Raw genomic sequence first — 56504 nt, 5'->3', positions numbered from 1 at the left:
AGTACGAGGTGCGGCTGCCGATCGCGTGTGTGGAGGGCTGGAGCGTGGAGGCCCGCTGGAGCGGCGTGCGGATCCGGGATCTGCTGGAGAGGGCCGGGGCCTCGCCCCGGTCGCGGGTACGGGTCGTGTCCCTGGAGCGGCGCGGCGCGTACCGGGTGATGGAGATGGGGGCGACGTACGCGGAGGATCCGATGACCCTGCTCGCGCTGCGGCTGAACGGTGAGGTCCTCTCGCTCGACCACGGTTTCCCCGCGCGGATCATCGCGCCGAACCGGCCGGGCGTGTGGCAGACCAAGTGGGTCGGCGGACTGGAGGTGCTGTGATGGTGGTGCGGTATGTGTGCGGCGCGGTGGGGGTCGGCCTCATGGGCGTCGGCGTGTGGCTGATCGTGCGCACCGGCACCTTCTGGGACGTGCTCGTGTGGCTGGTGGGGGCGATCGTGCTGCACGACGGTGTGATCGCGCCGCTCGTTCTCGCCGTCGGGCTGCTGGTGGCCGCGGTGCCGGCGCGGGGCGTGGTGCGTGGTGGGCTGATCGTGGCGGGGTGCCTGACGCTGGTGGCGCTGCCCGTGATGGTGCGGCCCGGCGTCCCGCCGAATCCGACGGCCCTCCCCCTGGACTATGTCCGTAACTGGCTGGTGCTGCTGGGGGTGGTGGCCGTCGGGACGGTGGGGCTCGTCGTCGGACGCCGGTTGTATCAGCGGCGGCGCCGGAGCTGAAGGAAGCTGCGGCCGGCGGCCCGCCAGCGGCGTTCCACCGTCCAGCCGGTGGCGTCGGCGTACGCGGGCAGGGCGCGGGTCCCGACGCGGGCCCAGGGGAAGTCGGCGCCGCGCGCGCCGCGGCCGTCGACCACCCGGACCTCGATCCGTTCGTCGACGTCGGGTCCCGCCGCCTCCACGAGGGCCTGGCCCCCGGGCCGTACGAGTGCGGCGGCGCGCTCCAGGAGGGTCCCGGGGTCGCCGCCGATGCCGATGTTGCCGTCCATGAGCAGGACCGTTCCCCAGCGGCCTTCGCTGGGGAGCGGGTCGAAGACGGAGCGGCAGAGTGCTGTTCCTCCTCCGGTGACGGTGCGGTCGACCGCCTCCTGGCACACGTCGATGCCGAGGACGGGCCGGCCGGCGGCGGCGAGTGCCTGCACCAGTCGTCCGGGCCCGCAGCCGACGTCGAGGACGGGGCCCTCGCACCGGGCGAGGACGGTCGCGTCGGCCCGGTCGGCCGCGGCGCACCAGCGTTCGATCTCCAGGGGCAGCAGCCGGCCGTCGTCGCGGCGGAGGAAGAGCGGTCCGCGGCCGGAGCGGAGGGCGTCGGTGTAGGGGTCGGTGCGCCAGGCGCGTACGTACTCGGCGGTGCGGACGGGCCCTGGCTCCGTCGTGGTCTCCGTCGGCTCGTGTGCGGCCAGGACGTCTGCCGTCCCCTCGGCCTCCCGCGCGCTCATCCGACGCCGATCTCGCCGAGCGCCCTGTGGTGGGCGGCGAAGCGGGTTGCGGGGGCCGTCTGGGCGACCGACCGGGCGTCGGCGGCGGTGTCGATGTCGCGCAGCGGCGGCAGGTCGCGGACGCGCAGGCCCGCGCCGGTCAGGCGGCGGCGCTGCCGCGCTCCGGTCTCCGGTACGGACATGGGGATGCCGCGCAGCAGTGCGGGGTCAGGGGCCGCGAGTCCCAGGGCCCAGAAGCCGCCGTCGTGCGCGGGTCCGAACCAGGCGTCGCAGTCGGCGAAGTCCAGTCCGGCGGTGAGGAGTCGCGGGGTGACCTGGGGGGTGTCCATGCCGATCAGCAGGGTGGGTCCCGTACAGGCCGCGAAGGCCGCCGCGAGGCGTTCGTCGAGTCCGCCGGGGCTCTGCGGCACCACCTCGAACCCGTCCGGCAGCCAGGCGCCGGGGGCCCCCGAGAGGGCGAGCACGCGGCGGTCGGCGGGGGTGGCGCGGACTGTGTCCAGGGTGTCGGCGAGTGCGGCCTCGGCGAGCCGGGCCGCCTGCTCGGGGCTGAAGGGTGGTGTGAGCCGGGTCTTCACCCGGCCCGGCATGGGCTCCTTGGCGATGACGAGGAGGGTGGTCACCGGTGCGCCTCCAGGGGGGCCGGGCGGGGTGCTTCGCCCAGGACCTTGCGCATGTCGCGTACGGCGTGCCAGGTCCCGCGCCAGGTTCCGGTGACCTTCGACCTTCCCGTACGGGGCAGATAGGGGACGTCGCGCTCGCGCACGCGCCAGCCGGCGTCGGCGGCGCGCACGACCATCTGGAGGGGGTAGCCGCTGCGCCGGTCGGTCAGGTCGAGGGCGAGCAGGTCCTCGCGTCGTGCGGCCCGCAGGGGGCCGAGGTCGTGCAGGCGCAGTCCGGTGCGGCGGCGCAGCATCCGGGCCAGGGCGAGGTTGCCGGCGCGGGCGTGGGGTGGCCAGGCTCCGGGCGACGCCGGGCGCCGGCGGCCGAGGACCAGGTCGGCCTCGCCCGCCGCCACCTGGGCGGCGAACGGCACGAGCAGTCCGGGGTCGAGGGAGGCGTCGCAGTCGCAGAAGCAGACGATGTCCGCGTCCGCGGCGAGCAGCCCGGCGTGGCAGGCGGCTCCGAAGCCCCGCCGGGGTTCGCTGACGACGGTGGCGCCGAGGTCCCGGGCGATGTCCGGGGAGCCGTCGGTCGATCCGTTGTCGACGACGATCGCCCGCCAGCCGGGCGGGATCCTCTCCAGGACCCAGGGCAGCGCCTCGGCCTCGTCCAGGCAGGGCAGGACAACGTTCACCGCGTACGTGGTCGCGGAATGCGAGTCGGTCACGGATTTCACCGTACGAATCCACGAGGGACAAAAGGGATCCAAGGACCTTACGAAACGCGGACATCGCCCCCTTGCCCCACCCTGGGGTCCCGGTCGGGCCCTGTCCGGTGCGAGGCTGGGCCTCATGCAGCAGTCTGAACAGCCGCCGAGTGCGGCGCCGCGCGTCCTGCTCGTGGACGACGATCCGACCGTCGCCGAAGTGGTCACGGGCTATCTGGAACGGGCCGGTTTCACCGTGGACCGGGTGGCCGACGGGCCGGCCGCGCTGGTGGCGGCCGGGGCGCGGTGGCCGGATCTGGTCGTCCTCGACCTGATGCTGCCGGGCATGGACGGTCTGGAGGTCTGCCGGGAGTTGCGGACCCGCGGTCCGGTCCCGGTGATCATGCTGACCGCGCGCAGCGACGAGGAGGACCGCATCCTCGGCCTGGAGATCGGCGCCGACGACTATGTCACCAAGCCCTTCAGCCCGCGGGAGCTGGTGTTGCGCGTGGAGGCGGTGCTGCGGCGCCATGCCGCGGACCGGCGGCCCGGGCCGCTGCTGCGTCTGGGCGGCCTGGAGCTCGACCCGGCGGGCCGACGGGCGGCCAAGGACGGCCGGCCGCTGGCGCTGACGCTGCGCGAGTTCGATCTGCTGAGCTACTTCCTGCGCCACCCGGGGCAGGTGTGCGACCGCGAGCGGCTGATGCGGGAGGTGTGGGGGTGGGACTTCGGCGACCTGTCCACCGTCACGGTCCATGTCCGCAGGCTGCGCGGGAAGATCGAGGAGGATCCGGCCCGGCCCCGGCTGATCCAGACGGTCTGGGGCGCGGGCTACCGCTTCGATCCCACCCCCACCCCCGCCTCCGCCTCGGCGCCCGCGCCCGCTCCGACGGAGGGATGAGCCGTGCGCGACATGCTGCTCATCGCCCTGTACGCCTTCGTCGGCGCGGCGGCGGCCGGTCTGCTGGGCGCGGCCGTGCTGCGCCCGCTGCGGCGCCGGTCGGTCGCGGTCTCCCTCGCCGTCGTGGCGACCGTCGCGGTGACGGCGATGCTGTCGGGGACCCTCGCGGTGGCGTGGGCGATGTTCCTCTCGCCCCACGACCTGTCCGTGGTTACCACGGTGGTGGCGATGGCGGCCGTGGTCTCGCTCGGTACGGCGCTGTTGCTGGGCCGCCGAGTGGTCGTCAGTGCGCGCGAACTCGCCCTGGCGGCCCGGTCGTTCGGGGAGGGCGGGGTCTTCACGGCTCCCGGCGCGCCGGCTCCGGCCGAGTTGGAGGCGCTCAGCCGGGAGCTGTCCTCGACGAGTCTGCGCCTCGCGGCGTCCCGGGAACGCGAGCGGGCCCTGGAGGCGTCCCGGCGCGAGCTCGTGGCCTGGATCTCGCATGATCTGCGGACCCCGCTGGCGGGCCTGCGGGCCATGTCCGAGGCCCTGGAGGACGGCGTGGTCGCCGATCCGGCCCGCTACCACCGTCAGATCAGGACCGAGGTCGACCGGCTCAACAGCATGGTGGGCGACCTGTTCGAGCTCTCCCGGATCCACGCGGGCGCGCTCGCGCTGACTCCGGCCCGGGTGTCCGTGCACGACCTTGTGGGGGACGCGCTCGCGGGTGCGGGTCCGCTGGCCCGCGAGCAGGGGGTGCGGCTGGTGGGCGACCGGGTAGCGCCCGTCCCGGTCGAGGTCGACGGGAGGGAGATGACCCGGGTTCTGGCGAACCTCCTGGTGAACGCGATCCGTCACACCCCTGCCGACGGCACGGTCGCCGTCGCGGCCGAACGCCGCGCGGACTCGGTGGTGCTGTCGGTCACCGACGGCTGCGGCGGAATCCCGGCGCACGAGCTGCCCCGGGTCTTCGACACCGGCTGGCGGGGCACCGAGGCCCGGACCCCGCCGGCCGGCGCGGGCCTGGGCCTCGCCATCGTGCGGGGCATCGTGGAGGCGCACGCGGGCCGGGCCGATGTGCGCAACGTGGACGGCGGGTGCTGCTTCGAGGTCACGCTCCCCGCAGCCCGCTCGTAGCGAACTCGGCCATTCCCTCGGCGAATCCGACCTCGGGGCGCCAGCCCAGTTCGGCGCGGAGCCGGCCGGAGTCGGCGGTGATGTGGCGTACGTCGCCGAGCCGGTACTCCCCCGTCACCAGCGGGGTCGGCCCGCCGTGCGCTGCGGCCAGCGCCGTCGCCATCTCGCCGACGGTGTGCGGCTCGCCGCTGCCGGTGTTGTACGAGGTCATGGTGGAGGCGGCGAGGTCGTCGAGCGCCTCCAGGGCGACGGTGTTGGCCGTGGCGACGTCCCGTACGTGGACGAAGTCCCGGCGCTGGCCGCCGTCCTCGAAGACGCGGGGGGCCTCGCCCCGGGCGAGGGCGGAGCGGAAGAGAGAGGCGACTCCGGCGTACGGGGTGTCGCGGGGCATCCGGGGGCCGTAGACGTTGTGGTAGCGCAGGGAGACGGCCCTGCCGCCGGTGGTGCGCGCCCAGGCGGCCGCGAGGTGTTCCTGGGCGAGCTTGGTCGTGGCGTACACGTTGCGGGGGTCTGCGGGTGCGTCCTCGCCGACCAGGCCGGAGGTCAGCTCGGCTCCGCACGTGGGGCACAGCGGCTCGAACCGGCCCTCCACGAGGTCCTTTTCGGCGCGCGGGCCGGGTCGTACGCGGCCGTGTTCGGGACAGTCGTAGCGGCCCTCGCCGTAGACGACCATGGAACCGGCGAGCACCAGTCGCTGCACGCGGGTCTCCGCCATCGCCGCGAGCAGGACGGCGGTGCCGAGGTCGTTGCAGCCGACGTAGTCCGGGGCATCCGTGAAGTCCTTGCCGAGCCCGACCATGGCGGCCTGATGGCACACGGCCCGCACACCGTCCAGCGCACGCCGCACGGTGTCACGGTCCCGTACGTCGCCGTGCAGCCACTCGGCACCCTCCGGCGGCGCGGGCCGGGCGGTGGTGCCCTGGTGGGCGGTCGGGTGGAGGCTGTCCAGGACGACGGGTTCGTGGCCGCGGGCCACGAGGGCCTCGACGATGTGCGATCCGATGAAGCCCGCGCCGCCCGTCACAAGTACACGCATGCCGATCACCGTACGGGCGGTAGGCGCCTGCGGCGGGGCGCGCGCGCCGACGTCCGCGATTCGTAAGGTCTGCGGGGGTCCGTGCCGCTGTGCGTTCAGCGTGCGATGTCCGGTGGAGCGATGCCGTTGCCGGCGACGGGGGTGACCCGGCCGGTCCAGGACCAGGGTCCGGTGGGTCATGGTCGAGCAGCCCATCGTCTGATCCTTCTCCCCCAGGGGGTCCGACGGGCCGTCAGGTTCGTCCAGGTCATCTGTCCCGGACTCTTGACTCCGCTCGCGCCGGTCGGGATTCTCGACAGGCTATTCGCGCGGAACATGCCAACTCCTCGCCCGCGCGCCGCCGTCCGCCGACCGAAGACGTGAGTGATGTCCATGAGATCCCCCACGCACCACCACGGCACGCCCCGCAGGCGCAGGCCCCTGGCCGTGCTGACCCTGCTCCTCGCCACGATGGCCCTGCTGCTCGGGCCGGCGCCCGGGTCCGCCGCCGACGGCGCCTGGTGGAACCCCGTCGCCCGGCCCGCGCCCGATTCCGAGATCAATGTCACGGGTGAGCCCTTCAAGGGCGTCAACGCCCGGGGCGAGGTGCGCGGGTTCGTCGACGCGCACAACCACCTGATGTCCAACGAGGCCTTCGGGGGCCGTCTCATCTGCGGCCGGACCTTCTCCGAGCAGGGCGTCGCCGACGCGCTCAAGGACTGTCCCGAGCACTATCCCGACGGCTCGCTCGCGGTCTTCGACTTCATCACCAAGGGCGGCGACGGCCGGCACGACCCGGACGGCTGGCCGACGTTCAAGGACTGGCCCGCCCACGACTCGCTCACCCACCAGCAGAACTACTACGCCTGGGTCGAGCGCGCCTGGCGCGGCGGTCAGCGGGTGCTCGTCAACGACCTCGTCACCAACGGCGTCATCTGCTCGGTCTACTTCTTCAAGGACCGCGGCTGCGACGAGATGACCTCCATCCGTCTGCAGGCCCGCAAGACGTACGAGATGCAGGACTACATCGACAAGATGTTCGGCGGGCCGGGCAAGGGCTGGTTCCGGATCGTCACCGACAGCGCGCAGGCCCGTGAGGTCATCCAGCAGGGCAAGCTGGCCGTCGTCCTCGGCGTCGAGACCTCCGAGCCGTTCGGCTGCAAGCAGATCCTGGACATCGCGCAGTGCGACAGGGCCGACATCGACCGTGGTCTGGACGAGCTCCACCAGCTGGGCGTGCGCAGCATGTTTCTCTGCCACAAGTTCGACAACGCCCTGTGCGGGGTCCGGTTCGACGAGGGCGCGCTGGGCACCGCGATCAACGTCGGCCAGTTCCTGTCGACCGGCACCTTCTGGAAGACCGAGAAGTGCACCGGCCCGCAGCACGACAACCCGATCGGGCTCGGCGCGGCGCCCGAGGCGGAGAAGCAGCTGCCGGCGGGCGTGGCGGTGCCGGCGTACGCGGCGGACGCGCAGTGCAACACCCGGGGTCTCACCGAGCTCGGCGAGTACGCCGTGCGCGGCATGATGAAGCGCAAGATGATGCTCGAGATCGACCACATGAGCGTCAAGGCCACAGGCCGGGCGCTGGACATCCTGGAGTCGGCGTCGTACCCGGGCGTGATCTCCTCCCACAGCTGGATGGACCTGAACTGGACCGAGCGTGTCTACGGGCTCGGCGGCTTCATCGCCCAGTACATGCACGGCGCCGAGGGGTTCAGCGCGGAGGCGAAGCGGACCGACGCCCTGCGGGAGAAGTACGGCGTCGGCTACGGCTACGGCACCGACATGAACGGGGTCGGCGGCTGGCCCGGGCCCCGCGGCGCGGACACCCCCAACCCGGTGCGGTACCCGTTCCGCAGCGCCGACGGCGGTTCGCTCATCGACCGGCAGACGACCGGGCAGCGGACCTGGGACCTCAACACCGACGGCGCCGCGCACAACGGTCTGGTGCCGGACTGGATCGAGGACATCCGGCTGGTCGGCGGCCAGGGCGTGGTGGACGACCTGTTCCGGGGTGCCGAGTCGTATCTCGACACCTGGGGCGCCTCCGAGGGGCATCAGGCCGGGGTGAACCTGGCCTCGGGCGCGGCGGCCTCGGCCTCCAGCACGGAGTGGTGGAACCCGTTCGTCAGCTTCGCGCCGAACCGGGCCGTGGACGGCGACCGGGGCACCCGGTGGGCGAGCGAGTGGAAGGACGGGCAGTGGCTCCGTATCGACCTCGGGGAGCCGCAGCTGGTCAAGCGGGTCACGCTCGACTGGGAGCGGGCGTACGGCAAGGCGTACCGCATCGAGGTGTCCGGCGACGGCGAGTCGTGGCGTACCGCCTGGTCCACCACCGAGGGTGACGGCGGCCTGGACACGGCCCACTTCGCCGCCACCACGGCCCGCTACGTCCGGATCCTCGGTGTGCAGCGCGCCACCGAGTGGGGGTACTCGCTGCACGAGGTCGGCGTCTACAGCAGCTGAAGCAGCTGACGGCGCCGGGCGGCCGGGCCGGTGGCGCGTCTCCTGCGGATCCGCCACCGGCCCGGCCCGCGCGTCCCCCTTGAACGGCGGATCCGAGCAGGGCCAAGCAGGGCCAAGCAGAGCCGAGCAGGGCCGAGCAAAACCGAGAGGAACCACCGCATGCCCCGTATGCCGCTCGCCGAACGGCGCCGGCAGCTGACCGAGGCCGCGATCCGCGCGATGACCCGGGACGGCGTCGCCCGGACGACGACCCGGTCCATCGCCGCCGAGGCGAACGTGTCGCTGAGCGTCTTCCACTACTGCTTCGACTCCAAGCAGGCGCTGCTGGAGTCCGTGATCACGGCGATCACCGACCATTACGTCGGGAGGGTGAGGGAGGCGCTGCGGCCGCGTGCCACGTTCCGGGAGACCATCCGGGCCGGCTTCGAGGCGTACTGGGACCATGTCCGCGCCCACCCCGGCGAGCACATGCTCACCTACGAGCTCACCCAGTACGCGCTGCGCACACCGGGGTTCGAGCCACTGGCGCGCCGCCAGCACGAGCGGTACGCCGAGATCTACCAGGAGCTGATCGAGGAGCTCGGCGCGAGCATGACGTTCGAACTCCGGGTGCCCGTCCCGGTGCTGGCGCGGTATCTGGCCGCCGTGACCGACGGGCTGACCCTGAACTTCCTCGTGGTGGGCCAGGACGCGGCGGCCTCGGCGACCATCCTCGACCTGATCACCGATCAGGTCGCCGCGCTGGCGCAGGACGGCCCGACCGGGTCGGAAGCCAGTGCGCGAAGATCTCCGGAAGGCGGTGGAGGTCCGCGGCCGTGACGGTGACCAGGCGGATGTCCGTCAGGTCCGCGAGCGCGGTCTTGCGCCGCGCCTTGTCGGCGTACCGTTCCTGCTCCATGAGGCCCAGCGCCTCGACGAACGTGCCGTCGTCGAGCAGCCAGTCGGCGCGCAGGCCGGTGGTGTTCAGTTCGGGGTGACGCGGGTAATGGGGCTCCGGTTCGTGCCCGATCCGCCAGTGGTGGAAGAAGTCGTCGATGTGCCGTTCGAGCATGGACCGGCACAGGTGTCCGTCGGTGGCGACGGTGAGGGTGCCGCGCGCCTGGCGGATGCCGTCGTCGAGGACGCCGGCGAGCTGGAGCCACTCCGCCCAGGAGCGCAGCCGCCGGGCCGGGCGGGCGGTCGTGAGCTTGGCGATCGGCCGGGGGACGAGGAAGCGGCAGAGCATCGCCTCGTCGGCGACCCGGGGATCGGTGACGGAGACACGGGCCAGCTGGGCGAGCGAGGGCGGGCCCGAGAACTCGATCTCGACCAGGCGGCGGACGGCGTGGATGATCGCGTCGGTCCAGGGGCCGTCGGTGCCGTTGTCCCTGATCACGCCGCGCTGGGCGAGCCGGCAGCAAGCGAAGCAGTAGGCGAGGCCTGGTCGCGCCTCGTAGGCGGGCCGGCCGCAGAGCCGGCACGGCGAGACGCGGTCCGGGACGACCGGCGCGCCGAACATCGCCTCGAGTTCGCGCCGGTAGTAGGGGGTGTCGGAGACAGCGGCGGCGGCCGTGGCCGGGGACGCGCTCGCGCGCTGGGCGCCCAGCCACCGGCGGTGGCGTGCCGGGACGAGGTCGAGTGCGTGTGGGGTGAGCAGGCAGGAGCTTCGGAGCGGTCCGGCCTGGGTAGCGGCCGATGCCGCCCGCCGGTTGTGCTCCTCGGTGGCCCGGTCCGGGGCCGCGGTGACGACCGTCGCCGGTTCGACGCCGTGGCGGCGCAGCAGCACGGTCATGGGCTCGGTGTACGGGCGGGCGTGGACGGTCAGCGTCCGCGAACCGGGGTCGTACGATCCGGCTTCCGGCAGGTCGCGCAGGGCCACCGACTCCTCGACGAGCCGGATCGACCACACGTCCCCGGGGACGATGTGGGCGTCGGGGAACGCGTCGAGCTCCGAGAGCTTCGGGGAGTCGATCGGTTGGCCCTGGACCGGCCGGACCTGGACGGGCTGGACCGGCTGGACGCCGTGGTGGCGCAGGGCGTCGAGCGCCTGCGGGCGGGCCCGTTCGTCGACGAGTGTCAGCGGCCCGTCGGGCAGGTGGTACTGGCCCACCTGGAGTCCCGCGCGGTCGACGACGAGGACGCTGGGGCGGCCGTAGACGGTGCGGCTCTCGGCGCGCAGGTCCTCGTAGTCGTGATCGTGCCGGCGCCACCGCTGCCAGGTCCGGAGTCTGGCGGCGGCCTCCTCGTCGGCCTTCGCGGTGGGAGGGGGCGGCGCGGGGGCGGTGATCGGCTCCACGCGCTCGCGGGTGCCGGCCGGCGAGGGGACCGCCGAGGGATCGAACGCGGCCACCAGCGCCCGCAGTTCGTCCTTGTCGGGCAGGTTCAGCCGTATGTCGCCGATCCAGTGGCCCACGCCGATCTGCTCGGCCCTGGTGAACGGGCGGTGGCGGTCGGGGGTCCAGTCCTGCGTCTGCGGGTCGAGATCGGGGTGGTCCTCGTCGATGGGGTCGAGTGCGATCCAGCCGTGGCAGCCGACGGGAGCGGGCGAGGCCTCGGCGAGACGGTGGAGGGATTCCCCCTGGAAGTGGAGGAGGCTGTCGTACACGTAGCCCATGTGCCGGTCGAGGACCGAGCCGCCGCCCTGGTGAGGGGGCGCTGTCACCGAGATGGCCTGGGAGTTGTACGTGTTGTCGGGTCGCGGCACGAGGCCGATGACGACCGGTATCAGCGCGTCGCCCCGCACGCCCCGGGGTGGCGTGACGATCGCCGCGCGCCGCTTGAGGTGTCCGAGGACGAACGTGCGCAGCGCGGGGAAGGAGTCGTCGAAGACGGCGAACGCCGTCGTCACCTTCGGGTCCCCCGGCGGGATGAGGACCATGTCCTGGTCCGGCACGTATCTGATCGGCTCGCCCTTGCGCATGATCCGGATTATGCCAACGGGCTGTGACAGCCCTGAGCTCGCCCGCCCTCAGGTCGACTGCCCTCAGGTCGACTGCCCTCAGGTCGACTGGCCTGCGGCGTCCAGGGCGGGGGCGACGACGGCGAAGGCCCGGGCGATCAGCCGGCCCGGGTCCTCGGCGCCGTCGCTGTCGCTCCACCGTCGCAGGGTGGCGTCGAAGGCGCACAGCGCCATCCCGGCGGCGAGCCGCGGGTACAGATCGGTGTCGGGGTCGCGCTCCAGACGGTGTGTCAGCTCCGCCGCGAGGTCGTCGCTCCACTGCGAGCGGCGCTCCAGGAAGCGTGCGTGCAGGGCGGGGGTGCGCAGGATCAGCTGGACCACGCGCAGCGCGCGTTCCGCGTGGTCGGCGTGGTCGGTGCAGGCGTCGAGAGGGACCGAGACGGCGTGCCGCAGGGCCACGGAGGGCGACTCCTCGGCGGGGCGGGCGGCGAGCTCCGCGCGGATGCCGGTGCCCATGTCGGCCAGGAACTGGACGACCACGTCCTCCTTGGACGCGAAGTACCGGAAGAACGTCCGCTTGGACACGCCGGCGGCGGCCACGATCTCGTCGATGGTGACCGCGTCGAAGCCCTTCACCGCGAGCAGTTGCAGGGCGGCTTCGGTCAACTCGTTCGCGACGAGCTGACGTTTGCGCTCGGCGAGGGTCATCTCAGGGCGGGTACTCACCCCATCATGGTAACCCCATGCCCTGCATGACACTCAGAGGCGTCTTGACACTTGATGCCACGAACGGCAACGTGTGCCGTATGACGGAGCAGCAGAGCTGGACCACCGATCAGATCCCGGACCAGACAGGGCGGGTGTTCGTCGTCACCGGGGCCAACAGCGGCCTCGGGCTTGCGACCACCCGGGCACTCGCCCGCCGCGGCGGGCAGGTGATCCTCGCGGTACGCGACGAGGCGAAGGGCCGTCGGGCGGCCGCGGACATCACCGCCGAGCACCCCGGAGCCCGCCTGGAGGTACGCCGCCTCGACCTGGCCGACCTCGACTCGGTCCGCGCGTTCGCCCAGGGGGTGCGCGGCGACCATCCACGGCTGGACGTACTGGTCAACAACGCCGGCGTGATGGCGCCGCCCCGGTCACTGAGCGCGCAGGGTCACGAGCTGCAGTTCGCCGCCAACCACCTCGGCCATTTCGCGCTCACCGGGCTGCTGCTCGACCTGCTGTCCCGCGGGGCCGACTCCCGTGTGGTGACGGTGAGTTCCCTCAACCATCGCAAGGGGCGGCTGCGCTTCGACGACCTCGACGGCGCGCGTGGGTACGCGCCCATGGCCTTCTACGACCAGTCGAAGTTCGCCAACGCCGTCTTCGGACACGAACTGCACCGGCGTCTCGCCGAGGCGGGCAGCCCGGTGCGCAGCGTGCTCGCCCATCCCGGCTTCACGGCCACCCGGCTGCAGACGAGTGCGCCGGTCGGCCTGGTGAAGGTGGTGTTCGGTCACCTCCTCAAGCCCCTCGCCCAGGCGCCGGCCGACGGCGCGCTGCCCCAGCTGTACGCGGCGACCGCACCGGCCACGCAGAGCGGCGAGTTCATCGGCCCGGACGGCCGGGGCGAACTCCGGGGCGGACCGACCAGGGTGCGGCTCTCCCCCGCGGCGGCCGACGCGGACACGGGCGGCCGCCTGTGGGAGGTGTCGGAGCGCTTGACCGACGTACGGTTCGACTTCCGGGTCCCTGCCTCCGACTGACCGTCACGGCGCGTGCCCGGCGGACGCCGTCCTGCCTGACCCGCAAGGTCCGGAAGACAACCTGGTCGTGGGTGTGGGGCAGGGCCTCCCTCGCCGGGACCCTCGCTCATCGGCCCCCTGACGACCACATGGCTCGCCAGGGGGCCGACAGCGCCGCACGACGTAGTGTTGGCGGTGCCGCGGTGATCCCACGCCGCAGTGGGCGCAGGTCGCGTGGCCTCTGTTCACATCCGATGCCGGCCGACTTTCCGGGGAGGGGACGAATGATCCTGATGGCGATGGTGCTGGGGGTCGGGGTCGCGCTGTTCGGGCTTGCGCTGGCGACGGACTACCGTGGCGTCACCCAACGGATCGTGGACACGCAGCTCAACCCCGCGTTCGCCGAACCGGGCGTCCGGCGGGTCTTCAGCCGGCTGGGGCTGGAGCACCCCGAGATGGACTTCTCTCTCAGCCGTTCGAGGCTCCGAGCGCTCGTGCGGATCTGGGGCGGAGTGGTCGCCGTCTTCGGGCTCGGGTTCCTGGCGGTCGGTGTCGCGCTCCTCGTCCGGCCTTGACGTTCGCAGACGTCGAAGCGGTCGTTCACGGGCAGAGTGATCAACAGTGCTGCCCCCTTCAGGCATACGGGTCGAAGGGGATGCCGGCCGGCTTGGCCTTGGCGAGGTGGGCGGCGAAGTTGGCGTCCTTCAGGCCGAAGACGGCCTTTCCGAAGTCGGCCTGGCTGAGCTTGTCGCGCAGTCCCGCCGGGTAGCCGTTCCAGCCGACGAGGGTGGGGAACTGCCACTGGTGCTTGTGGTTCTCCGGGGGTTCGTCGTTGGAGTTGGCGGGGCGGAAGCAGTGCGTGCTCAGGCCGTCCTTGTGGTAGACGATCTTGGGGTGGGTCCCGTCCCACCGGATCCGGTCGCGGCCGTGGATGTCGAAGTTGCCGTGCGCCGACGTGGCGACGTAACGGGCCTCGTTGTTCTGCACCCACACCACGACGTGCTCCCAGTCGTGGCGGTGCCCGCCGAGCGAGCTGCCGGCGACGGCCTGGTCCTTCTCGAAGTAGAGGCCGTACATGACGGCGCACCAGCCGTTGTTGCACTTCGCGCGCGCGTAGCCGTTGGTGTTGTCGAGGTCCCAGGCGTCGCGGCACTGGCTGTTGAGGGCCCCGGAGGGGTTGAGGCCGCCGTTGATCGTGCCGTCGGGGCCGATGGCGGGGGTGGGGTAGCAGCCGTCCGTGTCGTAGTCGTAGGCGGGCTGGAACGTCTGCTCCAGGCCGTCGGCGTTCGCGGGGAGCGCCGTGGGCGGTGCGGCCAGGGCACTGCCCGGAACGGCGATGACCAGCGCGATGCTGCTGCCGAGGATGACCGAGACTCTGCGGATCCGCGAACTCGTCTTCAACTGCGTCCTCCTGAGGGACCGCGATGTGGGGAGCGCGACGGGATTGGCATGCCCAGATCAGTCGCGCCGAACCCTGCGGAAGCGTGGAGGACCGCCGTGTCCCTCAGACCGCGGCGGCCTGTTCCGACGGCTTCGACACGCGCTCGATGTCGGCTCCGTAGGCGCCGAGTGCGGCCGGCCCGCAGGCCTTACTGGACGCGCCCCGACGCGACGCATCCGGTGTCCTAGACTCCGCCCCATGACGATCATGACGGGTGACATCAGTCGGGATCTGGCGCCGACCGGCGTGCTGCGGGCGTCGATCAACCTGGGCAATCCGGTCCTCGCGCAGGGCGCCCCGGCCGACCCCGGCGGGGTCACCGTCGACATCGCGCGCGAGATCGGCGCACGGCTGGGGGTGCCGGTCGAGCTCGTCTGCTTCGACGCGGCGCGCAAGTCTTTCGAGGCGATGACCGAGGGGCGGGCCGACATCTGCTTCCTGGCGGTCGAGCCCGCGCGCGAGGCACAGGTCGCCTTCACCGCGCCGTACGTCGTGATCGAGGGCGTGTTCGCCGTGCCCCGGGACTCGGGGCTCGCCACCCTCGCCGACGTCGACCGCGCGGGTGTGCGGATCGGCGTCAAGCGTGGGTCCGCCTACGACCTCTTCCTCACCCGCACCCTTCGGCACGCCACCGTCGTCCGCGGGGACGAGGGCGTCGACGTGTTCCGTACGGAGGGCCTGGAGGTCGCGGCCGGTATCAGGCAGCCGATGGCCGAGTACGCCGCCGCGCATCGCGACGTCCGGCTGATCGAGGACCGGTTCATGGAGATCCGGCAGGCGGTGGGCACGACTCCGGCCCGGCGGCCCGAGACCGTACGGTTCCTCCGGAACGTCGTCGAGGAGCTCAAGGCGGGCGGCTTCGTCGCCGACGCGCTGCGCCGCGCCGGCCAGTCCCCCACCCTGGTGGCGCCCGGTCAGAACGGGTAGCGGGCCTGCTGGGTCGCGATCGTGACCCAGCGGGTGTTGGAGAAGGACTCGATGCCCCACCGTCCGCCGAAGCGCCCGTACCCGGAGGCCTTGACGCCGCCGAAGGGGGCGTGGGGCTCGTCGGCGACGGACTGGTCGTTGATGTGGACGATCCCGGAGTGCACGCGGCGCGCGACCGCCAGCCCATGGGTGGCGTTCTCGGTGATGATGCCGCAGGTCAGACCGTTCTCGGTGTCGTTGGCCAGGGCGACGGCGGTGTCGTCGTCGGCGAAGGTGCCGAGCACGCACACCGGGCCGAAGGTCTCCGCGTAGTAGAGGTCCATCTCCGCGGTCACCCCGCTGAGCACGGTGGCCGGGTGCACCGCGCCCACCGGGGCGCCGCCGCCGGTGAGCACGGTGGCGCCCGCGGCGACCGCGTCCGTGACCAGCCCGGCGACCCGCTCGGCGGCGGCCGCGCTCACCAGCGGGCCGATCACGGTGTGCGGGTGCTCCGGGTCGCCGGTCCGCAGGGCGGCGACCTTGGCGGTGAACTTCGCGGTGAACTCCTCGGCGAGGCGCTCGTGGACGAGGACCCGGTCGCCGGACATGCAGATCTGCCCGGAGTTCATGAACACGCCGAACGTGGCCGCGTCGACGGCGTAGTCCACGTCCGCGTCCTCGAGGACGACCACGGAGTTCTTGCCGCCCAGTTCGAGGACCGCGGGTTTGAGGTGGCGCGCCGCGTGCGCGCCGATGAGACGGCCGGTCCGGGTCGAGCCGGTGAAGTCGACCGCGCGGACCCGGGGATCGGCGACGAGGGTCTCGGCGATCACGGTGGCGTCCTCGGGGGCGTTGGTCACCACGTTGAGCACGCCGTCGGGCAGCCCGCCCTCGCGCAGGACGTCGGCGACGAAGAGACCGGCGGCGACCGGTGCGTTCTCGCTCGGCTTGAGGACGACCGTGTTGCCCGCGGCCAGCGGGGCGGCCACGGCCCGTACGCCCAGGATGAGGGGCGCGTTCCAGGGCGCGAACGCGGCGACGACCCCGAGCGGTTCGCGCAACGCGAGACCCAGCGCGCCCTGCTCCTGGGCGCTGAGCACCTCGCCGCGCGGCGCGGTGATCGCCGCGGCCGCCTCGCGCAGGATGTTCGCGGCCAGCGCCACGTTGAAGTACGCCCACGGGCGGGTGCCGCCCACCTCGTGCGCCATGAGCTCGGCGGCCTCCTCCCCCTTGGCGTCGAGGAGGTCGGCGGCCCTGAGGAAGATCGCGCGGCGGGCGAAGGGGGCGAGCGCGGCCCAGGCGGGGAACGCCGCGTGGGCGGCGGCGACGGCGCGGGTGACGTCCTCGGGACCGGCGGCGGCGACGATCGCGTACACCTCGCCGGTGTAGGGGGTGACGTCCTCGGCGGTGCGGCCGGCGGCGGCGGGGACGTCCTGGCCGCCGATGAGCAGCTCACGGGTGATGACCACGGCTCCATCCTGACGCGCGCGCTGGGCGTACGCAGGGCCGCGTCGGCCGTTTAGCCGCGCCCCGACGGGTTACTCGCGGGACGCACAGCGATGCTTCACGCCTTCTTCACGGAGAGGCGCAGAAGCCTCTGAGAGGAGGCGGACATGAAATCGCCGGTCCGGCGGTCCGCGGTCTTCCTGGGCGCGGTCGCGCTCCTGGCCGCCGCATGCGGTTCGAACGGTGGTGGCGGAGGTGACGGGGCGCAGGGAGGCGACGGCGACGAGGTACTCAAGCTCGGATACGTCCTGCCCGAGACGGGGCAGCTGGCCTTTCTCGGGCCGCCCATGATCCAATCGACGAACTTCGCGATCAAGGTGATCAATGACAGTGGCGGCGTGCTTGGCAAGCCGATTCCGAAGGTGGTCGGCTCCGACGAGGCAGGACAGGAGGCGGTGGCGGCGCAGGCGGCTGACCGCTTGCTGAACGCGGGGGTCGACGCGATCATCGGCGCCGCGTCTTCCGCGATGTCGCTGGCCATCATCGACCGGGTGACCGGCGAGGGTGTCGTCCAGTTCTCGAGTTCCAATACGGCGCTCACCTTCACCGACTACGACGACGGCGGCTTCTACTTCCGTACCGCGCCGAGCGACGCGCTGCAGGCCCCCGTCCTGGCGAAGGCGATCCAGGAGGACGGGCACAAGCGGGTGGCCATGGTCGCGCGCGCGGACGACTACGGGCGCGGGCTGCTCGACTCCACGAAGAAGGCCCTTGAGGACGGCGGCGTCACGGTCACGCTCGCCGAGACGTACGACCCCAAGGCCACGAACTTCGACCAGATCGTTCAGAAGATCAAGAACTCCAACCCGGACGCGGCCGCGGTGATCGCCTTCGAGGAGGGCACGCAGATCCTGCAGAGCATGATCGAGGCAGGCCTCGGGCCCGCCGACATCGGCGTGTACGGCACCGACGGGCTCCGCAGCGAGGAGCTGCCCAAGCTGGTCTCGCCCGCCGACCCCGGCCGGCTCGCGGGCATGAAGGGTACGGCTCCGGCATCGGCGTCCAACCCCGAGTTCGTGAAGGCCCTCAAGGAGTTCGCGCCGAACCTGAACGTCCTGCAGTTCGCGCCGCAGACCTTCGACGCCGTGACGACCCTGGCGCTCGCCGCCGAGCAGGCCAAGTCGGACGACCCGGGGAAGTTCGCCGAGGAGATCGTCGCGGTCACGAAGGACGGCGAGAAGTGCAATTCCTTCCCCGCCTGCAAGACGCTGCTCGCCGAGGGCAAGGACATCGACTACGACGGTGTGAGCGGTCCGCTCGACTTCGTCGACGCCGGTGAGCCGGGCCAGGCGACGATCGAGGTGTACGCGTACAACGACAAGGGTGAGCTGGAGACCGTGCGTACGGAGGTGAGCAAGGGCTGACGCCTCGCGTACGGGGCTCAGCGGACACGGGCGAGGGTGCCGAGGTACAGGTCGACCACCTTCTGGTCGTTCAGGAGCTCGGCACCCGTCCCTGTGTGGGCGTTGCGGCCCTGGTCGAGGACGTAGCCCCGGGCGCAGATCTGGAGGCACCTGCGGGCGTTCTGCTCGACCATGAGGACGGCGACTCCCGCGTGGTTGATCTCCTTGACGCGGTCGAACACCTGGTCCTGGAAGATCGGGGAAAGACCCGCCGACGGCTCGTCCAGGAGCAGCACCTGAGGTTCCATCATCAACGCGCGGGCCATGGCGAGCATCTGCCGCTCGCCGCCGGACATCGAGCCGGCCTTCTGTTTCCGGCGGGTGGCCAGGACCGGGAAGAGTTCCTCGACCACGGCGGCCCGGTCGTCGTACTGCTTGGGCCGCAGATACAGGCCCATGCGCAGGTTCTCCTCGACCGTGAGCGTGGGGAAGACGTTCGCCAGCTGGGGGACGTAGCCGACTCCGCGCCGTACGAGCTCGTGGGCGGGGCGGTTGGTGACGTCCTCGCCGTGCAGCCGCACCGCGCCCTTGCGGATGCGGAGCAGGCCGAAGACGGCCTTGGCCAGGGTCGACTTGCCGGCGCCGTTGGGGCCGATGACGCCGACGAGTTCGCCGGGCCGTACCTCGATGCTGCAGCCGCGCAGGACGTCGACGCCGGGTAGATAGCCGGCGACGAGGTCGTCGGCGGCCAGGACGGGACCGTTCGGGGTGCCGGGCTCCTCGCTCATGGGGGCGGCGCCTCCTCTCCGCTCGCCTCGGGTTCGTCGTGCCGCTTGCCGAGGTAGGCGTCCACGACGTCGGGGTTACGGCCGATGGTGGACGGCGGGCCCTCGGCCACCAGGCGCCCACCCGCCATGACCGCCACCCAGTCGCTGATGCCCATGACCACGTCCATGTCGTGCTCGACGAAGCACACCGTGAGCCCCTCGTCACGCAGGGCCGTGATGTGGCCGAGGAGCGACTGGGTCAGCGCCGGGTTGACCCCCGCCATGGGCTCGTCGAGCAGCAGCATCACGGGCCGTGCCATCAGCGCGCGGGCCAGTTCGAGCAGCTTGCGCTGGCCGCCGGAGAGCGTGCCCGCGTAGTCGTCGCGCAGCCGGCTGAGCCGGAAGCGGTCGAGCAGTTCGTCGGCCCTGGCCACGGCGTCGCGTTCCTGTCCGCGCCACAGCGGCGGCAGCAGGGCGGGCAGCAGCCGCTCGCCCCGCTGTCCGGGGGTGGCCAGAAGCATGTTCTCGAGGACCGTGAGCCGGCCGGGCGTGCGGGTGAGCTGGAACGTACGGACCAGGCCCGCGCCCGCGATCCGGTGCGCCGGCCGGCCGGTGAGCGGCTTTCCGGCGAAGGACCACCGTCCGCTGTCGGCCCGGTCGAAGCCGCTCACGACGTTGAACAGCGTGCTCTTGCCCGCGCCGTTGGGGCCGATCAGGGCCGTGATGGTCCCCCGCTGGACCTCCAGGTGTTCGACCTGTACGGCGACGAGACCGCCGAAGGCGCGGGTGACGTCGTCGAGGACGAGCAGCGGGTCCGGCTTGGTCGCGCCCGGCACGGGCTCGGGCACACCGGGTGCCGGCGCACCGGTAGCGGGCACACCGGTAGCGGGCACAGGGCTCGTGTCATCGGCCACTGAGCAGCATCTCCTTCCGGCTGCCGAGGATCCCCTGCGGTCTGAACGCGACCAGCAGGATCAGTGCGAGTCCGACCAGGGCGAAGCGGACGGCGCCGATCTCCGAGGTGCTGATGACGTCGGAGGAGATGACGCCGGAGTCGATGGCCTCGCGCAGGGCGCTGTCGAGGAAGGTGAGCATGAACCAGAAGAGGACCGAGCCGACGACGGGGCCGAGGATCCGCCCGGCGCCGCCCAGGACGAGCAGCGTGTAGAGGAAGAAGGTGACGCCGGGATCGAAGCTGTCCGGGTTCACCGACTGCACGTGGATGGCCTGGAGCATGCCGGCCACCGCGCCGATCACACCGCCGAGCACGAGGCTCGTCATCTTGTACGCGTAGACGTTCTTGCCGAGGCTGCGTACGGCGGTCTCGTCGTCGCGGATCGAGCGGATGACGCGCCCCCAGGGGCTGCGGATCAGCAGGGCGAGCAGCAGCCCGACGACGATCACCAGCGCCCAGGCGACGATCATCACCCACAGGTCGCGGGCGCTGAACTTCACCATCCAGAATCCGTACGTGCCACGCGGGACGGGGTTGAGGTCGTAGAAGTCGTTCGCGAACCGCTGGAGGCCGAACACGCCGCCGGTGGTGGGCTCGGCCCAGCTGGAACGATAGAACAGCCGGAGCGTCTCCCCGGCGGCGATGGTGGTGATGGCGAGGTAGTCGGCGCGCAGCCGCAGCGTCGGCAGACCGAGGAGCAGGGCGAGGACGACGGCGGAGGCGAGTCCGACGAGGACGCCGAGCCACATCGAGCCGCCCCAGGTCGCCACGGTGATCGCGAGCCCGTAGCCGCCGACGAGCATGAAGCCGACCTGCCCGAAGTTCAGCAGTCCGGTGTAGCCGAAGTGCAGGTTCAGGCCCATCGCGGAGAGCGCGAAGATCGCGGCGATGGGGCCGATGCCGGCGCGGATGGCGTCGGAGAGGATGACTTGGAAGTCCATGGCTCACCGCCCTCATCCGACGCGTTCGCGCCGGCCGAGGATGCCCTGCGGCCGGACGAGGAGAACGATGATCAGTGCGAGCAGCGCCCACGCGTACTGCAGGTCGACCGGGAACCACAGCGTGGACATCTGGGCGACGATGCCGATGACGAGACTGCCCACCATCGCGCCGTACGCGGAGCCGAGGCCGCCGAGGATGACGCCGGCGAACATGAGCAGCAGCAGCTTGAAGCCCATGTCCCAGCTGACGATCTCGACGAGTCCGAAGAAGACTCCGCCGAGGGCCGCGAGCGCGCCGCCGAGCATCCAGACGACGAGCACGACGCGCTTGACGTCGATGCCCGAGGCCTCGGCCAGGTCACGGTCGGCGGAGACGGCCCTGATGGCGGTGCCGATCCGGGTCTTCTGGAGCAGCAGGGCGACACCGAGCAGCGTGGCCACCGACAGGAGGGTGACGGTCAGGTCACGGGGGGTGATGCCGGCGGGACCGAGGTCGATCGCCTCCTGGATGTCGTACTGGGCGTAGGAGCCGGGCCGGGTCCCGTACAGCACGAGGACGATGTGCCGCAGGAACAGCGACAGTCCGATCGTGACGATGAACATGTTGATCAGGCCGGTGCCACGGGCCCGCAGGGGGCGCCACAGGCCGCGGTCGATGGCGGCGCCGAGCAGGGCGCCGAAGACGACGGCGGCGAGCGTGGCGGGGACGAGGTGCCAGCCCGGTCCTGACGGCGAGACGTTCAGGAAGAAGGCGAAGGTGGCGCCGATGGTCACCAGCTCGCCGTGGGCGAAGTTGATCAGATGGATGGTTCCGAAGATCAGGGACAGGCCGACGGCGCAGATGGCGATGATGACGCCGAACTGGATGCCGTCGAGGAGTGCCTGCAGGGCCCGCGCGCCGAACGTCGGGCCAGCCGGTACCTCCTCGCCCTGTGCCGTTCCCTCTGCCGCCGCGGTGACCGCCGGCGCTGTCACGAGGAACAGGGCGAGTGCCGCCACGAACAACCGCTGATGACGCACGGCCGGTCCGGTGTGTCGCGTGCCTCGACCACTCTGTGGCCTCCAGTTTCCCACCGTCCCGGCGTCGGGGCCATCCGGCCCGTGTCGGGGGGCACGGCGCGGGTAGCCGTGCGTTGGGCGTCGTTTCTCCCCGCCGGCCTTCTTCTCCTGGAGGAAGCCGTGAAGCTGCAGTTCCTGGACCCGCTGTACGCGCATCCCGGCCCGATCGCCTCCGCCTGTCTCGACACCTCCCGCGATGTCGGTGATCCGGACCGGGCGATCGAGCTGCGCCTGCGGAGTCTGCGGGAGAGCCTGCTCGCCCACGACGCGGACGAGGCCACGGTCGGTGCGCTCGCGAGCGCGGTGGGCACCGACCGCGACGTGGCCGGGCGGCACGGCCAGGCGCTCTTCGCCGCCCACGGCTCTCTTCTGCTCGCGCAGTGCCTGCCCGAGCCGCCGGCCCGCGACAGCGCCCGGTTCGGGATGCTTCCCGACGTCCTCGCCCTCGCCCTCCAGCACGCGCCGGACCTCCCCTACGCGGCCGTCGTCCTGAACCGTGTGCACCCCGCGGGGCCGGGCCGGGGCGACGACGAGGGCGAGGGCGATCGCGAGGGCGGGCTGGAGTTGGAGCTGGAGCACGAGAGGGGCAGATGGCCGATCAGCCGGGTCGCCCCCGGCCCCCGGGGCCACCGCCGGGTCCCGGTCGAGGGCTGGCCGAAGGAGGCCGAACAGCTCCTGGCGGAGCTGGTGGACGGTGTCGAGACCGACGGTACGGAGGCGATCGTGCCGGCCGGAGACCCGTGGGCGGTGAACAGTCTGATCCGGGCCGCCCCGCGGGCGCTGCAGGGACGCTTCGTCAAGCTCGAGCACGGCCGTCCGCGGCGGCCGGAGCCCGGTCGGGCCCTCCTGGAGGACGAGCTCGCCGGCCTGTTCGCCGGCCGGCTGCCCGACCACGACAGGCATCTGCTCGACAGCTATACCGGCCAGCGCGCACGTCACCCCGAGTACGTCGAGGGGCTCGCCGCCGCCGTCGGCGCCCTGCAGCGCGGTCAGGCGCGGGCGCTCTTCCTCAACCGGCCGGTACGGCACACGGGTCATCTGTGGGTCGGCGCGGCGCCCACCCATCTCGCCCTGTCCGGCGAGGAGTTGAGCGCCTTCGGCCTGCACTACTACTGGGAGGAACCCGCCGCCGGCGCGGCGCTGCTCCGCGCGGCGGCCGGTACGCAGGCCGAGCTGGTCGTCCTGCCGGAGGAGGAGGTTCCGCTGGAGGACGGTGTCGCGGTGCTGCTGCGCTACACCGGCCCCTAGAGACCCTTCAGGACGAGCAGGGCGATGTCGTCCGTACGTTGCCGGGCGGGCCGGGTCCGGCTCAGGAGGGCGTCGACGAGAAGGTCCAGATCGCGGTCGTCCGCCTCGGCCAGATGACCGGCGAGTTCGGCGAGGGAGTCGTCGAAGTCGGTCCCCGGGGTCTCGACGAGACCGTCGGTGTAGAGAAGGAGCACCAGTCCCGGGGTGAGCGCGATCTCGGTGACCGGGTAGCGGGCGTCGGGCACGATGCCGAGCAGAGGGCCCGGCGGCACGTCGAGCGGGGCGGTACGGCCGTCGGGCAGCCGCACCAGGGGCGGCGGGTGGCCGGCGCTGGCGAGGCCGAGCCGCCGGCGGGCGAAGTCGAAGTGGGCGTAGAGGCAACTGCAGAACAGCCCGGGGTCGAGATCGATGAGGAGGCGGTTGGTCGCGGAGAGCACCTGCTCGGGGGGCTCGCCGAGGGTCGCGTGGGCGTGCACGGCGGTCCGGACCTGGCCCATCAGAGCGGCGGCGGCGACGTTGTGGCCCTGGACGTCGCCGATGACGGCCGCCGCCGCGGTGTCGCCGAGCCGGATCAGGTCGTAGAAGTCACCGCCGATCTCCATGCCGCGCGTGGCGGGCAGATAGCGGGCGGTGACGTCGAGGCCGGCGACGGCGGGGAGGCGGTGCGGCAGCAGGGCCTCCTGGAGTCCGTGGGCGAGCCGGTGCTTGGCGTCGTACAGGCGGGCGCGGTCGAGGGCCTGCGCGATGAGCCCGGCGAGCGAGGTCATGACGGCGCGTTCCTCGGCCGAGAACGCGTGGGGGTGGTCGTAGGAGAGCACGCAGCAGCCGACGGGCCGGCCGGAGATGATCAGGGGCAGGATGGCCCAGGCCTGTTTGCCGCTGATCGGCGCCGCCTCGGGGTAGATGCGTCGCATCTCCTCCGGGTCGGCGAAGAACGAGGGGATTCCGCTGGCGAGCACCTGTCCCGCGGGGGTGAAGGTCGTGTCGAGCGGCAGGCCGTCGAGGCGCGCGATGGTCTCGGCGGGGTAGCCGCGGTGTCCGGTGATCCACAGCCGGCCGGAGTCGACCGTGGACAGGACCAGGCCCTGGGCGCCGAAGGCGGGCATGATCTGGTGGGCGACCAGATCGACGACGTCCTGGACGCCGACGACCTCGGTCAGGCCCGCGGCCAGGTGCAGGAGCTGGTAGAGCTGTCCCGCACGGGCCGGGGTGGCGGTGCTCAGGGTGCTGCGGGGCGCGGGAGTGGGCGGGGGCTGTGCGCCGGTGGGCACGATCCGGACGCTGATCCCGTCGGCGTCCGGGTAGAGGTGGAAGTCGAGCCATCGGTCCGGCGGGCGGCAGGCCGTGAAGGAGACGGGCTCGCGGCTGATCACGGCGGCGCGGTAGCGGTCCTCGTAGCTGGGGTCGTCGAGCCAGGGCAGGGACTGCCACGGCAGTGTCCCGAGCAGTGCCCCGGCGTCGCGGCCCAGGAGTTCGGCGCCGCCCGAGCTGAGGAAGGTGATGTGTCCTTCCAGGTCCAGGGCGCAGGAGCCACCGGGCAGCCGTTCGGCGAAGGCGGCGGCCTCCTGCGCGGGGGCGCGGGGCGGGCGGCGGGTTTCGAGGGGGAGGACGCGGGGCCGGTCCGCGTGGGCCAGCGGCCGGCCGGATGCGGTGGCCTCCTCCAGGAGACGGGCCAGGCGCCGGCAGCCGGAGAAGAGCCGGCCGCGCTCCCGCGGTGTCAGGTGCGGCGGGCGGGTGGCGGGCCACAGCAGCAGCAGGGTGCCCCAGCGCCGGGTGCCGGTGATCGGTGCGGCGGCCAGCGCGAGCGGATACGGGAGGGCCATCGCAGTCCGTGGGTAGGAGCGGGCCATCTCCTGCTGGCTGCCCACCCAGACCAGGCGGTCCTCGCGTACGGCGACGGCGATGGGGGCCGGCGCGGCCAGGGGGACCCTCGCCCACGGCTCGGCGAGATCCGCGGGTGCCCCGCAGAGGGCCTCCAGGCGCAGCACCTGCGCATCCGGTTCCAGGAGGTAGACGGCGCCGATGGAGGCACTGGTGCGGCGGATCGTCTCGGTGAGCGCGGCGTCCACGCCTTCGGCGCCCCGGGCCTGACCCACCGTGCTGGTCACCTCGCACCTCCAGCGTCGCAGGCCCATTATCGCGCGGGCACCGGTCCGACGGCTCGGGCAACGGCCCGGGGGGAGGCTGAGGCGGGGCTCGGGAGGCGGTTCAGAAGACGGAGAGACCGGTGATCGTGGTGAAGCGGTCGAGCGCGGCGACGCCCGCGACCGAGTTGCCACGTTCGTCGAGGCCCGGGCTCCAGACGCACAGGGTGCAGCGGCCCGGGACGACGGCGATGATGGCGCCGCCGACCCCGCTCTTGCCCGGCAGGCCCACCCGGTACGCGAAGTCCCCGGCAGCGTCATAGGTGCCGCAGGTGAGCATGACGGCGTTGACCTGCTTGGCCTGGCTGCGGGTGAGCAGGCGTGAGCCGTCGGCGCGGATGCCGTGGCGGGCCAGGAACCCGGTGGCGAGTGCGAGGTCGGCGCAGGACGCCTCGATCGAGCACTGCCGGAAGTACTCGCGCAGGAGCGTCGGCACGGGGTTCTCGATGTTCCCGTACGAGGCCATGAAGTGGCCCAGCGCCGCGTTCCGGTCGCCGTGCGCGGTCTCCGAGGCGGCGACGTCCCGGTCGAAGTCGAGGTCCTGGTTGCCGCTCTCCGCGCGCAGGAGGTCGAGCAGGGCGCCCGAGGCGTCACCGGTGAGGCTGTGCAGCCGGTCGGTGACGACCAGGGCGCCGGCGTTGATGAAGGGGTTGCGGGGGATGCCGTTCTCGTACTCCAGCTGCACGAGCGAGTTGAAGGGGTTACCGGACGGCTCGCGGCCGACGTGCTCCCAGAGCGTCTCGCCCTCCCGGGCGAGGGCGAGGGCGAGCGTGAACACCTTGGTGACGGACTGGGTGGAGAAGGGCTGTTGCCAGTCCCCCACCCCGTACACCGTCCCGTCGAGCTCGGCGACGGCCATGCCGAAGCGGCGCGGGTCGCCCGCGGCGAGCGCGGGGATGTAGTCGGCGGGGCGGCCCCGGCCGACGAGGTCGCCGATCTCCTCGGCGATGCGCTCGAGGACCGGCTGGAACGACAGCAGCATGATCCTCATTGTGCCGCCCGCCCCGGCAGGGGCGAGCCCCGGGTCCCGGGCGGCGGCCGCGGTGGGGAACCGTGCGGCGAGGAGAGGGGTTCAGGGGGTATGGCTGTCATTCACCGCACCACCATGAATCCCGGCAAGCTGGAGCTGCTCGCGTCCTGGCTTCCCTCCCGCCCCTGGTACGCCGGCACGGGGCGCGCGCCGGAGCTGTCCAAGGCCGGTGGCTTCCGGCTCGACGACCCGGAGGGGGAGGTCGGCATCGAGTTCATGGTCGTCACGGACGTCTCCGGTGACGAACCTGTCGCGTACCACCTGCCGCTCACGTACCGCGGTGTTCCGCTCGACGGCGCCGAGGACGCTCTCGTCGGCACCTCCGAGCACGGCGTGCTGGGGAAGCGGTGGGTGTACGACGGGATCCACGACCCCGTTCTCGTGGCGCAGTTGCTCGCGCTGCTCGAAGGCCGCGCGGAGCCGCAGGCCCAGAGCCTGACCGACGCGCCGGACCACTCGGTCATCGGCCGGTTCGACGGGGGCGGCCTCTCGGCCGTGAGCGGTCCGGGCGCCGTCGAGGACGGGCCGCAGGGGACGGACCTCGCGGTACGCGCGGCGGTGACCGGCGCGTCCCCTCTCACCCTCACGGTGACGCGTGTCCTGGACCCGGACCGGGCGGCCCCCGCCACGGGCGCGACGAACGTCCGCGGGCACGTCAGCGCCGAGTGGAACTCGGCGGACGGGGAGCGCCGGCGCGGCGCGTTCGTCGTCGTGAGCTGACAGGGCCGTCCGGCCGTGTGCGTGGGACGGGCCCGCCCCTGGGAGGGCGGGCCCGTCCGCGGCGGTCACCGGGACGGTGTCCCGGCTGCCACGCCCGCCGGGACGGGGGCGTAGCCGGTGGGCCGCGTGGTGAAGGTGCCGCGGCCCTGGGTGCGGCTGCGCAGCCGGGACGCGTAGCCGAAGAGTTCGGCCAGCGGCACGGTCGCGGTGATCACCGCCGTCCCGGCTCGCGCGGTCGAGCCGGAGACCCGGCCGCGCCGCGCCGCCAGGTCACCGAGCACCCCGCCCACGGCGCTGTCGGGCACCGTGACCGTGACCTCGACCACCGGTTCCAGGAGCGTCATCGCGCAGGCGCGCAGTGCCTCGCGGAGCGCGAAGCGGCCCGCCGTACGGAACGCCATCTCCGAGGAGTCCTTGGAGTGGGTGGCGCCGTCCGTGAGCGTCACCCGCACGCCGGTGACCGGGTGGCCGCCGAGGGGACCCTCCGCCAGGGCGTCCCGGCAGCCGGCCTCCACCGCGCGGATGTACTCCTGCGGAACCCGGCCTCCGGTGACGGTGGAGGAGAAGGCGAACTCCCCCGCCGTGTCCGCCGCGGCCTGCGTGCCGGTGTCCAGAGGTGCCACGTCGAGGACGACGTGCGCGAACTGGCCCGCGCCACCGTCCTGTTTGACGTGCCGGTGGACCAGGCCCGTGACCCCGCGGACGACCGTCTCCCGGTAGGCCACCTGCGGCCTGCCGACGCCGATGTCCAGGCCCTGGGCCCGGCGGATCTTCTCCACGGCGACCTCCAGATGCAGCTCACCCATGCCGGAGAGCACCGTCTGGCCGGTCTCGCGGTCGGTCCGGACCGCCAGCGAGGGGTCCTCCTCGACGAGCCGGGCCAGCGCGGTCGCCAGCCGGTCGGTGTCCAGGCTCCTTCGGGCCTCGACGGCGACGGAGACGACGGGGTCCGCCACGGTGGGCGGTTCGAGGAGGAGGGGGGCCGAGGGCGCGCACAGCGTGGCACCGGCCCGGGCCTCCTTCACTCCGACGACCGCGACGATGTCCCCGGCCACCGCCCGGTCCACCTCGGTGTTCCGGTCGGCCTGCACCCGCAGGATCCGGCCGATCCGCTCGGTGCGCCGGCCGGCGACGTCGAGCACCACGTCCCCCTTTCCGATCGTCCCCGCGTACACGCGGAGGTACGTCAGCCGCCCGGTGGCGGTCGAGTTCACCTTGAAGACCAGGGCGGCGAACGGTTCCGCCGGGTCGGCGGCCCGCTCCCGCTCCGCGCCGTCCAGGGTGCCCCGTACCGGCGGCACGTCCAGCGGCGAGGGCAGGTAGGAGACGACGGCGTCGAGCAACGGCTCCGTCCCACGGTTGCGGTACGCCGATCCGCACAGCACCACGACTCCGTCACCGGTCCGGGTCAGGTCGCGCAGCGCCGCGGTCAGCGTCGTGTCGGCGAGCGCCGACTCGGCGCAGAACTCCTCCAGTGCGCCCGGGTGGAGTTCCGCCACCGCCTCCTCCAGGGTCCGGCGGCGGAGCCGCGCCTCCTCCGCCAGTGCCTCGGGCACGGGGCCCTCGGTGTACGTGTCGCTTCCCGCCTCCCAGACCAGGGCGCGCATGCGGACGAGGTCCACCACGCCGATGAAGTCGTCCTCCTGACCGATCGGCAGCTGGACGACGAGCGGAACCGTGTGGAGCCGGTCCCGGATCGAGGCCACCGCCGTGTCGAGATCGGCGCCGGCGCGATCCAGCTTGTTGACGAAGGCGATCCTCGGCACCTGGTGGCGATCGGCCTGCCGCCAGACCGTCTCGCTCTGCGGTTCCACGCCCGCGACGGCGTCGAACACCGCGATCGCGCCGTCGAGTACGCGCAGCGAGCGCTCCACCTCGTCGGAGAAGTCGACGTGGCCGGGCGTGTCGATCAGGTTGACGCGGTGGTCGTCCCAGACGCAGCTGACGGCCGCGGCGAAGATGGTGATGCCACGGTCGCGCTCCTGGGCGTCGAAGTCGGTGACGGTCGTGCCGTCGTGGACCTCGCCCCGCTTGTGGATGGCGCCGGTGAGGTAGAGCATCCGTTCGGTGACGGTGGTCTTGCCGGCGTCGACGTGGGCGAGGATGCCCAGATTGCGCACGCGGTCGAGGGTGCCGGTCGGTCGGTGGGGAAGGTGGGTACGCACGGCCCAGGGCCTTTCGCTGTGTGACGAGAACAGGGCGGCGCGATTCCCGGACGAAGCCGGCCCGGAGGCGGGCAAGGAGTGACCCGGCGCACTGGTGCGCCGCGTGACGGGCCGTCGGTGATCGGCCCGGCGGCGCACGGCACGCTCAGGGGGTCAGGAGTCAGGAGTTCGTCACGGGGATCCGGTGGCGGCCGCGCAGCCGGCACCGGGACGACCGGGACATCAGGATCACGTCGTACCGTGACCGGGGAACGACGACAGCGGTGCGGCAACGCACGGTCGGGCTCCCCTCGTTGGTCGTCGGCGCGCCGGGTTCCCGGCGTCACGTTCAGCGAGTGTAGGGAGCCTTCCCGTGGACGGCACCGGATTATTCGCGCGCGGTCACTCGTCGTCGGCCTCCGGGCCGAGCCAGTGCGCGGCGGCGGCGAGGAGGGCCGTCACGCCGATCTCGAGGGTCGGGTCGGGTACGGGTGCGAAGTGCGGCGAGTGGTTGGCGGGGACGGTGTCGGGCAGGCCGTTCTCGAGGAGGTCGGCGGGGTCGATGTCGCGGTAGAGGGCGGGGTCGGCGCCGCCGAAGTGCCAGAAGACGGAGGGGACGTCGAGGGCGGTGCCGAAGGTGCCGAAGTCCTCGCTGCCGGTGAGGGTCGAGGGCAGCGTGAAGACGTGTCCCTCGCCGAGGGCGGCGGACAGAGCGGTGTGGACGGCGCGCGTGGCGTCGTGGTCGTTGACCGTGACGGGGAAGGATGTGAGGGGGACGATCTCCGGGTCCTTCGGGGCTCCGGACGCGGCGGCCTCGGCGCGGATGATCCGCTCGACGGCCCGCAGGACCCGTTCCCGTACCGACGGAGTCGTGCTGCGGATGTTGATCCGCAGGTCGGCGGTGTCCGGGATGATGTTCTCCTTGGTGCCGGCGTGGAGCGAGCCGACGGTCACCACCGCCGTCTGCGCCGCCGCGACCTCGCGCGCGACCACGGTCTGCAGCCGCATGACGATCGCGGCGGCCATCACGACCGGGTCGACGGCGGTCTCGGGCATGGATCCGTGGCCGCCGCGCCCGAACAGCCGGACCTTGAGGCTGTCGGACGCGGCCATGAGCGGGCCCGGGCGGGTGCCGACGAAGCCGACCGGCGCGGCCGCCACGTGCTGTCCGAGGCAGATGTCGGCCCGGGGGAAGCGGTCGGCGAAACCGTCCTCGATCATGGCCGGTGCCCCGCCGACCTCCTCGGCCGGCTGGAAGACCGCGACGACCGTGCCGCGCCACCGCGCGCGGGTGGCGGCGAGCTGGGCGGTGGCGCCGAGCAGGCAGGCGACGTGCATGTCGTGACCGCAGGCGTGCATGACCGGGACCTCGTTGCCGTCCGGGTCGGTCGCGGTGGTGGTGGAGGCGTACGGGAGGCCGGTCTCCTCCCTCACCGGGAGGGCGTCCATGTCGGCACGGAGCAGGACGACCGGGCCTTCGCCGTTGGCCAGGACGCCGACGACTCCGGTGCCGCCGACGCCCTCGGTGACCTCCCAGCCCTGTTCCCGCAGCAGGGCGGCGGCGATGCCCGCCGTACGGAACTCCTGGAAGGACAGCTCGGGGTGGGCGTGCAGGTCCTCGTACAGGGCGCGCAGGGCGGGCAGCCGGTCGGTGAGCCCGGCGAGCAGGGGGCCGACGGGGCGGGTGGAGGGGAGGCGGGGGGCGGTCGTGGTCATGAGGGCTGCTCCGTGCTGAGAGGGGAACGGTCCGGTTCGTGGTCGAAGGTGCCGAGCGCGGTCCGGAAGGATTCGGCGTCCTGGGGGGTTGCGAGCGACATCACGGCGACGATCACCGCGCCGAGGACGAGGAAGGCGAAGGCCACCTCGAAGGAGAAGGTGTCGGCGAGCACACCCATGACGGGCGGGGCGGTCATGCCCGCGACCTGGCCCCCGAGGACGATGACGGCGCTGCCGACGCCGACGTGTGCGGGGTCGAGCCCCCGCAGGGGTACGGCGAAGATCGGCATGTAGGCGAGGGAGGTGGCGCAGGCGGCGACGGTGACGAAGGCGACGAAGCCGGTGAGGGAGGCCGAGTAGGCCATGAGCGGGAGGGCGAGGGCGGCCACGGCCATCGCGGGCAGTATCACCTTCCGGTGGTGTCCGCCGAGCCGGTCGGCCAGCCGGCCGCCGACGACCGTCGCGAGCGCGGCGGCGAGGGCCGGGATGGCGGCGAGCGCGCCGGCGGAGGTGAGGGAGATGCCGCGTACGTCGTTGAGGTAGGAGGGGATCCAGGTGCTGAGGCCCCACATGATCGTGCTGTAGCCGAACATCATCGTCGCGAAGCGCCACAGCACGCCCTTGCGCAGCATCTGCCGGAGCCCGTGGCGGATCGTGGGCGTCTCGGCGCGGGTGCGTGCCAGCGGCGCCGGCAGCCACATCCGTACGGCGACCAGGACGAAGACTCCCAGCGCCGCCGTCGAGAAGAAGGCCGAGCGCCAGCCGAAGGCGGCGATCAGCGGGGCGACGGCGAGCGGGGTGAGGACGGCGGCGAGGGCGTTGGAGCTCATGATCAGCCCGTTGGCCCCCATCCGTTCCTCGGGTGTGGTCCGTTCGACGAGGACCTTCATCGAGGCGGGCGGGAAGATTCCCTCGGCCGCGCCGAAGGCGAACCTCAGGACGAGGAGGACGGCGAAGGACCAGGCGAAACCGGTCAGGGCGGTGAACACCGACCAGCTCAGCAGGGCCCAGCAGGTCACCCGCTGGGCGCCGAACCGGTCGGCGAGCAGGCCGCCGGGGATCTGGCAGAGCGCGTACGCGAGGAAGAAGGCGGAGACCACGAGCCCCTGTTGCCCACGGCTGAGGTCGAACTCCTTGCCGATGGCGGGCAGGGCGAGGGTGATGACGAGGCGGTCGGCGTAGTCGACGAGCCAGGCGGCGAACAGGACGACGACCGTGATCCGGACGGTGCGCTTGGTGCGCTCGGTCCGGCTGGTGCGGGCGGCGCTCGGGGGTGGAGCTGACACGGCACTCCTCTCTCACCGGTGGCCGGGTTTCCCCGGCCGGAAGTGCCCTTACGATCCGGTCCGTGAGCGAAGAACCCCGGAAATTGCAGGAATGCCTCATGGCTGACGATCCGATGCCGGAATCCGGCGCGCCGGGTCCGGGCCCGGCCGGTCCCGACGCCGGCTTCTCCGAACTCGATCTGGCGCTCATCGACGCGCTCCAGGCCGCCCCGCGCGCCCCGTGGTCCCGTATCGGCCGGGCCCTGGGCGTGGACCCGACGACGGCGGCCCGCCGCTGGGAGCGGCTGCGCGCGGCCGGTCTGGCCTGGATCACGGCGTACGACGCGGCGAGGACGGCGACGGTCGCCTATGTCGAGGTGCGCTGCCGACCCCGCTCCCTGGAGGCCGTGAGCACCGCGGTGACCGCGCTGCCGTGGGTCTTCAGCGTGGACGAGACGGCTGGTGACTTCGATCTCTTCCTGTCGGTGGCGGGGCCCGACCTGCCGAGTCTCGGCCGGCAGATCCGCGGCACCATCGGGGGGCTGCGCGGGGTCCTCTCCACCCGTACGCGGTTGGGCATCACCCTGTACGGCGAGGGGCGTGACTGGCGGATGCGGGCGATGGAGCCCGCGGAGCGCGCGGCCCTGTCGACCCCACGGGCGCTCGGCCGCACGGTCTACAGCGCCCACTGGCGCAACCGTCACTCGCCCGAGGACCGGGCCCTGATCTCGGCGCTCGGCGGTGACGGCCGGCTCGGCTACACGGAGCTGGGGGCGATGACGGGCATGAGCGAGCACACGGCCCGCCGCCGGGTGCAGCGGATGATGCGGGACGGGGACATCTCGATCCGCTGCGACCTCGCCCATCAGCTGGCGGGTCTGCCGACGATGGTGGTCTACCGGGCCGCGGTCCCTCACCCCGAGCTCGAGCGGACCGGGAACGCGCTGGCCCGGTTCGACCAGGTCCGGATGTGCGTCTCCGTGAGCGGGCCGCACAACCTGCTGGTCCTCGTCTGGCTGCACGGCCTCGGCGCGATCGACCCGTTCGAGGCGCTGCTCGCGGAGCGTTTCCCGGCGCTGGAGGTCAAGGACCGGACCGTCGCGCTGCACACGCCCAAGCGCATGGGCCGGCTCCTCGACGACCACGGCCGCGCCATCGGCCGCGTACCGCTCGGGATGTCACTGGACGAGCCGTGGGACGGTCACCGTGAGAACGGCTCCGGGGCGCCCGAGGGGGCGAAGTAGCGGGCGACGTCGTCGTCCGTCACCTCGGCGAGGGTGGGCGGGGACCAGTGGGGGTCGCGGTCCTTGTCGACGACCTGGGCGCGGATGCCCTCGACGAGGTCGGCGGAGGTCAGGGCGGCGCAGGAGAGCCGGAACTCCATGTCGAGGACGGACTCCAGGGAGTCGAGTCGCCGGGCGCGGCGGATCGCCGCGAGGGTGACCTTGAGGGCGACGGGCGATCGGCCGAGGAGCGTGGCGGCGGCCTCCTTCGCCTCCGGCACACCGAAGTCGAGGAGCCGGTCGACGACGTCCTCCACCGTGTCCGCGGCGTAGCAGGGGTCGATCCACTCGCGCTGGGCGGCGAGTTCGCCGGGCGGCGCGGGCCGCGCGAACCGGGGCACCACCTCGTGCGCGGGCGCCCGCGTGAGCTCCGAGGCGAGTCGGGGCAGGTCCTCGGAGGGTACGAAATGGTCGGCGAGCCCGGTCAGCAGCGCGTCGGCGGCGCCGGCCTGGGTGCCGGTCAGGGCGAGGTGGGTGCCGAGTTCGCCGGGCGCGCGGCTCAGCAGGTACGTGCCGCCGACGTCGGGCACGAAGCCGATGCCGGTTTCGGGCATGGCCACCCGGGAGCGTTCGGTGACGACGCGGACGGAGCCGTGGGCGGAGACGCCGACGCCGCCGCCCATCACGATCCCGTCCATGAGGGCCACGTAGGGCTTGGGGAAGCGGGCGATGCGGGCGTTGAGCCGGTACTCGTCGCGCCAGAAGTCCACGGAGGCGGTGCCGCCGGCGCGGGCGTCGTCGTGGATCGCCCGGATGTCGCCGCCGGCGCACAGCCCGCGCTCACCGGCGCCCTCGATGACGACGGTCTCGACGGCCGGATCGCCCTCCCAGGCCGTCAGCGCCTCGTCGATCCGGCGCACCATGGCGTGGGTGAGCGCGTTGATGGCCCTCGGCCGGTTCAGGGTGAGGAAGCCGGCTCGTCCTTCGGTGCGCACCAGGACGTGCGGGCTGTCGGCCGCGGTCATCGCAGGGCCTCCGCCGGGCCGGGGGCCTGAAAGAGTCGCATGGTCCCGTCACTTCCCTCGAGAACGATCTTCCGGCCACCGTATCCGCTGAACCACGTCCGGGCACAGACGATCATGCCCGGCCCCGGTCCCTGCCGCCGCGTGCGGCTGTGGAACAGTGACGCCATGCTGCTGCCTCCCGAGAACACGCTGTTCGTCCCCGGGGACGCCCCCGCTCTGCTGCTGGCCGGCGCGCCCGTGCACGAGGAGTTGCCCGCGCTGCACGCACCCGGCGGGGCGGTGCCGCCGTGCGCGGGATGGAGTGTCGTTCCCCAGCTCACCGTGTGCGTCGTGGACGGGCCCGGGGACGCGGGGTGTCTCGTTCCCGCCTTCGTGGCCCCGGTGTTCGGCGGATCCGGGACCCCGGACGACATGGCGGGCTGGTGCGAGGACGTCGTACGGGCGGGCGGGGCGGTCGTCGTCTCGCTGCCCGAGCTGCCGCGGACGCTCGACTGGGAGCTCCTGCTGACCGGTGGCGTCGCCCGTGGCGGTTTCGTGCCCGTGGCCGGCTGACCCTCCCGCACCCGGCAACAGGGGCTTTTCCCCAGAGCAGTTGAGTACGGGCACTCAGGCCCCAGGTCCCGGCCCGTTCATAGCCTCGCTCGTATGAACAGTCACAGTGCCGTCGCCGACGGCCCCCTGCGGGTCGGGATCACCGGGGTCGGGGTCTTCCTCCCCGAACAGGTCGTGGACTCGGAGCACCTGCGGCAGCGGGTGGTCGCGAGCAGTGGGGTCGCGCTGCCCGCCGGGGTGTTCGAGCGGGCCACCGGGATCGTCACCCGGCGGGTCGCCGGCCCCGGCGAGTACGCCTCCACGCTGGCGGTGGGCGCCGCCCGGGACGCGCTCGGGCGGGCCGGGCTCGAGCCGGCGGACATCGATCTGCTGGTGTTCGCCTCCGCCAGCCGCGACATGGTGGAGCCGGCCACCGCGCACATCGTGCAGGCCGAACTCGGCTCCCGGGCGCACGCCCTGGACGTGACCAACGCCTGCAACAGCTTCGTCAACGGCGTCGACCTCGCCCGCACCATGATCCTGGCGGGACGTGCCCGGCGGGCCCTGGTGGTCACCGGGGAGACGCCGAGCCGTGCCGTGCGCCAGGCGCCGGCGGATCTGGCCCAGTTCCGTGACGGCTTCGCCGGCTACACGTTCGGCGACGCGGGCGCGGCGGTGGTCCTGGAGGCGGTGGACCGCGGCGGGATCCTCGACGTGGACAGCGAGACGCACTCCGAACACTGGTCGGTGGGCGGGATATTCGGCGGGGGTTCGCGTCACCCCCGCAGCGAGGAGCACACCTACTTCCGCGGTGACGGCAGCGAGCTGCGCAAGGTGTTCGAGAAGGTCGGCACCTCGGTGCTCGACCGGGTGCGGCACCGTACGGGGCTGAGCTGGCACCACTTCCGGTACGTCCTGGTGCATCAGGTCACCGTGCCGTACCTGGAGCGGTTCGTGGAGATCACCGGTGTCCCCGAGGACCGGCTCGTCGTCACCGTCCCCGAGCTCGGCAACGTCGCGAGCGCGAGTCTGGGTGTGCAACTGCACCGGGTCCACGACGCGTTGCTTCCCGGCAACCGCGTCCTGTTCGTGGGCCTCGGCGGCGGCGTCAGCATCATGACGATGGTCTGGGAGAAGGCGTGAGCGCGCTGTGGGTGGTGGTGCCCGCCCATCAGGAGGCCGCGCGCATCGGTGACGCCCTTCAGGCGCTCGCGGCGCAGACGGACCGGGACTTCCAGCTCGTCGTGGTGGACAACGCCTCCGAGGACGGCACCGCGGCGATCGTCCGCGCGTTCGCGGAGCGGGCGCCGTTCGGCGTCCATGTGCTCGACGAGCGAGACAAGGGCGTGGGCTGCGCGGTCGACACCGGGTTCCGGTACGCGATCGGGCGGGGGGCCACGCTGCTCGCCCGCACCGACGCCGACTGCCTGCCGCGCCCCGGCTGGACGGCCGCGGCCCGTGCCGCGCTGCACGGCGGGGCGGGTCTTGTGTGCGGGCGCATCGACGCCCGCCGCGACGAGCACGGGCCGCTGGGCCGTGCCTTGTTCCGTACGCTCGTCGGCGTCGCCGCCTTCTTCGGCCGGGTGCGGCCCGCGCACCGGCGCCGGCACGGCTATCTCGCCCCGTACCGCATGCACGCGGGCAACAACATGGCGATCACCGCGCGGCTGTACGAGGACGTCGGCGGGATGCCCCGCCGTCCCTCCCCCACCGACCGGCTGTTCCTGAACCGGGTCCGCCGCCGCACCACCGCCATCGTCCACGCGCGCGACATGGTCGTGGAGAACTCCACCCGGCGGCTGCGCGCCTACGGAATCGTCGGAACCGCCCGCTGGTACCTGGACAAGGGACCCGGGCGTCACGGGGAGGACCCGCGCTGATGCTGGACGCTCTCGCTCGCACGCTGCGGTCGGACCCGGGCCGGCCCGCCGTGCTCGGTACCACGCGCACCGGCGCGGTCCGTACGAAGGCCACCTGTGGGGAGCTCGCCGATCTCGCCGACCGGTACGCCGCCGCTCTGCACGCCCGGGGACTGCGGCGGGGCGGCACGGTGGGGGTCGCGGTGCGGCCGGGGCCGCGCGCGCTGGCCGTGCTGCTCGCGGTGCACCGGCTCGGGCTGCGCGCCGCGGTCCTCGACCCGGCCGCGGGGCCCGACGTGCTGCGCGCCCGGCTCGCGCTGGCCCGCCCGGACGTGGTCCTTGCCGACGCGGCGGCCCAGGCGGTCGCCGGATGGGCCAGGCCGCTCGCCCGCCGGGCCCGTCTCGCGCTGCCCGACCTGGCGGACCTCGGCCCGGTCGCGACGGTCGGCCCGAGGCTGCCCGGCTGCGCCGCCGCGCTGGACACCGGCGCCGGCACCGCGGGGCTGCCGCGCCCGGTGGACGAGGACGGGGACGCGGTGATCGTCTTCACCTCGGGCACCACCTCGCGGCCCCGCGCCGTGGTCCACACCCGTTCCTCGCTCGCCGCCGGCATGGCCACGGTGACCGGCCTCGTACGGCCCGAGCCCGGGCGGCCCGTGCTGGGCGGCACCTTCTTCGTCCTCGTACCGTCCCTCGCGAGCGGGGCGCCGGTCGCCCTGCCCGCCCGCTCGCCGCGCGTCCTGGCGCGGCAGCTGCGCCGGCTCTCCCCGCAGGCCACCTATCTGACGCCGCCTCAGCTCCGGGCCGCGCTGGCGGAGGACGCGCGGTTCACCGGACGGGTGTGGACCGGTTCGGCCCCGGCGAGCGCCGAGCTCCTCACCCGCGTCAAGCGGGCGGGAGCGGACGAGGCGTGGGGGGTGTACGCGCTGACGGAACTGTTCCCCGCCGCGGCCGTCGAGCAGGCGGCCAAGGCCGCGTTCACGGGCGAGGGGGATCTGGTGGGCGCGCCGCTGCCGGGGGTGGAGGCCAGGACGGGGCCGACCGGCGAACTGCTGCTGTCCGGGCCCGCGGCCCGGGACCGCTACCTCGGTGAGGAGCCCGATGCCTCGGTCGCCACGGGCGACCGGGGGCGGCTGGACGCGCACGGCAGGATCGTCCTCGAGGGCCGCTGCAAGGACATGGTGCTCAGGCGGGCGGAGAACATCTACCCGGGTCTGTACGAGCCCGGGCTCCATGTTCCCGGGGTCGAACTGGCCCTGCTGGTGGGCGTTCCGGCCGGGGACGGCGACGAACGTCTGGTCGCCGTCGTCCAGCCGCGCCGGGAGGCCGACCACGCGCGGGTGCGCGCCGCGCTGGCCGGACCGCTGGAGCGGATGGGCGCCGCCCGCCCGGACGCGGTGCTGCTCGCCGACATTCCGCTGTCCGGGCGCTCGTCGAAGCCCGACCGCGCGGCGACGGCGATGCTGGCCGCCGCGCGCACGAGGGGGTCGGCGCGATGACCGCCGTCGCCGCCGCTGTGCGTGCGGCGCGCCGTCGCGACCGGCGCGTGTACACGCGGTCGCACCCGCTGCTGTTCGCCCTGCTCGCCGCCGTGCGGCGGCGTCCGGTCGCCCGGCTCGGCCGCGCACTCCTGGTGAACGGCGCAGAGCCGTACCGCGAGGCTCTCACCCGGATCCCGCTGGACCGCGCGGCCGCCGGCACCACCGGCGGCGCGGCGCGCGAACTGTCCGGCGGTCGAACGCTCTTCGACCAGGAGGGCGCCGGTCACCGCGACACCCGGCGGACTGTCGCCGGAGACCTGAGCGCGGCCGGTGTGGCGCGGCTGCGCCCGGTCTGGCAGGAGGTCCTCGCCCGTCGCCTCGCCCCGCTCGCCGCCGGGCATCCCGTCGACCTGGTCCCGCTGGCCCGTGAGCTGGCCGGCGCGACCGTCCGCGCCCTCGTGGACACGTCCGCCGACCCGTCGGCCCTCGCCGAGGCGGCGGGCGACGCGGCGGCGGCCGCCGTCCGTGACCACCTGCCTGGCCCCCGCCCACCGGGCACCGCCCGACGCGCGTCCGAGGCGACGGCCCGCCTGGAGGCGATGCTCACGGGCGGGGGCGACGACACCGATGTGCGGGCGGCGTCCACGGACGTGCGTGCGGGGTGCGCTGACGCAGTCGGCGGCACGCCACCGTCGTCGGCACCTGTGGGCGGCACCAGCGCCACGGCGGGCCGGCCGGCTCCCGCGGGCCGATACCGCGCCGGCGACGCGCAGACGATCCCCGCAAGCGGAGGCGGCGTCGCCGAAGCACCGGCGCCGCGCCCGCCGGCGAGCGACCACACCGGAGCGGCCCCGGCGACCACGGACGGGGCCACCAGCGCGACATCGCCGCCCACGCCCATGGACGGCGACAGCGACACGGGCGGCAAGCCGATCCCCGCGCACGGAGGCGACGGCGGCGAAGCACCGGCGCCGACGTCTCCCGGAGGCGGCGTCGCCGGTGTACCGGCGGGGTCCACGGAGATGGAGGCCGGGCTGCGGGCCATGCTTGTCGTCGCCGCCGTCAATACGACCGTCGCCGCGCTGCCGCGCGCCGTCGCGTGGTGTGCGGACGCCGGGCTGTGGGCGGATGCCGGGGACGAACGGTTGCGGCCCGCGCTGGTCGCCGAACTGCTGCGGGTCACCGCCCCGTCCCCGTTGCTGCCGCGCGTGGCGGCCGCCGACGCGTCGCTCGGGGGCTGTCCGGTGCGGGCCGGGGACCGGCTGGTGCTGGTGGCGCGGCATGCCGTCGAGGCGGACCGCGTCCCGCCGGACGCCCGTCACCCGGCTCCGGCCGCGGTGGCCCAGCTCGTCTTCGGCGCCGGGCGGCACGCCTGCCCGGGTGCCGGGCTCGCCCGTGCGCAGTTGGAGGACGTGCTCGCCGCGCTCGCCCCGTACCGCCCGTCCGTCGTCCGCGCCCGGGTGGACCGACGCGCCGCGCTGCCGGGCTGGCGCCGGCTCACGGTCCGCGCGACCACCGTACCCCTGCCCTCGGAGGCCTGAGATGACCACGATCGCCGTCACCGGGGCGAGCGGCTTCTGCGGCTCCCATGTCGCCGCGCTCGCCTCGGCGCGCGGTGCGCGGGTGCTGTGTGTGGGGCGGCGGCCGGGACCGGTCGGGCGGCATGTCCCGTGGGACGCCGAGACCTCCCTGCCCGACCTCGCAGGCGCCGACCTCGTCGTGCACTGCGCGGCCGCGGTCGGCGACCCGGTGCCCGGTTCACCGGCCGAGGCCACGATGCGGGCCGTGAACGTCGACGGCACCGCCCGGCTCCTGGAGGCGGCGACGGGCCGCCCGGTGGTCTGGGTGAGCAGCGCCAGCGTGTACGCCCCCGGGCCGGGCCGGTCCCGGATCACCGAGGAGCACCCCGTACGCGGGCAGTTGAACGCCTACGGCCGTACGAAGGCGGCCGGCGAGGCCCTCGCGCTCGCCGCCGGGGCGGTGGTCCTGCGTCCGCGCGCGGTCTACGGCCCCGGCGACCCCCACCTCGTGCCCCGGCTCCTCTCCCGGGTCCGGGCCCGCCTGTTGCTGCTGCCCGGCCCCGACGTCGTGCTGAGCCTGACGGCGGTCGAGAACCTCGCCGACGCGTGTCTGGCCGCCGCCGGCTGGCGCCCGGGCGCGTACAACATCGCCGACCCGGTGCCGTACCACCGTGACGAGGCGATCCGGACGGTCCTGCGCGCCCACGGCGTGCGCGCCCGGATCGGCCACCTCCCCCTCCCACTGGCCCGTACCGCGGCCGTGGCGGCGGAGGCCCTGTCCCGCCTGCGGCCGGGGGCCGAGCCGCCCCTGACCCGGTACGCCGTCGACCAGCTCGCCCACACCGTCGTCCTCGACGTGTCCAAGGCGGAGGGCGAGGGCTGGCGGGCGGGCCGCGCCCTCGCCGACTACGCCGTGCCTCGCGTCACGGAGCGTCGCCCCCGGTGACGTACAGCCTGATATCGCTCGTGAAGGAGACATACCCGCCCACCTGATGTATGCCTTTCCCATGGATCCCCGGCGGCGAGACCTCACTCCCCGCCTCTCCCGGCGCGGCGGGCGGCTGCTGCTTGCCGCGCCCTTCGTGCTGATCGCCACGGTCACCGTGGTCGACATCCTGTCGCCGCCCGAGGTCCACCTCGGGCCTTTCCTGGTCGCGGCGCCGGCCGTCACGGCCTCGTTCGCGGGTCCGCGGATGACGGCGTTCGTGGGTGCGGTCGCGGTGCTGGCGCAGTCGGTGGTGGCGGTCGCGCGGACGAGTCTGACGGACCTCAATCACACGTATCAGATCGTCGCGTTGATCCTGATCTCGGTCATCGTCACGTTCTTCGCCCATCTGCGCGAGCGGGACGAGGGCAAGGTCTCGAAGCTCCGCTCGATCGTCCATACCGCCCAGGGGGTCGTGCTGCGGCCGCTCCCCCGGCGGGCGGGTCCGCTGCGGATCGCCTCGGTCTACCTGGCGGCGGACGAGGAGGCGCAGATGGGCGGGGACCTGTACGCGGCCGCCCGTACGCCGTCGGGGACCCGACTGCTGATCGGCGACGCCCGCGGCAAGGGACTCGACGCGATCAGCGAGGCGTCACTGGTTCTGGGCGCCTTCCGCGTCACCGCGGGGCGGACGGCCGAGCTGCCCGAGCTGATCGGGCAGCTGGAGGCGGGGGTCGGTTCGGCGCAGGGGCGGGGGGAGGCGGACGAGGCCGGGTCCGGGCGAGCCGACGGGGCCGACGACGCCGAGGAGGCGTTCGTGACCGCCGTGGTGCTCGAGTTCCCCGATCACGAGCCGGTCGTGCGGCTGGCCAACTGCGGGCACCCGCCGCCGCTGTGTCTGCGGCAGGGGCGGGTCCTCGCCCTCGACGCCGTCGACGCGAGCCCGCCGCTGGGACTCGCGGACGTCCTCCCGCCCGCCTCGGCCGTGCCCGAGGTCACCGTGGACACCTTCCCCTTCGACGTCGGCGACGTGCTCCTGCTCTACACCGACGGTGTCATCGAGGCCCGCGACCACTCCCGCGCCTTCTACCCCCTGTCCGAGCGGCTCACGACGTGGGCCGGGGACGACCCGGACGCGCTGCTGCGGCACCTGTGCGACGACCTCCGCGCGTACGCGGGCGGTCATCTCGGCGACGACGCGGCGCTGGTCGCGGTCGAACGCCTCGCACAGGACACCCGCTAGGAAACGGGGGCGAGCGCGCCGGCCAGCGCCGTGAGGAAGGCCCGGCCGTCGCGGGTGGCGATCTGGAGGGCCTCGCCGCGGCGGGTGGAGATCACCACACTGTCCATGCCCATCGGGACGGCCCAGCCGCCGCCGACCAGCCGCGGGGCGCGGCGGTCGGCGGCCCGCAGGCCGCGCAGCGGGGCGTCGACGGACCAGGCCGACGCCGCGTTCCGCTGGACCGGGCCCGGCGTGGCGCGCCGCAGCGCCTCGTGCACGGAGGCGGGGTCGACGTCGGTGAGGGCGATCCGCTCACGGCCGACGCTGAGCAGGCCGCGGCCCGGATCGACGCGGACGCGGTGGTAGATCGCCTTCGAGACCGGGACCGCGATGCAGGGGAGCAGGACCAGCAGGTAGGCCGCGGAGACGATCAGCCAGACACCCACGTCCTGCGGGAGCGCGTCGACGCCCAGTTCGACGACAGCCACCAGATAGACACCGATACAGACGGCCGACCAGATCTTGGGAAGCTTCTCGACGTACATGCGCGGTTCCTCGGTGTTCGACGGCAAAGTCCCATCCTCGGGACTCCCCCCGGCCGCCGTCCTGAGTAGATGTACTCAATTCCCCGCGCGCTCGCGTGCCGTCGCCCCGCTCAGGGATGCAAGGTCGCCGTGCCCGTGACGGTGATGCCCGTACGGTCTCCGGGGCGCACCGTGGCGGTGCCCACGACCCGGACGTCGACGGGCGTGGCGAGGCCGTCCACGGCGACGCTGACCATGGCGTCGTGGCCGTAGAAGCTGACCTCGGTCACGGTGCCGTGCGCGGGTGCCGATTCCGGTGCGACGAGGCGCAGTTGTTCGGGGCGAAGGAGTACCGTTCCGCGGTCCGGGGCTCCTTCGCCGGTGAGCGGGAGGCGGCCGAGGGCGGTGTCGGCGGCTCCGCCTGCGGCCGTGCCGGGCAGGAGGACGGCGTCGCCGACGAAGCCGGCGACCCAGGGGTCGGCGGGGCTGCGGTAGAGCTCCTGCGGGGTGGCGCACTGGGCCACCCGGCCGTCGCGTACGACCGCGACCAGGTCGGCGGTGGAGAGGGCCTCCTGCTGGTCGTGGGTGACGAGCAGGGCGGTGGCGCCGGTGGCGCGCAGGGCGCTGCGGACGTCGGCGCGCACTCCGGCGCGCAGCGCGCTGTCCAGGGCGTTGAACGGCTCGTCGAGGAGCACCAGTTCGGGTTCGGGGGCGAGCGCCCGGGCCAGGGCGACGCGCTGCTGCTGCCCGCCGGACAGCTCGTGCGGCATGCGCTCGCCGTAGCCGCCGAGTCCGACGAGGTCCAGCATCTCCTCCGTACGGTGACGGCGGGTGGACCGGTCGGTGCCGGACAGGCCGAAGGCGACGTTGCGGGCGACGCTGAGATGCGGGAAGAGCGCGCCCTCCTGGGGGACGATGCCGATCCGCCGGCTCTCCGGCGGCACGTGGACGCCGGGTCCGGTCAGGGTGCGCCCGCCGACCGTCACGGTGCCCGCGTCCGCGCGCAGGAACCCGGCGATGATCCGCAGCAGAGTGGTCTTGCCGCAGCCGGACGGGCCGAGCAGGGCCGCGAACGAGCCGCCGGGCACGGTCAGGTCGAGTCCGTTCAGGACGGCGGCGCCGTCGGAGCCGTACGCCTTGGTCACTCCGGAGATCTGCAGATCGGTCATGTGCGGTGTCTCCCGAGGAGGTACGAGGGGACGGCGGCGAGCAGGATCAGCGTGGCGGCGTAGGGGGCGGCCGCGGCGAACGAGCCCGAACCGGTCTCCGTCCACAGCCGGGTGGCGAGGGTGTCCATGCCGGTGGGGCGCAGCAGCAGGGTCGCGGGCAGTTCCTTCATGCACACCACGAAGGTGAGCGCGGCCCCGGCGGCGACACCGGGTGCGGCCAGCGGGACGGTCACCTCGCGCAGGACCCGCAGCGGGGAGCGGCCCAGGGAGCGGGCCACGTCCTCCAGGACGGGCGGCGCCTGGAGGACGGCCGCGCGGGTGGCCGCCACGGCGACGGGCAGGAAGAGCACGGCGTACGCGCAGACCAGCAGCGGCAGTTCCTGGTAGACCGGCTCGGCGTAGCGGACGGCGAAGAAGACCAGGGAGAGCGCGACCGTGATGCCGGGCAGGGCGTGTCCGGCGTACGCGGAGTGTTCCAGGAGCCGGGCGAGCCTGCCCTGGTGGCGGGCGGCGATCACCCCGACGGGCAGGGCGAGCAGGGTGGTCAGCGCGGCGCCGGCGGCGGCGACGCCGAGGGTGGTGCCGGCGATGTCGGCCAGGCCGGCCGGGTCCCAGGTGGCGGAGCTGCCGACGGCCAGCCAGTAGCCGAGGGTGGCCAGGGGGGCGGCGACGGCCGCGGCGACGACGGCCCCGCACCAGAGCAGGGCGGGCGCCTTCCAGCGGCCGAGGGCCATCGGTACGGCGGGGCGTGCCGTGCCCGTTCCGGTCCTGGCCTGTCCGGCGCGGCCGCGCGTGCGGCCCTCCGCCCAGACGAGGGCCACGGTCATGACGACCAGGACGACGCTGAGGGCGGCGGCCGGGGTGCGGTCGAAGCTGGCCCGGTAGGAGGTGTAGATGCCGCGGGTGAACGTGTCGTACCGCATCAGGGACACGGCGCCGAAGTCGGAGAACACGTACAGCGCGACCAGCACGGCGCCGCCGGCCGCGGCGTGCCGCAGCTGCGGCAGGGTCACCCGGAGGAAGGTCGCGAGCGGGCCGAGGCCCAGGGAGCGCGCCACCTCCTCCTGCGCCGGATCGGTGCCGCGCAGGGCGGCGGTGACGGGCAGATAGACGTACGGGAAGCTCACCAGGGTCAGGGTGAGCGCGGCGCCCCAGAACCCGGCGAGGTGCGGGTACAGGGACAGCCAGGTGAACGCGGCCACGTAACTGGGCACGGCGAGCGGCAGGGTCACCAGGACGGACCAGGCGCGGGCGCCGGGCAGCGCCGTGCGGACGGTCAGCCAGGCCAGCGAGATGCCGAGGACGAGGCAGGCCGCGACGACGAACGCGGCGAGGCCGAGGCTGCGGCCGAGGAGCTGCGCGCTGCGCTCGCCGGCGATGACGTCCCAGGCGAAGCCGGGACCGCGCTCCAGGGACCGGACGGCCAGGTAGCCGAGCGGCAGCAGGGCGAGGAGCGCGGCGACGGCGGCCGGGACGACGAGCACGGCCGGTGGCCGGCGGGCGGCCCGCAGCGCGCGGGCCCGGCCGGCCGGCGCACGGCGAGCGGGCACGCGGGGGGCCGGGGCGGCGTCGCCGGACGGCGTGGCGATGCCGTCCGGCGCGATGCCGTCCGGCGCGGTGCCGTCCGGCGCGGTGTCACCTGACGCCGCGCCACGTGACGCCGTCGTGCCGTCCGTCGTCTGCCGCCCCTTCGGGGAAACGGGTCTCATACCCCTCAGACCAGCCCGACGTCCTGAAGCATCTTCAGGGTCTCCTGAAGCGATTCGAGCTTGCCGAGGTCGATCTTCGGGGCGTCCAGGGACTCCAGCGGCGGCAGGTCCTTGGTCGTGGTGGGGACACCGGCGGCCAGCGGGTACTCCTTCGTCTCCTCGGCGAAGTAGGTCTGCGCCTTCTTGGAGAGCAGGAAGTCCACGGCCTTCTGGGCGACGTCGGACCCCTTGCCGCCCTTGACGATGCCGACGCCGGCGGTGTTGACGAGCGCGCCGGGGTCGCCGCCGGGCAGGAAGTGGATCTTCGCGCCGACCTTGTCCTCGCCCTTCTCGGCGACCTGCTCGTACCAGTAGTAGTGGTTGACCAGGCCGAGGGCGACCTCGCCGGAGCCGACGGCGTCCATCACCTTGAGGTTGTTCTCGTACGCCTTGGGCTCGTTGGCCTTGAGGCCCTTGAGCCAGGTACGGGTGGCCTCGTCGCCCTCGAGGACGCGCATGCCCGTGACGAACGACTGGAAGGAGGCGTTGGTCGGGACGAAGCCGATCTTGCCCTTCCACTCGGGCTTGACCAGCTCGTGCACGCTGTCGGGCACCTTGGTGACCTGCTTCGGGTCGTACGCGAGGACGCGCACCCGGCCCGAGGTGCCCACCCAGTCGCCGTTGCCGCCGCGGAAGGCGGCGTCGACCTGGTTCAGCGTGGCGTCGGGGAGCTTCTGCAGCCGGCCCTGGGTGGAGAGGGCGCCGAGCGCCCCGGCGTCCTGGGAGAAGAACAGCCCGGCCTTGGTCTTGTCACCCTCTTCGAGGATCTGGGCGGAGAGTTCGGCGCTGTCGCCGTAGCGGACGGCGACGGTCGTGCCGACGGCCGCCTCCAGCTCGTCGAGCAGCGGCTTGACGAGGTTCTCGTTGCGCCCGGAGTAGATGACGAGACCGGCGTCGTCCTCGTCGCTGCCGCAGCTCGTGAGCGCGGGGACGAGCAGCGCTGCCGCGGCGAACACGGTCAGACGGCGAATCAGGGGGCGTCGCATCGAGATGCCTTCCTCGCGGTGCCGCGGAGGACCGCGGAGGCCTGGGGTCTACTGAACGCCTTAGGAATAAGGTAAAGCTAACCTAAAGGTCAAGTGGAGGGCGGCCGCTGTGTCGCAGGTGACACAGGCGCCGGACGTGGGGCGCGTGGCGCCCGAGACGGGTGACACGTGTGTGCACGCTGTGGATCAGCTGTGATGCTTCTGTGACTAGGCGATGAGGTAAGCCTTGCCTACGATGCGTCCGTGACAGCACCACCGCTCCTCCTCCCCGACACCCGGACCGTCCCGTTCGCCGCAGACCTCGCAGCTCACGGCGACCGCACCGCGGTTCTCACGACCGACGGGGCGGTGTCCTACCGGGAGCTCGCGGCCCGGGTCCAGGCCGTCGCCGAACGCCTCGGGACCGCCCGCCGTCTGGTGCTGCTCGTCGCCGCCAACACCCTCGACGCCCTCGTGGTCCACCTGGCCGCGCTCGCCTCGGGCAACCCGCTGCTCCTCGTGCCGGGCGACCACCCGGACGCCGTACGGTCGCTGATCGAGGCGTACGACCCCGATGTCATCGCCCGCCCGGGTGACGAGCGGGGCTGCGGAGGCGAGGGGGGCGAGAGGGGCGAGGGGGTCGCCCCTGACGGCCTCACCCGGTCGGGGTGGGTCCTCGACGAGCGCCGCGCCGAGACGGCGCACACCCTCCACCCCGATCTGGCGCTGCTCCTGAGCACCTCCGGCTCCACCGGATCGCCCAAGCTGGTCCGTCTCTCCCACGAGAACCTGCAGTCGAACGCGGCGGCGATCGCCCAGTACCTCGATATCCGCGACACGGACGTGGCCGCGACCACCCTGCCCCTGCACTACTGCTACGGCCTCTCGGTCGTGCACAGCCACCTGCTGCGCGGCGCCGGACTGCTCCTCACCGACCTCTCCGTGTCCGACGCCTGTTTCTGGGACCGGTTCAGGGCCGCCCGGGCGACCACCTTCGCCGGCGTCCCGTACACCTTCGACCTGCTGGACCGGATCGGCTTCGACGCGATGGACCTGCCCCATCTGCGGTACGTGACGCAGGCCGGCGGGCGGCTCGCCCCCGACCGGGTCGCGCGCTACGCGGCGCTCGGGCGCGCGCGCGGCTGGGACCTCTTCGTCATGTACGGGCAGACCGAGGCGACCGCGCGCATGGCGTACCTGCCGCCCGAGCTCGCCGAGAGCAGGCCGGGAGCGGTGGGTGTCCCGATCCCCGGTGGCGCCTTCCGGCTCCGGCCGCTGCCCGAGTGGACCGGAGAGGACGACGGCGGCAGCACCGGCGAACTGCTGTACTCCGGCCCCAACGTGATGCTCGGTTATGCCGAGAGCCCGCGGGACCTCGGCCTCGGCCGCACCCTGAGCGAACTGCCCACGGGCGACGTCGCCCGGCGCGCGGCCGACGGGCTGTACGAGGTCGTCGGGCGCACCAGCCGGTTCGCGAAGATCCTCGGCCTGCGGATCGATCCGCAGCAGATCGAGACCGTGCTCGCCGCGGAGGGGGTCGTGGCCGCCTGCGTGGGCGCCGACGACGAACTCCTCGTCGCGGTCGAGGGCGATCCCGGGGCCTTCGAGGCCGGTCCGGTACGGCGGCGGGTCACCGGCCTGTGCGGACTGCCGGCCCGCGCCGTACGGGTCGGCGCCCTGCCGGCGCTGCCGCGGCTCACCACCGGCAAGATCGACTACGGGTCGGTGGCTGAGGCCCTGCGGGGCATCGATCTTGCGCCGCTGTCACCCGGCGACGGGTCGCACGAGGATCTGGTGCGCTTGTACGCGACGATCCTCGATCGCGACGACGTGACGCCGGACAGCAGCTTCGTGGGCCTCGGCGGAGACTCACTCAGCTACGTCGAGATGTCCCTCCACCTGGAGGAGACGCTCGGCACGCTCCCCGACCACTGGCATCTGCTGCCCCTGCGCGAGCTGCGCGCCGCCGCCACCCCGCGGCTCGGGACCCACGAGGAGTCCGCCCCGGCTCCGGACGGCCGCCTCGCCCGGATGCGCGCACGGATACGCGCACGGATTCCGGCTCGGGTACGGGCCCGGGCGCGGACCGTGGAGACCGGGATCGCGCTGCGCGCGGTCGCCATCGTGCTGATCGTGGGCTCGCACATCCAGATCTTCACGGTGAAGGGCGGCGCCCATGTGCTGCTCGGTGTCGCCGGGTACAACTTCGCCCGCTTCCACCTCACTCCGGCGGGCCGCGCGGACCGGGTGCGGGGCATCGGACGGAGCCTGATGCGCATCGTCCTGCCCTGCACGGCCTGGCTGGCCCTGATGATGCTGGTCACGGACGACTACGGCGTCCGTACGGTGTTCCTGCTCACCAGTCTGCTCGGGCCGAACGACGGTTTCTGGTTCGTCGAGTCCCTCGTCTACACGCTGCTCCTGGTCAGTGCGCTGCTGGCGTTCCCGTACGCCGACCGTGCCGAGCGGCGCTTCCCGTTCGCCTTCCCGATGGTTCTCACCGGCGTGGGGCTCGTGGGCCGTTACGACCTGCTGGGCCTCGACGCCCAGGGCCATGTGCCGCTGGCCGCCACGCTCTTCTGGCTCTTCGGCATGGGCTGGGCCGCGGCCCGCGCCTGCGGTGTGGCGCAGCGGGCGGCGGTCACGGCGGTCGCCCTCGCGACCGTCCCGGGCCTCTTCGGCCAGCCCGCTCGCGAGGCGGTCGTCGTCGGCGGTCTGGTCCTGCTGATCTGGGTGCGCAGGCTGCCCAGCCTCGGTGTGCTCAACCGCCTCGCGGGGCTCCTGGCGGGCAGCTCCCTCTACATCTACGTCACCCACTGGCAGGTCTTCCCCCGTCTGGACGCCTACCCGCTCCTCGCCCTGGCCGCCGCCCTCCTGTTCGGCGTCGCCTTCGCGGCGGCGACCTCGCAGGTGACGCGGCGGCTGCCGGCGCTGCGGCCGCTCGCGCCCCGGCCCGCGACCTGAGCGGGGGCGACCGCGGGGCCGACCGGGGCGCCGTCGGCCCGTAGGCCCGCGCCCGCCGGCCCGCGCCCGCCGGCCCGGGAGCAGGCTCCTGATCGGCGCTCCGCGCATGGTCCGCGGCCCTCCGGGCACGCGCGGGGCAGCAGCCCCGTGGGAAGGAGCGCGCCATGCCGACCGAAGCCGGCCTCGGCCCCTCGTACTGGATGCACGGCACCCCCTCGCCCGGACGGCCCGCCCTCACCGACGACCTCACGGCCGACGTCGTCGTCATCGGCGGCGGCATCGCGGGCCTGTGCACCGCCCACGAGCTCGTCCGCGCGGGCCGCGAGGTCGTGCTCCTCGAAGCCGGCCGGATCGCCTCCGGGGTCTCCGGCCACACCACGGGCAAACTCACCTCGCTGCACGGACTCATCTACGCGCGGCTGCGCGACACGCTCGGGGCCACCGCCGCCGCCCGGTACGCCCGCGCCCAGCAGGAGGCCCTCGAGCACGTCGTCGGCCTGTGCGCCGAGATCGGAATCGACGCCGAGCTGGAGCGCGCCCCGGCCTACATCTACGTGACGGACGAGGGGCGGGCCGGGGAGATCCGCGCCGAGGCGGCCGCGGCGCTGGACGCGGGGCTCGACGCCGCGTACGTCACGGAGACCGAACTGCCCTTCCCGGTGGCCGCGGCCGTCCGGCTGGACGGTCAGCTCCTCTTCCACCCCCGCAAGTTCCTGCTCGGCCTCGCCGAGGACCTCGTCGCCCGGGGCGGCACGATCCACGAGGAGACCCGGGTCACCGACCTGCAGGAGCACACGGACTGCCGGCTGACCACCGAGGGCGGCGCGACGGTCCACGCGCAGGACGTCGTCATGGCCACGAACTTCCCGCTGACCGTGCACACCTCGCTCCTGGCCAGGCTGACGGTCCGCCGCGAACTGGTGGTGGCCGCGCCCGTGGCCACCACGGCCGCACCCCAGGGCATGTACCTCACGCCCGAGGACAGCACGCGTTCGGTGCGCACCGCGCCCTACGACGAGGACCACCGGCTCCTGATCGTCACCGGCGAGGCCTTCGTGCCCGGCACGGATCACCCGGGCGAGCGCCTCGAACGGCTCACCGGATGGGCCCGCGGCACGTTCCCGGGCTTCGGTGACACACCGCCCTCCTATCGGTGGGCCGCGCAGGACGTACGGTCCGCGGATCACCTGCCGTACGTCGGTCATGAGCACCCGGACACGCAACACGTCTTCGTGGCCACCGGGTTCGGTGGCTGGGGCATGAGCAACGGGGTGATGGCGGGACGTCTGCTCGCCGCGCATGTGACGGGCGCGCCGCGCCCCGACTGGACCGAGCTCTTCGATCCGCGCCGCCATCTGCCGCTGCGGGAGTACCCCGACGTGACCCGGGCGCAGTTGTCGGTGGCACGCCACTACCTCGTCGGCAGGCCGCCGCGCTGCACCCACATGGGGTGCGAGCTCGGCTTCGACGACCTGGAGGGCACGTGGGAGTGCCCGTGCCACGGCTCGCGCTTCGCGGCCGACGGCAGCGTCCTTCAGGGCCCCGCGACGCGCCCCTTGGAGCGTGAGCACCTACCGGAGTCAGGGCCGTAGGACGCGTCGGGACGTCTGCGGGCCGGATTCCCCTTCGAGGCCGGGATATGGGGCCCTCGCGGGCCCTCGCGCCCCGAGATGCCGTGTGACATAGTAATGTGAAATTGCACTACGCGCTCGTCCGCGCCGTGTCCGCAGCCGCACCATCTTCCCCATCCCCTCCTCGCCTTCGGAGTCCTCATGACCGAGGTGTCCGCACGACCGCACACCACCAGCCACGACCTGTCGGTGTCCCCGGAGCTCGCCGCGTTCATGGCGCGGGGCTGGGCTCCCTCGCCGCTGCCGCAGGACGCCCGGGTCCCGGGGTCGGGACTGACGCCCGCCCGGCGGGCCCGCCTCTCCGCCCGCTTTCCCGGTGAGCGGCTGATCGTCCCGGCGGGCGAGCTGCGCGTCCGCTCCAACGACTGCGACCACCGCTTCCGCCCGCACAGCGCGTACGCCTGGCTGACCGGGCTGACCGGCGAGGACCAGGCCGGTCATGTACTGGTCCTGGAGCCGGACGGCGAGCGGGGGCACGAGGCCGTGCTGCACGTGCGGCCCCGCTCATCGCGCGACGGGGGCGAGGAGTTCTACCGGGATCGCCGGTACGGCGAGTTCTGGGTGGGACGCCGTCCGGACCTCGCCGAGGCCGAGCGCCTCACCGGGATCCGCTGCGTCCGCCTCGACGACGGCGGTGCGCTGCCGCCCGGCCGCGACGCGGCGACCGACACCGAGCTGGCCTCCGTGCTCAGCGAGCTCAGGCTGGTCAAGGACGTCTGGGAGGTGTCGCAGCTGCAGGCCGCGGTGGACCACACCACGACCGGTTTCGAGGACGTGGTGCGGGCGCTCCCCCGGGCGCTGGCCCATCCCCGCGGCGAGCGGTGGATCGAGGGGATCTTCGACCTGCGCGCCCGCGCCGAGGGCAACGGCACCGGGTACGAGACCATCGCGGCCTCCGGCGCGCACGCCTGCGTCCTGCACTGGATCCGCAACGACGGCCGGCTCGACCGCGACGACCTGCTGCTGCTCGACGCGGGCGTGGAGACGGACACGCTCTACACCGCCGACATCACCCGGACCCTGCCCCTCTCGGGCCGCTTCTCCCCCGTCCAGCGCCAGGTGTACGAACTGGTCCTGGCCGCGCAGGAGGCGGGGATCGCGGCGCTGCGCCCCGGCGCCAGCTTCCGGGACTTCCACCGGGCGGGCATGCGGGTGATCGCCGAGGGGCTCGCCGACTGGGGCGTCCTCAAGGACGCGACGGGCGACCTGTACCGGCGCTACACCCTGTGCAGCAGCGGGCACATGCTCGGCCTCGACGTGCACGACTGCGCGCAGGCCCGGGCGGAGACGTATCTGGACGGCGTTCTCGCGGAGGGCCATGTCCTGACGGTCGAGCCGGGCCTGTACTTCCAGCCGGACGACGAGACCCTGCCTCCCGAGCTGCGCGGCATCGGGGTACGGATCGAGGACGACCTGGTGATCACGGAGGGCGGGGCGCGGCTGATGTCCGACGCGCTGCCGCGTACGCCCGACGCGATCGAGTCGTGGATGGGCGCGCTGCTGGAGGGGTGAGCGGCCGCGGCCGCTCCGCCCGGTCGGCCCGCCGCGCGGGCCGACCGGGCGTACTCGGGCGAGAATATCGGGATGAAGTCAATCAATCGCCCGAATCGCCCGATAATCGACCCATGACCACCAAGGCATCCACGCCCCACCGTCCCTCGACCCTGACGGTGAAGGGCCGGGATCTGCGTCTGCGCACGATCGGCTTCGTGGCGCTCGCGGCCCTCGCGATCTGGTTCATCGCCGCGAACACGGGATCGGTCACGGTCACTCTGTGGGTCCCCGACGTCACGCTGCCGCTCTGGGGCGTGCTCACGGTCACCCTCGCCGTAGGGCTGGTCCTCGGGGTGTTCCTCGCCCGACGGCGCGCCAGGCGCTGACCGGCCTCGCATGGATGGCATGGGGCCGCGGCTCGACCGGGGCGAGGCGCTCGCGGCGGCCGGCGTGGGCTGTTTCGTCTGGGTGCCGGCGACCGGCCGCCTGGTCCTGGACGCCGTGGGCCGTACCGTGCTCGGTCTGTCGCCGACCGAGTACAAGGGGCGGACGGCCGATCTGCGCTCCCGGATCCCGCCGGCCGACCGGGCGCTCCTGTCGCGGCTCGCCGCGGATCTCCTGGCCGGCCGGACATCGACGTACAGCACCTACTTCCACGTCCGTCTCCATGACGGCGGCAGCCGCTGGACGCACGCCACGGGAAGCGTCGTACGCGGGGGCGTGGACGGGCCCGCACAGCTCGTGGGGGTGGTCCGTGACGCCACCCTGGATCTGTCGCCGTCCGCCCGCCGGGACGGCGGCGCGGGCCGCGGCCTGCCCGGCCAGGAGGACCGGGACGGCGAGGAGGACCGGGACGGCGAGGAGGACCACGAGCGGCTGGGCGCCCTGGGCGAGGGCGTGCTCGCGCTGGCCCGGGCGATGAGCGTCGAGGACGTCGCCGCGGTCCTCGGCGACGAGCGCAGCGCGCGCCGGCTCGGCGCCGGGGCCATGTCCCTCGCCGTCCTCGAGCAGGGGCGGCTGCGTTTCGTCCGCACCGTACTGACCGCCGAGGCCACCCACCCCCCGCGCAAGTCCCGGCTCGCGGACTCCTGGCCGCTGAACGACGTCGTACGGTCGAGCAGGCCGCTCTTCTTCACCTCCGTCCGCGACTTCCTGGACCGCTACCCCCGGCTCGAACCGAATCGGGAGGGCTTCTGGGCGACGGCCGCCGCGTTCCTGCCCCTGGTGAACGAGGGGCAGCCGGTCGGTGCCATGGGCGTGTTCTACGAGCGGAAGGCCGTCTTCACCCCCGCGGACCACGCCGTGATGACCGCCTGGTCGAAGGCGGTCGCCCGCGCGCTGCACCGCGTACTGCTCCTCGACCAGTCGCGGGAGATCGCCGCCGGCCTGCAGAACGCCATGCTGCCGCGCCGGCTCCCCGCGACCCCCGGGGGCCGGATCACCGTGCGCTACCGGCCCGCCCGGGAGGGGGTCCGTGTCGGTGGGGACTGGTACGACGCGCTGGCCCTGCCGGACGGGGGCGTCGGGCTGGCGATCGGCGACGTCCAGGGCCATGACACCGAGGCCGCAGGGCTCATGGGCCAGCTGCGCGTCGCGATGACGGCGTACGCGGCGGAAGGCCACCGCTGCGACCGCGTGCTCGCCAAGGCCTCGGCGTTCCTCGCCGACCTGGACGCCGACCGCTTCGCCACCTGCCAGTACCTGCGGATCACCCTCGCCACGGGGGAGGTCCACGCGGCCAACGCGGGCCACCCGCCGCCCCTGCTGCGGCGCGCCGACGGCACGGTCGGCACACTCCACCTCGCGGGCGGTCCTCCGCTGGGCCTCCCCGGCGAGTGGGGTCTCGCCCGCTACCCGCACACCACGGCCCATCTGGCCCCCGGCGCGACCCTGCTCCTGTACAGCGACGGCCTGATCGAGAAGCCGGGCGAGGACATCGACCACGGTCTGGGCCGTCTGGCCGCCGCCTTCGCGGACGGCCCTTCCGACCTGGAGGAACTCGCCGACCACATCCTCGCCACCCTCGCCACCGGCCCCCACGCGGAGGACGACGCGGCGCTGCTGATGCTGCGCCGCGACGGGGGCGCGGCGCGGGCGTAGGTCAGTACGGCTGGTTCGCGCGCAGCCAGACGTCGAGGGCGGCGAAGTCGGCGTCGGTGAGGCCGCGCCGGGGATCGACGCGGAGCAGGAGGGCACGTCCGGGGTGGTGGGCGGCGACCCAGGTCCGGTCGGCGTCGCCGATCTCGTCGTCCACCCAGGCGAAGGGCCGCCCGGCGGCCCGTTCGACGAGCGCGCGGGTCTTCCAGTGGAGCCGGCCCGCCGGGTCCTCGTCCGGGGCATCGGGCCAGTCCACCACGGGCAGCGGCGGCAGACCGAGCCGCGGCGCGACGCACGCGTTCGCGTCCGCCATCCACGTCGTCGCCCACACCAGCTCGCAGGGCAGCGCCGACAGGCGAGGCCCGTGGGCGGGGTCGATCCTGGCCAGCAGCGGGTTCGACGCGCCTTCCTCCCCCTCGCCCCGGCGCGCGTACGTCCGGTACGTCCCCGGTGGGGCGCCGAACGGGATGAGCGGGCCGTCGATGTCGAGGAACAGCAGGGGGCGCTGCGCGGAGCCGGTCATGGATGCACGGTACCGGGATCTCCATTGGTTCGATCGTGCACCAATCGGACCCTCACCCTGACCATCAACTCCCCTGTGTCCCTCGTAAGTTCACCCAAGAATTACTGCACGGCCGTATACCTTTGGGCGCCCCTCCCCCATCCTGTCCTCGATGTGCCGCAGGGGCACGCGGTGACACGAGAGGCGGGGCATGACTCCCATCAGCCGCAGAGGATTCGTCGGCATCGGGGCAGGGCTGGTGGCCGGCGCGGCCCTCCCCCCGGGCACGGCATCGGCCACCGCCGCGGCGGCCACCGGCACCATCACCGACGTCGGGCACGTGGTGATCCTCATGCAGGAGAACCGCAGCTTCGACCACTACTTCGGCCGCCTGCGCGGTGTCCGCGGCTTCGGCGACCGCGCCGCGGGCAACCTCCCGGGCGGCTGGGGTACGTTCAACCAGCCCAACTGGGGCGGCCGCCAGTACCCGTGGAAGCTGAGTGCCACCCCGCCCGCGGGCGGCGTCGACGGCGAGACCCTGGCCCAGTGCAACGGCGACCTTCCGCACAGCTGGACCTCGCAGCACGCGGCCTGGAACAAGGGCCGGATGGACAACTGGGTCACCGGCGTCGGCAACACCCGTACGCTCGGCTATCTCGACCGCGGCGACATCCCGTTCCACTACGCCCTCGCCGACAACTACACCGTCTGCGACGCGTACTTCTGCTCGGCGCTCAGCGCCACAGGCCCCAACCGCACCTTCCTGTGGAGCGGAAGGATCGACGCCTCCAGCAAGGACGGCGGCGAGGAGTCCGGGCTCACCTGGGAGACGTACGCGGAGGCGCTGCAGCGGGCCGGCGTGAGCTGGAAGGTCTACCAGAACGCGCAGGACAACTACGGCGACAACGGCCTCGCGTACTTCAGGAAGTTCACCGACGCACGGCCCGGTGACCCGCTGTACGACCGGGGCATGGGATCGGTGCCCAAGGTCACCGGTTCGACGCCCGACGACATCGCGGCCGCGATCCGCGCCGACGTCGTCGCCGGGACGCTGCCGCAGGTCTCGTGGGTCGTGGCCAGCGAGGCCTTCTCCGAGCACCCGTACGCCCCGCCCGGCGACGGCGCGCACTTCGTGGACCTCGTCTACCGCGCGCTGGCGGCGAACCCCGAGGTCTTCGACGCGACGGTCCTCTTCCTCAACTACGACGAGAACGACGGCTTCTTCGACCACGTCCCGCCGCCGGTCGCGCCGCCCGGCACGCCGGGCGAGTATCTCGACGGGGTGCCGATCGGTCTCGGCTTCCGTGTCCCGATGGTGGTCATGTCCCCGTGGACGCGCGGCGGCTGGGTCAGCTCCGAGGTCTTCGACCACACCTCCGTCCTGCGCTTCATGGAGACCTGGACGGCCGCCCTCGGCACCCCCGCCACCTGCCCGAACATCAGCGCGTGGCGACGGAAGGTCACCGGCGACCTGACCGGCGTCTTCGACTTCGCCCGCCCCGTCTACGGTGTTCCCTCCGGCCTCCCCTCCACGGCCGAGGTCATCGGGCAGTCCACCTGCGCCCCGCTGCCCAACCCGGTGCCCCAGGACAA

General features: G+C 73.4%; 49 protein-coding genes (2 of these 49 only partly in view). 26 read left to right on the top strand and 23 right to left on the bottom strand.

Annotation, left to right across the window (positions count from 1 at the left end; genetic code table 11):
* Both FDM97_RS18040 and FDM97_RS18035 read left to right on the top strand, forming a co-directional pair.
* A protein-coding gene (locus FDM97_RS18040) for a molybdopterin-dependent oxidoreductase (RefSeq protein WP_137991433.1) crosses the window boundary here: on the top strand, positions 1–323 show its 3' end. It extends 829 nt beyond the left edge of the window; the window shows 323 of its 1152 coding nt (coding positions 830–1152); the start codon falls outside the window, past its left edge; the stop codon is at positions 321–323.
* Positions 323–718, top strand: a complete 396-nt coding sequence (locus FDM97_RS18035; RefSeq protein ID WP_254705643.1) for a hypothetical protein — start codon at positions 323–325, stop codon at positions 716–718. Before FDM97_RS18040 ends, FDM97_RS18035 begins: the two co-directional genes overlap by 1 nt.
* Here the strand turns inward: FDM97_RS18035 and FDM97_RS18030 are convergent.
* The 3 genes from FDM97_RS18030 to FDM97_RS18020 are packed head-to-tail and all read right to left on the bottom strand — an operon-like array spanning position 697 to position 2770.
* Positions 697–1434: a class I SAM-dependent methyltransferase gene (locus FDM97_RS18030; RefSeq protein ID WP_137991431.1), complete on the bottom strand. Its 738-nt coding sequence runs from the start codon at positions 1432–1434 to the stop codon at positions 697–699. The two genes, FDM97_RS18035 and FDM97_RS18030, sit on opposite strands and share 22 nt — an antisense overlap.
* A complete protein-coding gene (locus FDM97_RS18025; RefSeq protein WP_175439153.1) occupies positions 1431–2054 on the bottom strand; it encodes a TIGR04282 family arsenosugar biosynthesis glycosyltransferase in 624 nt (207 codons plus the stop codon). The genes FDM97_RS18030 and FDM97_RS18025 overlap by 4 nt, the downstream gene beginning before the upstream one ends.
* Entirely contained in the window at positions 2051–2770 is a 720-nt protein-coding gene (locus FDM97_RS18020; RefSeq protein WP_254705642.1) for a glycosyltransferase family 2 protein, read from the bottom strand. Before FDM97_RS18020 ends, FDM97_RS18025 begins: the two co-directional genes overlap by 4 nt.
* A 115-nt stretch (positions 2771–2885) precedes the next feature.
* Here FDM97_RS18020 and FDM97_RS18015 point away from each other — a divergent pair, with 115 nt between their 5' ends.
* A complete protein-coding gene (locus tag FDM97_RS18015; protein WP_137991429.1) occupies positions 2886–3641 on the top strand; it encodes a response regulator transcription factor in 756 nt (251 codons plus the stop codon).
* Between the two features lie 3 nt (positions 3642–3644).
* The gene (locus tag FDM97_RS18010) at positions 3645–4757 is read left to right on the top strand and encodes a sensor histidine kinase (RefSeq protein ID WP_137991428.1); all 1113 of its coding nucleotides are present in this window, start codon (positions 3645–3647) and stop codon (positions 4755–4757) included.
* On the opposite strand, the gene FDM97_RS18005 is transcribed toward FDM97_RS18010, so the two are convergent.
* Entirely contained in the window at positions 4732–5793 is a 1062-nt protein-coding gene (locus FDM97_RS18005; RefSeq protein ID WP_137991427.1) for an NAD-dependent epimerase/dehydratase family protein, read from the bottom strand. The genes FDM97_RS18010 and FDM97_RS18005 overlap by 26 nt on opposite strands.
* A 450-nt stretch (positions 5794–6243) precedes the next feature.
* Here FDM97_RS18005 and FDM97_RS18000 point away from each other — a divergent pair, with 450 nt between their 5' ends.
* On the top strand, positions 6244–8241 hold the full coding sequence (locus tag FDM97_RS18000; protein ID WP_175439408.1) for a galactose-binding domain-containing protein: 1998 nt from the start codon (positions 6244–6246) through the stop codon (positions 8239–8241).
* 159 nt (positions 8242–8400) lie between these two features.
* Positions 8401–9060, top strand: a complete 660-nt coding sequence (locus FDM97_RS17995) for a TetR/AcrR family transcriptional regulator (RefSeq protein ID WP_137991426.1) — start codon at positions 8401–8403, stop codon at positions 9058–9060.
* Here the strand turns inward: FDM97_RS17995 and FDM97_RS17990 are convergent.
* Both FDM97_RS17990 and FDM97_RS17985 read right to left on the bottom strand, forming a co-directional pair.
* Positions 8963–11140, bottom strand: coding sequence for a hypothetical protein (locus FDM97_RS17990; protein ID WP_137991425.1), 2178 nt, complete (start codon positions 11138–11140; stop codon positions 8963–8965). The two genes, FDM97_RS17995 and FDM97_RS17990, sit on opposite strands and share 98 nt — an antisense overlap.
* Before the next feature lie 78 nt (positions 11141–11218).
* Positions 11219–11827 carry a TetR family transcriptional regulator gene (locus tag FDM97_RS17985; protein WP_137994880.1) on the bottom strand — a complete coding sequence of 203 codons (609 nt, stop codon included), beginning with the start codon at positions 11825–11827 and terminating at the stop codon, positions 11219–11221.
* A 98-nt stretch (positions 11828–11925) separates the two neighbouring features.
* On the opposite strand from FDM97_RS17985, the gene FDM97_RS17980 reads away from it, so the two are divergent.
* Both FDM97_RS17980 and FDM97_RS17975 read left to right on the top strand, forming a co-directional pair.
* Complete coding sequence (locus FDM97_RS17980) at positions 11926–12867, top strand: oxidoreductase (RefSeq protein ID WP_137991424.1); 942 nt, start codon at positions 11926–11928, stop codon at positions 12865–12867.
* Positions 12868–13130: 263 nt separating this feature from the next.
* Positions 13131–13421 carry a hypothetical protein gene (locus FDM97_RS17975; RefSeq protein ID WP_137991423.1) on the top strand — a complete coding sequence of 97 codons (291 nt, stop codon included), beginning with the start codon at positions 13131–13133 and terminating at the stop codon, positions 13419–13421.
* 58 nt (positions 13422–13479) lie between these two features.
* On the opposite strand, the gene FDM97_RS17970 is transcribed toward FDM97_RS17975, so the two are convergent.
* Positions 13480–14247 (bottom strand): NPP1 family protein, encoded by a 768-nt coding sequence (locus tag FDM97_RS17970; protein ID WP_137991422.1) that lies wholly within the window; start codon positions 14245–14247, stop codon positions 13480–13482.
* Between the two features lie 238 nt (positions 14248–14485).
* On the opposite strand from FDM97_RS17970, the gene FDM97_RS17965 reads away from it, so the two are divergent.
* Entirely contained in the window at positions 14486–15214 is a 729-nt protein-coding gene (locus tag FDM97_RS17965; protein ID WP_217510244.1) for a transporter substrate-binding domain-containing protein, read from the top strand.
* On the opposite strand, the gene FDM97_RS17960 is transcribed toward FDM97_RS17965, so the two are convergent.
* A complete protein-coding gene (locus FDM97_RS17960) occupies positions 15202–16662 on the bottom strand; it encodes an aldehyde dehydrogenase family protein (RefSeq protein ID WP_137991421.1) in 1461 nt (486 codons plus the stop codon). The two genes, FDM97_RS17965 and FDM97_RS17960, sit on opposite strands and share 13 nt — an antisense overlap.
* A 144-nt stretch (positions 16663–16806) precedes the next feature.
* On the opposite strand from FDM97_RS17960, the gene FDM97_RS17955 reads away from it, so the two are divergent.
* Positions 16807–18063, top strand: a complete 1257-nt coding sequence (locus FDM97_RS17955; RefSeq protein ID WP_137991420.1) for an ABC transporter substrate-binding protein — start codon at positions 16807–16809, stop codon at positions 18061–18063.
* Positions 18064–18080: 17 nt separating this feature from the next.
* Here the strand turns inward: FDM97_RS17955 and FDM97_RS17950 are convergent, their stop codons facing one another.
* From FDM97_RS17950 to FDM97_RS17935, 4 genes are read right to left on the bottom strand one after another with little or no spacing between them, the layout of a single operon-like run.
* Entirely contained in the window at positions 18081–18830 is a 750-nt protein-coding gene (locus FDM97_RS17950; RefSeq protein ID WP_137991419.1) for an ABC transporter ATP-binding protein, read from the bottom strand.
* Positions 18827–19723: an ABC transporter ATP-binding protein gene (locus FDM97_RS17945; protein ID WP_137991418.1), complete on the bottom strand. Its 897-nt coding sequence runs from the start codon at positions 19721–19723 to the stop codon at positions 18827–18829. The genes FDM97_RS17950 and FDM97_RS17945 overlap by 4 nt, the downstream gene beginning before the upstream one ends.
* Positions 19713–20705, bottom strand: coding sequence for a branched-chain amino acid ABC transporter permease (locus FDM97_RS17940; RefSeq protein ID WP_137991417.1), 993 nt, complete (start codon positions 20703–20705; stop codon positions 19713–19715). Before FDM97_RS17940 ends, FDM97_RS17945 begins: the two co-directional genes overlap by 11 nt.
* 12 nt (positions 20706–20717) lie before the next feature.
* The gene (locus FDM97_RS17935; protein WP_217510243.1) at positions 20718–21680 is read right to left on the bottom strand and encodes a branched-chain amino acid ABC transporter permease; all 963 of its coding nucleotides are present in this window, start codon (positions 21678–21680) and stop codon (positions 20718–20720) included.
* Positions 21681–21884: 204 nt separating this feature from the next.
* Here FDM97_RS17935 and FDM97_RS17930 point away from each other — a divergent pair, with 204 nt between their 5' ends.
* Positions 21885–23012: a baeRF2 domain-containing protein gene (locus FDM97_RS17930; protein ID WP_137991415.1), complete on the top strand. Its 1128-nt coding sequence runs from the start codon at positions 21885–21887 to the stop codon at positions 23010–23012.
* Here FDM97_RS17930 and FDM97_RS17925 read toward each other — a convergent pair.
* A complete protein-coding gene (locus FDM97_RS17925) occupies positions 23009–25120 on the bottom strand; it encodes a SpoIIE family protein phosphatase (protein ID WP_254705640.1) in 2112 nt (703 codons plus the stop codon). The genes FDM97_RS17930 and FDM97_RS17925 overlap by 4 nt on opposite strands.
* A gap of 100 nt (positions 25121–25220) precedes the next feature.
* Positions 25221–26147, bottom strand: a complete 927-nt coding sequence (locus tag FDM97_RS17920) for a glutaminase (RefSeq protein ID WP_137991413.1) — start codon at positions 26145–26147, stop codon at positions 25221–25223.
* 90 nt (positions 26148–26237) lie between these two features.
* Here FDM97_RS17920 and FDM97_RS17915 point away from each other — a divergent pair, with 90 nt between their 5' ends.
* On the top strand, positions 26238–26906 hold the full coding sequence (locus FDM97_RS17915; RefSeq protein ID WP_137991412.1) for a maltokinase N-terminal cap-like domain-containing protein: 669 nt from the start codon (positions 26238–26240) through the stop codon (positions 26904–26906).
* A gap of 65 nt (positions 26907–26971) precedes the next feature.
* Here the strand turns inward: FDM97_RS17915 and fusA are convergent, their stop codons facing one another.
* The 3 genes from fusA to FDM97_RS17900 form a co-directional block, all read right to left on the bottom strand.
* Positions 26972–29071, bottom strand: coding sequence for an elongation factor G (gene fusA / locus FDM97_RS17910; protein WP_137991411.1), 2100 nt, complete (start codon positions 29069–29071; stop codon positions 26972–26974).
* A gap of 381 nt (positions 29072–29452) precedes the next feature.
* Entirely contained in the window at positions 29453–30766 is a 1314-nt protein-coding gene (locus FDM97_RS17905) for an amidohydrolase (RefSeq protein WP_137991410.1), read from the bottom strand.
* Complete coding sequence (locus FDM97_RS17900) at positions 30763–32052, bottom strand: MFS transporter (protein WP_137991409.1); 1290 nt, start codon at positions 32050–32052, stop codon at positions 30763–30765. Before FDM97_RS17900 ends, FDM97_RS17905 begins: the two co-directional genes overlap by 4 nt.
* Positions 32053–32150: 98 nt before the next feature.
* Here FDM97_RS17900 and FDM97_RS17895 point away from each other — a divergent pair, with 98 nt between their 5' ends.
* Positions 32151–33275: an Lrp/AsnC family transcriptional regulator gene (locus tag FDM97_RS17895; RefSeq protein WP_254705638.1), complete on the top strand. Its 1125-nt coding sequence runs from the start codon at positions 32151–32153 to the stop codon at positions 33273–33275.
* Here the strand turns inward: FDM97_RS17895 and FDM97_RS17890 are convergent.
* Positions 33233–34279: an enoyl-CoA hydratase/isomerase family protein gene (locus tag FDM97_RS17890; protein WP_137991408.1), complete on the bottom strand. Its 1047-nt coding sequence runs from the start codon at positions 34277–34279 to the stop codon at positions 33233–33235. The genes FDM97_RS17895 and FDM97_RS17890 overlap by 43 nt on opposite strands.
* Positions 34280–34444: 165 nt before the next feature.
* Here FDM97_RS17890 and FDM97_RS17885 point away from each other — a divergent pair, with 165 nt between their 5' ends.
* From FDM97_RS17885 to FDM97_RS17855, 7 genes are all read left to right on the top strand, one after another.
* Positions 34445–34831 (top strand): hypothetical protein, encoded by a 387-nt coding sequence (locus tag FDM97_RS17885; RefSeq protein ID WP_137991407.1) that lies wholly within the window; start codon positions 34445–34447, stop codon positions 34829–34831.
* A 93-nt stretch (positions 34832–34924) separates the two neighbouring features.
* Positions 34925–35953, top strand: a complete 1029-nt coding sequence (locus FDM97_RS17880; RefSeq protein ID WP_137991406.1) for a 3-oxoacyl-ACP synthase III family protein — start codon at positions 34925–34927, stop codon at positions 35951–35953.
* On the top strand, positions 35950–36690 hold the full coding sequence (locus tag FDM97_RS17875) for a glycosyltransferase family A protein (RefSeq protein ID WP_254705637.1): 741 nt from the start codon (positions 35950–35952) through the stop codon (positions 36688–36690). The genes FDM97_RS17880 and FDM97_RS17875 overlap by 4 nt, the downstream gene beginning before the upstream one ends.
* Positions 36690–38168, top strand: a complete 1479-nt coding sequence (locus FDM97_RS17870; RefSeq protein ID WP_137991405.1) for a class I adenylate-forming enzyme family protein — start codon at positions 36690–36692, stop codon at positions 38166–38168. Before FDM97_RS17875 ends, FDM97_RS17870 begins: the two co-directional genes overlap by 1 nt.
* Positions 38165–39691, top strand: coding sequence for a cytochrome P450 (locus FDM97_RS17865; protein ID WP_137991404.1), 1527 nt, complete (start codon positions 38165–38167; stop codon positions 39689–39691). Before FDM97_RS17870 ends, FDM97_RS17865 begins: the two co-directional genes overlap by 4 nt.
* Before the next feature lies 1 nt (position 39692).
* On the top strand, positions 39693–40616 hold the full coding sequence (locus FDM97_RS17860; RefSeq protein ID WP_137991403.1) for an NAD-dependent epimerase/dehydratase family protein: 924 nt from the start codon (positions 39693–39695) through the stop codon (positions 40614–40616).
* Positions 40617–40677: 61 nt separating this feature from the next.
* Positions 40678–41838, top strand: coding sequence for a PP2C family protein-serine/threonine phosphatase (locus tag FDM97_RS17855; RefSeq protein ID WP_137991402.1), 1161 nt, complete (start codon positions 40678–40680; stop codon positions 41836–41838).
* On the opposite strand, the gene FDM97_RS17850 is transcribed toward FDM97_RS17855, so the two are convergent.
* From FDM97_RS17850 to FDM97_RS17835, 4 genes are all read right to left on the bottom strand, one after another.
* Positions 41835–42362 carry a hypothetical protein gene (locus FDM97_RS17850; RefSeq protein WP_137991401.1) on the bottom strand — a complete coding sequence of 176 codons (528 nt, stop codon included), beginning with the start codon at positions 42360–42362 and terminating at the stop codon, positions 41835–41837. The two genes, FDM97_RS17855 and FDM97_RS17850, sit on opposite strands and share 4 nt — an antisense overlap.
* Before the next feature lie 110 nt (positions 42363–42472).
* On the bottom strand, positions 42473–43510 hold the full coding sequence (locus FDM97_RS17845; protein ID WP_137991400.1) for an ABC transporter ATP-binding protein: 1038 nt from the start codon (positions 43508–43510) through the stop codon (positions 42473–42475).
* The gene (locus FDM97_RS17840) at positions 43507–45219 is read right to left on the bottom strand and encodes an ABC transporter permease (protein WP_137991399.1); all 1713 of its coding nucleotides are present in this window, start codon (positions 45217–45219) and stop codon (positions 43507–43509) included. The genes FDM97_RS17845 and FDM97_RS17840 overlap by 4 nt, the downstream gene beginning before the upstream one ends.
* 5 nt (positions 45220–45224) lie before the next feature.
* The gene (locus tag FDM97_RS17835) at positions 45225–46244 is read right to left on the bottom strand and encodes an iron ABC transporter substrate-binding protein (protein ID WP_137991398.1); all 1020 of its coding nucleotides are present in this window, start codon (positions 46242–46244) and stop codon (positions 45225–45227) included.
* A 243-nt stretch (positions 46245–46487) separates the two neighbouring features.
* On the opposite strand from FDM97_RS17835, the gene FDM97_RS17830 reads away from it, so the two are divergent.
* The 5 genes from FDM97_RS17830 to FDM97_RS17810 all read left to right on the top strand — a co-directional run bounded on the left by FDM97_RS17830 (position 46488) and on the right by FDM97_RS17810 (position 54412).
* The gene (locus FDM97_RS17830; protein WP_137991397.1) at positions 46488–49187 is read left to right on the top strand and encodes an AMP-binding protein; all 2700 of its coding nucleotides are present in this window, start codon (positions 46488–46490) and stop codon (positions 49185–49187) included.
* Positions 49188–49351: 164 nt separating this feature from the next.
* Positions 49352–50779 carry an FAD-dependent oxidoreductase gene (locus FDM97_RS17825; RefSeq protein ID WP_137991396.1) on the top strand — a complete coding sequence of 476 codons (1428 nt, stop codon included), beginning with the start codon at positions 49352–49354 and terminating at the stop codon, positions 50777–50779.
* A gap of 180 nt (positions 50780–50959) precedes the next feature.
* Positions 50960–52330, top strand: a complete 1371-nt coding sequence (locus tag FDM97_RS17820; RefSeq protein ID WP_137991395.1) for an aminopeptidase P family protein — start codon at positions 50960–50962, stop codon at positions 52328–52330.
* A 113-nt stretch (positions 52331–52443) separates the two neighbouring features.
* Positions 52444–52698 (top strand): LapA family protein, encoded by a 255-nt coding sequence (locus tag FDM97_RS17815; protein WP_254705636.1) that lies wholly within the window; start codon positions 52444–52446, stop codon positions 52696–52698.
* Between the two features lie 19 nt (positions 52699–52717).
* A complete protein-coding gene (locus tag FDM97_RS17810; RefSeq protein WP_175439152.1) occupies positions 52718–54412 on the top strand; it encodes a SpoIIE family protein phosphatase in 1695 nt (564 codons plus the stop codon).
* Between the two features lies 1 nt (position 54413).
* On the opposite strand, the gene FDM97_RS17805 is transcribed toward FDM97_RS17810, so the two are convergent.
* Positions 54414–54932 carry an HAD domain-containing protein gene (locus FDM97_RS17805; RefSeq protein ID WP_137991393.1) on the bottom strand — a complete coding sequence of 173 codons (519 nt, stop codon included), beginning with the start codon at positions 54930–54932 and terminating at the stop codon, positions 54414–54416.
* A gap of 190 nt (positions 54933–55122) precedes the next feature.
* Between FDM97_RS17805 and FDM97_RS17800 the strand changes: the two genes are divergently transcribed.
* Positions 55123–56504 carry the 5' portion of a phosphocholine-specific phospholipase C gene (locus tag FDM97_RS17800; protein ID WP_137991392.1) on the top strand. The gene runs 643 nt beyond the window's last position, so the window shows 1382 of its 2025 coding nt (coding positions 1–1382); the start codon lies at positions 55123–55125; the stop codon falls past the right edge of the window.

The organism is Streptomyces vilmorinianum, assembly GCF_005517195.1.
GTDB lineage: Bacteria > Actinomycetota > Actinomycetes > Streptomycetales > Streptomycetaceae > Streptomyces > Streptomyces vilmorinianum.
This window is presented reverse-complemented; position numbering and strand designations above follow the sequence as displayed.

Excerpts from the sequence above, each read along its gene's own strand:
- FDM97_RS17975 (WP_137991423.1), top strand. The coding sequence starts at position 13,131 with ATGATCCTGATGGCGATGGTGCTGGGGGTCGGGGTCGCGCTGTTCGGG.
- FDM97_RS17870 (WP_137991405.1), top strand. The coding sequence starts at position 36,690 with ATGCTGGACGCTCTCGCTCGCACGCTGCGGTCGGACCCGGGCCGGCCC.
- FDM97_RS18035 (WP_254705643.1), top strand. The coding sequence starts at position 323 with ATGGTGGTGCGGTATGTGTGCGGCGCGGTGGGGGTCGGCCTCATGGGC.
- FDM97_RS17810 (WP_175439152.1), top strand. The coding sequence starts at position 52,718 with ATGGGGCCGCGGCTCGACCGGGGCGAGGCGCTCGCGGCGGCCGGCGTG.
- FDM97_RS17860 (WP_137991403.1), top strand. The coding sequence starts at position 39,693 with ATGACCACGATCGCCGTCACCGGGGCGAGCGGCTTCTGCGGCTCCCAT.
- FDM97_RS17955 (WP_137991420.1), top strand. The coding sequence starts at position 16,807 with ATGAAATCGCCGGTCCGGCGGTCCGCGGTCTTCCTGGGCGCGGTCGCG.
- FDM97_RS17880 (WP_137991406.1), top strand. The coding sequence starts at position 34,925 with ATGAACAGTCACAGTGCCGTCGCCGACGGCCCCCTGCGGGTCGGGATC.
- FDM97_RS17940 (WP_137991417.1), bottom strand. The coding sequence starts at position 20,705 with ATGGACTTCCAAGTCATCCTCTCCGACGCCATCCGCGCCGGCATCGGC.
- FDM97_RS17920 (WP_137991413.1), bottom strand. The coding sequence starts at position 26,147 with ATGAGGATCATGCTGCTGTCGTTCCAGCCGGTCCTCGAGCGCATCGCC.
- FDM97_RS17990 (WP_137991425.1), bottom strand. The coding sequence starts at position 11,140 with ATGCGCAAGGGCGAGCCGATCAGATACGTGCCGGACCAGGACATGGTC.
- FDM97_RS17885 (WP_137991407.1), top strand. The coding sequence starts at position 34,445 with ATGCTGCTGCCTCCCGAGAACACGCTGTTCGTCCCCGGGGACGCCCCC.
- FDM97_RS17865 (WP_137991404.1), top strand. The coding sequence starts at position 38,165 with ATGACCGCCGTCGCCGCCGCTGTGCGTGCGGCGCGCCGTCGCGACCGG.
- FDM97_RS17840 (WP_137991399.1), bottom strand. The coding sequence starts at position 45,219 with ATGAGACCCGTTTCCCCGAAGGGGCGGCAGACGACGGACGGCACGACG.
- FDM97_RS17895 (WP_254705638.1), top strand. The coding sequence starts at position 32,151 with ATGGCTGACGATCCGATGCCGGAATCCGGCGCGCCGGGTCCGGGCCCG.
- FDM97_RS17890 (WP_137991408.1), bottom strand. The coding sequence starts at position 34,279 with ATGACCGCGGCCGACAGCCCGCACGTCCTGGTGCGCACCGAAGGACGA.
- FDM97_RS17815 (WP_254705636.1), top strand. The coding sequence starts at position 52,444 with ATGACCACCAAGGCATCCACGCCCCACCGTCCCTCGACCCTGACGGTG.
- FDM97_RS18015 (WP_137991429.1), top strand. The coding sequence starts at position 2,886 with ATGCAGCAGTCTGAACAGCCGCCGAGTGCGGCGCCGCGCGTCCTGCTC.
- FDM97_RS17835 (WP_137991398.1), bottom strand. The coding sequence starts at position 46,244 with ATGCGACGCCCCCTGATTCGCCGTCTGACCGTGTTCGCCGCGGCAGCG.
- FDM97_RS17950 (WP_137991419.1), bottom strand. The coding sequence starts at position 18,830 with ATGAGCGAGGAGCCCGGCACCCCGAACGGTCCCGTCCTGGCCGCCGAC.
- FDM97_RS17805 (WP_137991393.1), bottom strand. The coding sequence starts at position 54,932 with ATGACCGGCTCCGCGCAGCGCCCCCTGCTGTTCCTCGACATCGACGGC.
- FDM97_RS17855 (WP_137991402.1), top strand. The coding sequence starts at position 40,678 with ATGGATCCCCGGCGGCGAGACCTCACTCCCCGCCTCTCCCGGCGCGGC.
- FDM97_RS18000 (WP_175439408.1), top strand. The coding sequence starts at position 6,244 with ATGGCCCTGCTGCTCGGGCCGGCGCCCGGGTCCGCCGCCGACGGCGCC.
- FDM97_RS17905 (WP_137991410.1), bottom strand. The coding sequence starts at position 30,766 with ATGACCACGACCGCCCCCCGCCTCCCCTCCACCCGCCCCGTCGGCCCC.
- FDM97_RS17965 (WP_217510244.1), top strand. The coding sequence starts at position 14,486 with ATGACGATCATGACGGGTGACATCAGTCGGGATCTGGCGCCGACCGGC.
- FDM97_RS17845 (WP_137991400.1), bottom strand. The coding sequence starts at position 43,510 with ATGACCGATCTGCAGATCTCCGGAGTGACCAAGGCGTACGGCTCCGAC.
- FDM97_RS17820 (WP_137991395.1), top strand. The coding sequence starts at position 50,960 with ATGACCGAGGTGTCCGCACGACCGCACACCACCAGCCACGACCTGTCG.
- FDM97_RS17850 (WP_137991401.1), bottom strand. The coding sequence starts at position 42,362 with ATGTACGTCGAGAAGCTTCCCAAGATCTGGTCGGCCGTCTGTATCGGT.
- FDM97_RS17980 (WP_137991424.1), top strand. The coding sequence starts at position 11,926 with ATGACGGAGCAGCAGAGCTGGACCACCGATCAGATCCCGGACCAGACA.
- FDM97_RS17825 (WP_137991396.1), top strand. The coding sequence starts at position 49,352 with ATGCCGACCGAAGCCGGCCTCGGCCCCTCGTACTGGATGCACGGCACC.
- FDM97_RS17915 (WP_137991412.1), top strand. The coding sequence starts at position 26,238 with ATGGCTGTCATTCACCGCACCACCATGAATCCCGGCAAGCTGGAGCTG.
- FDM97_RS18005 (WP_137991427.1), bottom strand. The coding sequence starts at position 5,793 with ATGCGTGTACTTGTGACGGGCGGCGCGGGCTTCATCGGATCGCACATC.
- FDM97_RS18030 (WP_137991431.1), bottom strand. The coding sequence starts at position 1,434 with ATGAGCGCGCGGGAGGCCGAGGGGACGGCAGACGTCCTGGCCGCACAC.
- FDM97_RS17995 (WP_137991426.1), top strand. The coding sequence starts at position 8,401 with ATGCCCCGTATGCCGCTCGCCGAACGGCGCCGGCAGCTGACCGAGGCC.
- FDM97_RS17985 (WP_137994880.1), bottom strand. The coding sequence starts at position 11,827 with ATGACCCTCGCCGAGCGCAAACGTCAGCTCGTCGCGAACGAGTTGACC.